This window comes from Pedobacter sp. ok626 (genome assembly GCF_900100435.1).
In the GTDB taxonomy this organism is placed as follows: Bacteria; Bacteroidota; Bacteroidia; order Sphingobacteriales; family Sphingobacteriaceae; genus Pedobacter.
On the sequence record NZ_FNEX01000013.1, the window covers coordinates 1 to 57,671 of the forward strand.

Here is a 57,671-nt window from a genome sequence, read left to right on the forward strand (position 1 = left end):
TAGGTTTCAGATTGAGCGTCGAATGCTTGTCGCAAAGCCTTTTGTACATCGGTTCTAAAGCGATAAACCATGGTTCCATCATAAAAATCTGTGATGACCCCGTATGCATCTCGCCGAAATTGTTCTGCCAGCGTACTGGCGATCCCAAATTGAGTTGCTGCTTTGTGTGTGTTTTTAGTTTGCTGTTTTTTTGTCAACCTGGATTTGGCTGTAACCACTTGCATATTGCGATATTTCTTATAAACAGCAGGTCCTACTATGCCTGTCAGGAATTTTCCGTCAAATTTTGCCATGATCTATATGTTTTTTATAAATAAACATCTGAGCTAAGATAGCGTTCGGATAGCGTACTACAAAATTTAAAGTTAAAAAAAATTAAAAAAGGATCATACTCCATATTTTTATAGAAAAAGATGGAGTATAGTTGCTGTATACTTGGACTATACTTGGAGTATTACACTACTCAGACCGGTCGCTGTCTTATCCGTGTACAGACCATAGGAGTGTATGTCTTATATTACCTCTTTGTTTCAAGGTGCCAAATTGGCTCCTTAAGATTTTTTCGCTCTTCGTTCCCGAGTTCAAACATAAAACACCTATCGGATGGGAATTAGTGCAAAAATTGTAAATAAAAAAGCCTGAGATCGTTTGATTTCAGGCTTTCTCTTGGTTTTGATACCATCTTGTCGGAGAACAACTCAGCTTATTCTAAACTTACGGATATCTCGGGACTCTGTCTCGGGGGTTGCTCATTAGATCTTCTTTAAACGCATTTCGAAGTTTTTTATCCATGTGGCTCCTTTATCAGTGGATATTTCGCCGATTTCGTACCAATCGCCATTATCTATAGCGAGGGTATATTTTACCATGAACTTGGGATTATCCATACTCCATGTATAACCTCCATTATCCTTTACTTCCGGCGTAGTATCGGTTATATAGCCCATACCTGTCATTGCCGTGAACCTATACTGCTTTTTGAAGACATCATAAGTTAAATAGGCCAATGCATCATGGATTGGCTTTTTACTTTCTTTATCATTACCATTTCCTTCAATCATTAAAACACCTCCGTCAAATTTAGGAGTTACCAGTTCGGTCTGATCGAAAAAGTGCTTTTTTCCGTCCTGCAAAATCATCCAGCCTTCACCTTTCCATTTGCCGGCGAAGATTTGTAATCCTTTCATTTTTTCGTGTTGAATAGCAGCAGGGTTCTGTCCGAAAACAGTTAAGGCACAAAAAGTTATTAGGGTGCTTAATAATACTTTGATCATATCGTTTTTTTTTATGAAGGTAGAAAAATGAAAAAAATAAAATAGTGTAAAAAAACGACATTATACGATTTGTTGGTGGTCTATCAGATCTATGTATTTAAAAAAATCTTCTAGTTTATACTGAGCAATATTCCGGAATGATTTATAAAAATGTGAAAGGTCTGTATAATCATGATCAACGATCATTTCATTTTGATTCTGTTGCTTAAAATAGAGCTGAAGAATTGCATGCCTTAATTTTTTAATCTGAGAAAATTGCTTGATACTCATCCCTGTTTCCTGTTTAAATACTCTTTGTAGTTGCCTTACACTTAAACAGGCTAGATCGGCCAGTTCGATAATGGAAGTCTTACCCTGGTCTGAAACGACCCTGTTTGTAACCAGATTAATCCGTTCATGGGGCTGATAACCGATTTCTCCCTTCCAGTCTAATAATGCAGCATTCAGGAGTCCCTGGATATCCATCTCTGCCGAGATTTGTCCAATAAGGTCTTTCTGCCAGCTGTGCCAGTCGGCTGGGGGATAAAGCAAACGTTCATTTAACAGCTCTGCTACTGGTGCAGCGCAAAGCCATTTGGAGTGTCCTGGTTTTAATCTGATACCTGCATATATTGCATCCGGAAAGACATCCACCGTGAATTTCGATGTTGAGGTCCCTTTAAATGCAATGAATTCTTGATTGATCGCCATGAGTTTGATGAAAACCAGCTCGCAGCAGCCATGGGGTAAAACAATATGCGGTATTGGTTTAGCGGATTCAGACTGACTGGCAGGAATAATAAACTTCCAGTAGCATTCAACCTTATCCTGAAGAGCGGGGGCAGGGAGGTATTCTTTATAGATCATTAATTTTCAGCGTGTAATCCAATTCTGTTTCCTTCGGAGTCCATAATTACGGCAATAAATCCCGGCGGAATTTGCATTTTAGGTGCAATAATTTTTCCTCCTGCCAGCTCTACTTTGTCAAGGACTGTTTGAAGACTTGGACTTGCATTGATATAAATTAACGTGCCTTGCGATGAGGGGCTATTCCTTTCTGATTTCGACAATACACCAGTAACCCTCCCTGAGGTTGCTTGGATTACATTTGGATTATACGGAAAGAAAACACTTTCGTCATTTCCATCAGTTCTCTTAATCATTTCAATATCTAAAATGGTTTCGTAGAAAGTTTTTGCTCTTTCAATGTCGGATACAGGAATTTCAAACCATGTCAGGATGTTGGTTTCTTCGTCAATTTTTCTTAATAGTTGTTTGCTTGTTTCCATGTTTTTTAACATCTGCTTATTTATTTTTTGTTCTTTACGAAGGTCAAAAATATGTATGATCTAATCCTGTGACAATCGTCACAAAATTATACAGAGGTTCTTCGTTTTCTTATCCTGCTTAATGTTTCCCTTGCTACGCCAAGAAATGATGCTAATTGTGAAAGTGAAACTCTTTGTACCATGTCAGGATGGTTGACTTCTAAGTAGTTTAAGCGGTCCTGAGCTGAATAAAGCTTGAATAAGGTTGAAAATTCTTCTTGTTTTGATGCGAACATACGTATACAATTACGTCCTAATGCTTCTATTTCGTTTGATTGTTTTGCAGCTTTAAATAATTTCTGTTTGTCAAAAATTACGGCTGCTAATGGTTCACAAGCAATGATATTAAATTCTGATTTTTCTCCGCTACCAAAGCTGTTGATATTTGTTGCGATGTCATTTTCAAAGAAGAACGCTGTGTTTTTCTGTGCTCCGTCAATTTCATAATAACTTTTACAGTATCCCGAGTCAATATAAAATAAAGAATTGCAGATGTGTCCTTCATGTAGTAAAAATTCATTCTTCTTATACTGTTTCTTTGATAATGCAGGCTGCAGCAATTCCCAGCTTTCCTCAGAAAATTCAGTTAGCGAATGAATATATTTTAAAAGATTGTCCATTTATAATCAGGGAAGAGAGGGGTAATTTATATAAATAATAGGGAGTAAGCAAATCGTATACGTTGGCGATTAAGGTTTAATTACGTGTCCGGTTACTTTACCAAAGAGGCTTTTGCGGAACATAAATTCCAACTGTCTCATTGTAGTTGGAATTTCTCCCGGGAAGTAAGGGAAGTACTGTGGCGAGTTTTCGATAACGGTTGGACTAACCGCATTGATACGGATGCCGTTTTCTAATTCAATAGCGGCTCCGCGAACAAATCCTTCTACAGCGCCATTAGCTGCTGATGCGTTAGCAAAGTTTACTTGGGGTTCGTGTGATAAGGCCCCAGTAATTAAGGTAAAGGAACCTTTAGGATTGATGTATTTCTGACCAATCAGCACTAAGTTTATTTGTCCCATCATTTTACCTTCTACACCTTGTCTGAATGTAGTATCATTCAATTTGGCCCATGGCCCTACAAATGTGGGGCCTGCTGTTGAAATTAAAGCATCGAATGGCCCTGCTTGTTGGAACATATTTTCGATAGATTCCGTAGAAGTGATATCCGCATTGATGTCAGCGCCTTGCGAAGCTACTTTGATTATTTCGTGCTCGCTTTCTAAGGCTTTTACTAAGTGTGTACCCATGGTGCCTGTTGCACCTACAATAATGATTTTCATGATTTTCGGTTTTATACTGTTAAAATTGTTCTACGATGAGTTTCTTACTGGCTGATATCCCGGCGGTAGTTCCCGTTGCAACGGCATTGGCAACTGTTCTCATGCGATTGGTATTGTCGCCACAGGCATAAACACCATCAATTGAGGTTTCCTGAAAACCATTTACCCTTATATAGCCCTCTTCAGTTGTTTCGCATCCTAAAGATTCTGGAATAGCGCAGTGTTGTATGAATGGTCGTGGTGAATACAAAGCGGTTAGGGGAGATTTCGTCCCATCAGTGAATTCTAAGTTTTGGATATATCCTTCAATCTGATCTAATTTTTTAATTTCCTTTTCAACAATTTGTATGTTGTGGGATTTAAGTTTTTTTACCTGCTCTGCGTGCAGGGTCGATTTTCCGTTAGTATAGATGGTTAGATCTTTTGTCCAATTTGCAATCATTTTAGAAAATTCATAAGCATATTCACCATTGGCCAGGATTCCTGTTTTAGTATTGCGAACTTCATAGCCATGGCAATAGGGACAGTGGATGGCTGAAATGCCCCAACATTCAACAAAACCTGGTATTTTTGGCATTATATCTTTTATGCCAGTGGCAAAAATTAGTTTTGTTGCTTCAAACATTACTCCTGTGTCGGTTGTAATCTCAAATCCATTTTCAATTTTACTGGCAGTCGATGCCAATCCATTATAGAAACTTACGGTTTTATATTTTTCAACTTGTTGCTTTCCTAATGTAGCTATGCCTTTGGGCGTATTGCCATCCTGTGTTAGAAAATTGTGAGAATGGGGCGTTTGGGCATTGGCCGGCTTTCCGCTGTCGATGATTAAAACCATTTTCAATGCCCTGCCTAATGCCATTCCAGCGGCTAGTCCTGCATAGCTTCCGCCAATAATTATGGCGTCAAATTTTTTATTGTTTGTGCTCATTTAGTTGCTGTCTTTTGCTTTAAACTGACGAAGGATAAAATCTACTAAGGGAACTCCAACAAAAACTATCCAAGGCACTAATGCTATGGTTAAAATAAATGTTCGTTGGTATAATGCTAGTGCATTTAAAGCTTTGCCAAAAAGGAATAGAAAAAGGGTGATTGAGGGGTAAATGACTAACCAGATTTTTAAGGAAGCCATTAGTTTCATTTTTGTTTTCATATTGTTTTCTTTTTGAAATAATTTGATAGAACAAAAATACTTCGGCTCAAAACCTCAGGGATAGGACAAAAATGAAGATGGATAGGACTTATTTAAAGTTTATTTGCCATCCTGATGGTTGTGGCATCCATCTCCATATCAATTGGCACAGTAACAGGCATATTAGGTGCTGGAGGTGGGTTTTTATTGATTCCAACCTTAGTGATTTTGATGGATTTACCGATGAAAAAATGATGGCAACCAATTAAATTTACATAGGAGAATAGCAATTAATAGAGGCTGTGTGACAAAGGTCACCGTTTCTAATTAGATAAAGACGCAACTTTGATTAACAAAATAAATAAACGATGATTATAGAACAAATTTATACCGGATGTTTGGCACAAGGTGCTTATTACATCGAAAGCAATGGCGAAGCGGCTATTATAGATCCTTTAAGAGAGGTACAGCCCTACTTGGATAAAGCCAAGAAAAACGGTGCCGTGATTAAATATGTTTTTGAAACGCATTTTCATGCTGATTTTGTCTCCGGTCATCTCGATTTATCTAAAAAATCAGGAGCTCCGATCGTTTACGGCCCAACCGCGAAACCAGATTTCGAATTCATTTCTGCAAAAGATGGACAAGAATTTAAACTGGGAGACGTTACCATCAAGGCTTTACATACTCCTGGACATACCATGGAAAGTACTTGTTATTTATTAACAGACCAAAACGGGAAAGATACAGCACTTTTCTCTGGCGATACGCTATTTATTGGCGATGTTGGCCGCCCGGATTTAGCCCAAAAAATAAATGGTGAATTAACTCAAGATATATTGGCAAGTCACTTATACGACTCGTTGAGAAATAAAATTATGCCTTTGGCTGATGATATTGTGGTTTATCCCGCACATGGCGCAGGTAGTGCTTGTGGAAAAAACATGAGCAAAGAAACCACTGATTTATTAGGTCATCAAAAGCAAACCAATTATGCTTTAAGGGCAAATATGACCAAAGAAGAGTTTGTTAAAGAAGTAACAGCGGGTTTATTACCGCCACCGGCTTATTTTCCGTTAAACGTGATGATGAATATTCACGGATATGATAGTATAGATAAAGTTTTAGAACGAGGACAACATGCTTTGGAACCAGCGGCTTTTGAAATGGTGGCCAATGATTCTGGTGCTTTGATTTTAGATACCAGAGATCCCCAAATTTTCGCTCAAGGCTTTATTCCAAACTCCATTAACATTGGTATCGATGGAAATTTTGCGCCTTGGGTAGGTACCATGATACCGGATATTAAACAACAGATTCTATTGGTAACCGACGAAGGCCGTGAAGATGAAGTGATTACCAGATTAGCCCGGGTTGGTTACGATTTTACCATTGGCTACTTAAAGAATGGATTTAAAAGTTGGAAAGATGCTGGAATGGAAATAGATCTTATTCCCAGCATCACTGCAGCTGAACTGGCTACCATTATGGAGAAAGAGGAGGTCAACTTAATTGACGTAAGAAAAGAGAGCGAATACCAAAGTGAGCATGCGGAAATTGCGGAAAACCTTCCTTTAGATTTTATCAATGATGCGATGTCTAAAATAGACAAGAGCAAAACCTACTATGTGCATTGTGCTGGAGGCTATCGTTCAATGATTTTCAACTCTACGTTAAGAGCCCGGGGTTTCGATAACCTAATTGATGTGGCAGGTGGCTTTAAAGCCATACAAGACACTGGAAAAATAAAAACCACTGCCTTTGTTTGCCCATCAACATTAAAACAAAAATAATAATTTTAAAAATGACAAGTAGTTTTTTTTCAAAAAGCGAGCGTGATTTGGACGGGGTCCAATTCAAAAGCGAATTCGAGAGTGCGGCAGATAAAGTTTTATTAGATGTTCGCACACCTGCTGAATTTCAATCTGGCAATCTCCCAAAATCTGTAAATATTGATTTTATGGGGGCGGATTTTAAAAACAAAATGGAAAAGCTAGATAAATCTAAAACTTACTTTGTGTATTGCAGAAGTGGTAACAGATCTGGTCAAGCGGTTTCTATGATGAATAAACTTGGTTTAACTTCCTTTAACTTAGTTGGAGGTATTGATGCCTGGCCTAAATAGCTGATGATTTTCTAAAGACAAAAACATGGAAAAAATAAACATCCTGATACCAACAGATTTTTCTGAATTGAGTTTCGAAGCTTTTAAAATGGTCGATCTGCTGAGGTCCAAATTTGTAGTAAAGCTTCATTTATTACATGTAATTGAGGCTAACGACCTGGTTTTTTCAGATCATCCAGAACTATCAGAAGGCGTTGATTTATCATTTTATCAAAAGGAACTAGCACGTACCAAAGCTAATTTCGATTTACTCAAACAGAAGGGAATTGATTTTGAAGAACAGATCTCGGTGGGTTTATTGACGACCGAGATAAAGAGATCTAGTATTTTACTGGCAATTGATTTAGTAATTATTGGGATAAACGAACACCATACTTTGCTGGATAAATTAAGCAGTTCTGAGGCGCAGCAATTGGTAAGACACCTGGCTGTACCGGTAATTAGTTTGAAATTAAATACCCCATTAAGCCAAACCTTAAATGATATACTTTTAGTTGCTGATTATGAGCAGCCTGGTAAGGGGATTCAATTAAATTTGATTAAAACTATTGCAGAAGTTTTTTCGAGTACCATTCATTTATTGCAGATATTGAAAGATGACGATGAAAACCGTATTGATGTAATAAAAGCGCAAATGGAATTTTTCGCAAAAATGCACACGCTAAAAAAATACGAGCTTCACCTTTATCGAGATAACGACGTGATACATGGTGTTCAAAATTTCAATAAAGAAGCAGCTATGGATTTAATTTGTATCAGAACGCATGGCCGAAAAGGAATTGCGCATTTACTTTTAGGCAGTATTGCCGAAAGGTTGGTAAACAATTGTAAAAAACCTGTATTAACATTTCATTTAAAAGACATATGATAGAATTCATCACACAACCATGGTCCTGGTATTTTTCAGGATTTATGATTGCCCTTATCATGGTTATTTTACTTTTTTGGGGGAAATCATTTGGATTTTCGGCCAACTTAAGAACCATGTGTACCATGGCCGGAGCAGGCAAAAGCGTAAAGTTTTTTGATTTTGATTGGAAAACCCAACAATGGAACTTAATGTTCCTGGTAGGATCAATTATAGGGGGCTATATCGCGGCAAATTTTTTGAGCAGTCCTTCAGCGTTAGACTTATCAAGTCATACAATCAATGATTTAAAAGCTTTAGGAATTTCATTTAATGGGGGGGTAAACCCCGACGAATTATTTTCTTCGGCCGCCTTAGCGCATCCAAAAACCTGGATAATATTATTGACGGGAGGTTTATTAGTTGGATTTGGATCCAGATATGCTGGTGGTTGTACTTCGGGGCATGCCATATCAGGTTTATCTAATCTGCAAATCCCATCATTAATAGCCGTTATTGGATTTTTTATTGGAGGTTTAACCATGACTTATATAGTGATGCCTTTGCTATTTTAAATCAACTTTAACCATTTAAATTTTAAACATGAAATTAATAAAGTATGTATTCGCTGGTATCCTATTTGGTATCATTATGGCAAAGTCAGAAGCCATTTCCTGGTTCAGAATTCAAGAAATGTTTCGCTTTCAATCTTTCCACATGTACGGCATCATTGGTACTGCAGTGGTTCTTGGGGTTTTAGCAGTTTTCCTGATGAAAAAATTGAAGGCAAAAGATGTAGATGGCAATCCTATTGTTTTTCTCGATAAGGATAAGCAGTATAGAAAATATATCATCGGGGGAACCATTTTTGGTTTAGGCTGGGCATTAACGGGCGCATGCCCTGGGCCTATGTTTGTAAACTTAGGTTATGGCTATTTAGCCATGTTGGTGGTGATTTTTGGAGCTTTAGTTGGAACTTATTTATATGGGGTGTTAAAACACAGGTTGCCTCATTAACAGCAGGCAAACGGGGTCTAAGAGATAGGACAACAATGATGGATAGGACTTATTTAGCGTTTTTCCTAAATGTTTCGGGAGAGAAGGAAGTATGTTTCTTAAAAAGGCGTATAAAGTAGGAGGGATCCTCGTAGCCTAAGTTATAGGCAATCTGACTGACCTGGTTGGAAGTTGCCAACAATTGACGTTTGGCTTCGAGGATAATATAATCGTTTATGATTTCGGAAGGTGTTTTATTCAGTAGTGTTTTTGTGATGGTACTTAGCTGATAGGAAGAGAGGTGTAATAATTCGGTATATTGAGAAACCTGTTTTTGTGTCCTGATGTTTGATTCAACCAACTCTAAGAATTGCTCTAATTTTTCCTGGGCATAAGGGCTAGGAGAAACTGTAGGCAGTACTTTATATTGTCGTTTTCGTAGAAGTTCAATTAGTAAAATACTTAGGTTTGCTTTTAATACCTCTTGATATCCTTTTTCTTTAGTAGTATATTCATTTAAAGCTTCGGACAAAGTGGAATTGATTTTGCCGAAGGTATCGCGTTCAAACTGGTAGAAATTGAACTGTATTAATTTGGTTAAATGATTTTGGGATGCGTTGTTATGCGCATATAAGAAGTCTGTTTTAAATTGGATAAGATATCCAGTGCTACCTGATTTTAAATCCAGTTGGTGCACTTGACCCGGTCGCATCATAAAAACTGAATAATCCTTTATTTCATAGTTTTTAAAGTCAATTTCATGTTGTCCTGATCCTTTCTCTACAATCAATATATAAAAAAAGTCATGCCTGTGTAAGTCCTGAACCATATCAGAATTCATCAATAATGGCGCAATATCCCTTATAGCATAACTACCGGCTAGTTGTGGTTCATTTTGACCGTTAATATTTCGTATTGGAATATTTTCCACTTATTGGTGCTTTATTATTTCAAAGGTAGATAAGTTTTTTTAAGTTAACCTGTTGTTAACGTTGTTCTTGCTAGCTTTGCCCACACTCAGGAAAATACATTGAAACAGCAGGCAAAAAAGCAATACATTACCGATATGTACAATAAGTTCTGGAAAGAACTTTACATCGTTGCCTTTCGCCGTTTGCGGGATGAAGCGCAAGTAGAAGATATGCTCCAGGACCTGTTTCTTTCTCTGCTCGAAGGAGATTATAACCTGGAAAATGAAAATGCTGTACGCGCGTTGCTTCATACCCGTCTGAAAAGCCGGATCATTGATTTTTTCAGAAAAGAGCTTTTGAAGATCAATTTCGAAAACCATGAAGCTGGAAAGTCCCAGGCTGATCCGCATTCCAGCGACGATCATTTGATGGGCAGGGAACTGGAATCTGTTGTGATGAGTGAGATCAACAGGCTGCCTGAAAAAATGAAAGAGATTTTCCTGCTCAGCAGGGAGGAAATGCTTTCCAATGAGGAAATAGCCAGCCGTTTGAACATCTCTGGTAAGACAGTAAGGAACCAGTTGAGCACTGCCTTAAACCGCATCAGGCTTGCTGTCCGGCAATATGGTTCTGCCGAACTCAGACCTGCCTCGGTCACGGTTATCATTACCATAGCAGCCTTGATGTTAACGGATCGTTAACAAAACACACCGATTATATTAAGTTTCATTTTGGTCTGGGACAACCTATGCGTCCGTTCGGTTATATAGCCAAAGGACATTATAATGGATGAGCAGGAAAAGAAAAGATTAATAGATCACTGGTATGCGGCTTTTGACCATTCGGACGAAGAGCTGAAAGTTTTTGCCAATGCTGAACACGAAGAAAAAGTACGTCTCAGACTGCTCAGCAGGATTGTTTCCGGGATTCCGAAAACTGGCCCGGGGCGCGACATCTTTTTTCTTCAGCAGGCAAACTGGATGAAAATAGCTGCCGTGCTGGCCTTTTTTTTAATCAGTATCCCTTTATACCTATATCTGGCTAACCGCAGTACACACAGGATCGAAGATAACGCCACTTGGATGGTCAGCAGGGCGGGAACGAGGAAAATGCTGAAAGTGATGTTAGCCGACGGCTCAGAAATATTACTCAATTCCGGTGCTGAACTTAAGTATCCCCGTCATTTTACCGGAAAAAAACGGGAGATTTCTCTGGATGGTGAGGCCTTCTTTAAGGTATCCCATAATCCCGAAAAACCCTTCGTGGTCACCACTGGAAAGCTGAAAACGATCGTACTGGGTACATCCTTCAACATCCGGGCCTATTCTGGGCTGGATGAGATAGTGGTAAGTGTCGCTACAGGTAAAGTTGGTATTTCTGCTTCGGGCAAAACACTCGCTTTACTGCATCCCGATCAACAGATCACTTTCCAGGTAGTCAGTGGAGCATTTGACGTTACCGAATCGAGTGCCGAGCGGGCCCGGTCATGGCAGGATGGTACGGTCAGTCTGGACGGTGCATCGTTTTCTGAACTGGCGCTGGTGGTCAAGAATACCTGGGGCCTTACACTTGAGACCAAAAGCGAAAGACTGGCCGCGGCAAGTTATAAAACTACATTCCAAACAAACAATAAAATCACACAGGTTATGAAAGCAATCAGTAAAATGACGGATGCGAAATACCGCATCAGGGACCATATCATCACACTCTATGAATAGATAAAGACAAAAAAGAAACAGCGGCTAACTCCCCTTCGAAAGTTCGTTAGTCCCGCTGTGTAATTAAAGGCATAACCATTTAAGAACAATCAAAAATAGGAAACCTAGGTGAACTGGCAATATAATGCCGGGATTAATTCTCAAGCTGGCTTCCTATCTTTTGAGCAATAACAAAAACATGAAAAAAAAGCTCACGGCGATTATGAGGATCTCGACCGTTGTATTAGGACTATTAATCGGTTTCAGCAGTTTGATTGTGGCCAGGGAAACCAAGGCCCAGAACTTAAATGAAATCAAGGTTACCATCAATATCAAAGATGAAAATATGGCAGCTGTGCTGGCCAGAATTGAAAAAAGCACAGGCATTGCTTTTTCTTATGACAAAAATCTACTCAGTAAATTAAAAGTATCCGCACAGGTTTATCGCGGAGCATCCCTTCCACTGGTACTTGGTAAGCTGCTAAGGCAGACAGGGTATGATTATGAGGTGATCAATAACAATGTGGTGATTGGCAGGTCAAGGCCTGCTCCCAGGCCTGCCGAACCTGGACGGATCTCGGGAAAAGTCGTCGATAGCAAGGGCGAGCCACTTCCAGGTGCTTCCATACGGGTTCTGGAGCTCAACCAAACGGTTGCCAATGCGCTGGATGGCGGTTACAGGATTGCTCTTCCTCCGGGAAGCTATACCCTGGAGGCCAGCTATATTGGCTTTCAGTCCAAACAGATCACCGATGTAAAGGTATTGTCCGGCCAGAATACGTCTTTGGATATCGTACTCAAAGAAGATTCAAAGAGTCTGAATACCGTGGTTGTCACCAGTTCATATAAGAAGGCCTCGGTTGAGGGTTTATATGCCAGACAGAAGAATGCCGCTACGGTGACCGATGGGATCTCTGCAGAGCAGATCAGCGCCACTCCGGATAAAAACATTGGTGAAACTTTAAAAAGGATTACCGGGGTAAGTACTACCGATAACAAGAACGTGGTGGTACGCGGCGCGGCCGAAAGGTACAATGTGGCACAGTTGGATGGTATCATGTTGCCCAGTACGGACGTGCAGAGCCGGAATTTCGACTTTAGTCTGATTCCGAGTAACCTGGTGGAAAGTGTGGTCGTGAGTAAGTCTGCTACACCGGACATGAATGCCGGTTTTGGTGGTGGGCTGATCCAGGTAAACACCATTTCCATTCCAACAGAAAATTTCCTTTCTTTCAGTGCAGGGGCTTCTGTCAATTCCAGGACAACAGGTCAGGATTTTTATGGGTATCAGCGTGGGAAATACGATTACCTTGGCTTTGATGATGGGAGCAGGGACCATTTCCCAAAAGGACTGAAAGATGTTTCCAGCTTTAATCCCAAGGTCGTTAATCCGGCCGATATCAAAGCTGTTGAAGTAGCCGAACAGAACCGCAGGATAGGGGGGACTGAGCGGTTGGGAAGCCGGATTTTTCAAAGCAGGCCTTCCCAGAATTACCAGTTCAGCCTTGGCAGGAGTTATGAGCTGTCTAAGCAGGTTGCACGGAAAATCGGTTTTGTAGGCTCATTGAGTTACCGCAATACGCAGAATATCGAAAACATTGATAACATCAGGCGTGGAACCTGGCAGATCATTTCCACCCCTGATGATCCGGAAAACGTCAATACGGGACACCTGTATAATTTCAATACCACCCTGGGGGCATTGCTAAACGGGGGGTATAGGGACGGCAAGCACCAGATCATTTTCAATAATTTTTATTCGAGGGCTTTCAGTGAACAGCTGGAGCGGATCAGCGGATGGCGTTATGCCGATCCCAAAGATGATGGGCTTAATAAACACCCCCTCATCAAAGAAGATGACCGGCCGATGTTTACCGATCTCCTGCAAAACAAGGTTAGCGGGGAGCATCTGCTGGGCAGGATAAAACTGGATTGGAGTGCAGCAAGGGTATCGACCAGCGCCCTTGAGATCGATGCCATTACCGCAACGCTGCGACCTGAGGAAATGGCAAATAGGGTTATTTATAAATATACGCCCGGCCAGGGAACTGTTGGTGGCGGGGGTGGTATCTTGGAACGTGATAAGTTTGTCTACAAGGAACGGAACCTGACTGTGGCCATGAACGCTGCTGTTGATTTTAAGATCGCTGGTCAAAAGCAGATCTTCAAAACGGGGGTTTTCTATCTGGACAGGCATGCGAGCTATGAGTGGACGATGCTGCCCATCGTAAGTTTTGTAACCTTAAATAATCCTTATGGTTACCTTCCCGTACAGGATTATGGCAACTATATGGGTATGGAACATCCGATGACTGATGTCCTGTATATGCCTTCTGCATTCCAACTTAATAGATATGAGGGTAAGGATGTGAACAAGGCGGTATATGCAATGCTTGATAACAGGCTGACTAAAAATTTAAGATTGGTGTGGGGCGGCAGGTTCGAATACTTCAGGTATGACAGTCTGCAGAACAGTACCAATATGCAGGACAGGCCAGCGATCACCCTCGCCGACAGCGTGAGGTGGAAGTTTATGCCTTCTGCCCACCTGACCTATACGCCTGTTAACAACCTGAATGTCCGTTTCTCTTATGCCAAAACGGCCGTAAGGCCATCGCTGATGGATAATTCCAGGTTCTCCAGATACAATACGAATTTCGGCAGGATGCAGGTCAACCTGGGTCTGGAATCTTCGATCATTGATAATTACGATCTCAAGCTGGAATGGTTTCCAGGTGCCGGGGATATCATTTCGGTTGGCGCATTTTATAAGTATTTTGATAAGCCTGCAGAGTTCTATGCCGTTAACTCGGTTTCTGGAACTGACAATCTTTATGTATACACCAATAATTCTGACTGGGGCAAGATCCGGGGGATCGAGTTCGAAGTCCGCAAGTCCCTGGGTTTCATTTCCCCCTCGGTATCCCTGCTAAAGGATATTACCGTAAGTGGCAACCTCACCTTGCTAAAATCGGAAGTTCAGTCCAGGATATTGCGTACTAAGTCGGATGATAACGGGAAAGAATATTCTTACTATGAGTATATGAAGTACAAGCGCCCGTTGTATGGGCAGGTACCTACCGTGGTCAATGCAGGGCTGAATTATACAGGCAAGCATCTGGGCCTCAATCTTGTATTTAACTACATGGGTTATAAAACCTATATCACAGGTGTGGATCCTAACCTGGTAGAATATGAACGGCCAAGAAGCCAGATGGATGCCCAGGTAAGCTATCGTCTTTACCGCAACAAGATGCAGTTTAAGTTGAATATCAGCAACCTGATGGATAACCCTTACCGTTTTTACGTCAATGATGCTTCTACCTTTGAGATCAAAAATGCCCATCCACCGGTCAATTCGGAGTGGGATGATGTTTTTAAATACAAATGGGGCTTCAGCGATAAATACGAAGAAGGCTATGTTGATTACAGCAAAGGGGTAGGGCAACAGATTGGTGACCGCCAAACGCTTACCCGTTACATCGGCCGGAGCGTAAGCCTTTCACTTTCTTATAATTTTTAAATCTGGTTACAAAAAGATAAAATATGAAACAAAAATATAATATGGTAATGGTGTTCATGCTTATGCTGAGCATGGCCATGCAATCATGTGAAAGAGAGGGGCAATTGGCAGTTCTTCCCATTGATAAATTGAGTCCCATCGAATTTAAAGGTTTCGTTATGGGCGATACACTGGAACAGTATTTCGATGGTGTCAAGCTGCGTGAATTTTATGGCTGGGCAAGATTTACCGGTAATATTGCTTTTAACAGTGAGGCCCCGGTCAAAATGGAGCTGAGAAAAAGGAGTACGGGCGAGGTGCTCCTAACCCAAACCATTGAGCGCAACCGTCCTGATAAGCCTATTACCTTTTTTTATGACGGGAAAAAATTCAGTGAGAAATATGAATATCCTGCAGCGATTGCAGATATAGAACAGATTGCTTTCTATTTTGATTTTCCGGCAGATATGCCTGTAGACATTGCATACGGGGATGGTTCGGACATCGATGCTGTAGTATATCTGGCCAAAAATGTGAAACCGGGACAGTGGACAGAATTTATTCAGGTGCCGCCACTGGAAGGGGAGATGTACGTTTTATTGCTCAAAGCCGGAAAGAAAGAATACCTGATGGACAATGACGTGAATTATAGTTTTATGTCGGCTGGTCTCGTTCTGCCCAATAAGTACGGCTATCAGGGCGGTGGGGTACAAAGCTGGTATGTGGGAACAAGAATGGATCTGAACACAAATAAACCAGTCCTGGATCCTCAAACTGACTTGGTTGCAATTTTTCCCCGCTAAGCGTGTTCAATATTATTCTTTAAAATACAAAAAGCCTGAGATCTTTGATTTCAGGCTTTTCATTGGTTTTGTAAAAGTATAGCAATATCGGCATTTTCATCTCCCTCGGTAAATCCGGGTAGATTTTGTTATTGCCTGTCCGGGTAAAAGAACAACCTAGATCAAACGGGCTCTATAGGTTCTGGTTAATTAATCTTTCTAAGTCAGAAATTGGTACGACGCCTGATTGTCTCCAACGGATTTCACCCTTTTTAAACAAAATAAGTGTAGGCACGCCACTTACACTATAGGCAGCTGCGGCCTGCTGGTTTTTATCTACATCGATTTTAATGATGCTGGCTTTATCGCCTACCCGCTTTTTTAAATCTGCTAACATGGGTGCCATCATTTTGCATGGGCCGCACCATTCGGCAAAAAAATCTATTAAAACAGGTTTATCTTGATTGATAATTTCTTGAAAGGTCATACCGTTTGTTTTTTATTTTTTTGTACTCCTAAACCAATAATGGCTCATCTTGAATAATGCCATACTGAAGGAAAATGCCCAATGTAGCAACATCGCCAATGCCGAAAATGTTTTTAAATGTAAGGAGTTGTAACGAATTAATATCTCATTAATTATTTTAAAATAACAGCAAGCAGCAATGTTAGTGCAATGTTTTTGATGTTATGCTGTAGATATTTTTGAGCGATACATATTTGGTTTTCTACCGTTCGTTGGGATATGGAGAGTCTTTCGGCTATCTCGACATTGCTAAGGTTTGTTATCCTACTTAAAAGGAAAATTTCGCGGCAACGCTTAGGCAGGTTAAGTAAAGCATGCTCTATATCCACCTGTAGGTTAAGATATCGGATTTTTTCTTCGCCCTCATTTTGCACCAATATTTCGGAAACAGGGAGTTGGTCGTAATTTTCCACATAAGACAAACGCATCTTTTTCTTAGCCTTTAGTACCTTATAGGTATGATAGCGAGCACTGGTAGTCAGGTAATTTTTGAATGAGCTAATATTCAGCGTATCTTTCTTTCTCCAGATATTCAAAAAGGTATCGTTGGCAATTTCAGCCGCCGCTTCCGCATCATTTAAAAAAGAAAAAGCCGTGGTATATACTGCCCGCCAGTACCGATCGAAAAGCAATTCGAAAGCAGGGACGCTTCCAAACTTTATGGCTTCCCATAGTTCATCATCGGGGGTATTTCTGTCAAGCATATATTTGGTAAGGCTAATTTAACAATAAATCAATCAAATTTTTGATTCAGCCTCGCCTGTCCTAATCTAGCTGAATGTTGTTCGCCCGGGCTGATGGATACGAGCCCAGCTACTTTACACATGAATTGAATACTTTTAAAGGGGATTTGTTGCTTGTAATGCATGGATAAAAGGTTAGTCATTATTTACACTGCCAAAAAAAATGAGACAAATCGACAAGAAATTGAACAATTTGTGCGTCTACAACTTGAGGTTTAAACTGTTTCACGAGACTCATAGGATCGCAAAACCAACGTTTCTTTTGCACAGCTCATTAATTAATATGTTAAAAAAATTATGAATAGTATGTGAGTTTGGCATTAAAAAAAGTCTCTATACTTTTAATTAAGCCGTTACAGCCGAGCACTGTACCAATTATATTAAAATATTTATGACCAAAGAGCAATTTATAGCACTTTTCGAGAAATGCGCGTCGGGAAATTGCACCGCTGAAGAATTGACCCAGCTGGAAAACTACCATGACGATTTCGAGCTGACTGTTAAACAATGGTCGGTAGGAATGGGCACTTCCGACGAAGTTAGGCAGCAGATGCTTAAAAAACTACGGTCGCAAATATCGGCTGAAGGGAAAAAGCGCCGCAGTAATTTCCACTATTGGGTTGCAGCGGCATCTGTACTTATATTCATTGCCGCCGGTACATGGTTTTGGCTAAATACAAAAGATCAGCATCAAATAGTTCAGTCTGTTTCGATCAACACAAAAATAACACCCGGCCGCAACCGGGCCGTTTTAACGCTCGCCAATGGTAAAAAATTAGATCTTGACGATACCCAAACGGGAATTATATCCAGGGAAGGGGCATCAATAGTAAGCAAATCTGCTGATGGCAAATTGGCATATGGAAACAATACAGATCCATCAGATCAAAATGCAGTTATTTATAATACTATAGAAACACCCCGGGGCGGTCAATATCAGCTTACGCTGGCCGATGGCACAGCGGTATGGCTCAATGCTGGTTCATCACTAAAATATCCGACCACCTTCGGCGGTAAAGAAAGAAAAGTGGAATTAACCGGCGAGGCTTATTTTCAGGTTGCGAAGAACAAGGAGCAACCTTTTAGCGTAGCGCTCAAGGGAATGAAAGTAGAGGTTTTAGGGACTCATTTCAATATAATGGCTTACAATGATGAAAATACCATCGAAACCACCTTGCTTGAGGGCTCGGTGAAGTTAAGTAAAGATGGCAGCAGCACTATGCTGATGCCGAACCAGCAGGGCGTTTTAAACAACGGCGCATCAAATTTTCGGGTTCATGCAGTAAATGCAGAAAATGTAATCGCCTGGAAAAATGGTTTTTTCAAATTTGATAACGAGAATATCGAAACCATTATGCGTAAGGTAGCGCGCTGGTATGATGTAGATATCAGCTATAAAGGCAATCTGAAAAGTCAAAACTTCGGGGGTACGGTACCAAGGTTTAAGGACATTTCGCAACTGTTAACCACACTTGAATTAACCGGTACCATTCATTTTAAAATCGAAGGAAGGAGGGTAGTCGTGATGCCGTAGTGCTACAAATTCCGATGAGAGTTGCTGAAATAAAAAAACCGGAAGCGTTGACAGCGCCGCCGGTTTTAGCCAATTAGGCTTTTGAGCAACTTATTATAATCCTTGAAACGATCAACTATAAATTAACCCATAACCAAATGTATAAATTTTTCCATGCATTTTCATGCAGGTCTGGATCCTGTATGTTATCAAAAATCGGTCTGGTAGTGAAACTTACGATCCCATTTTTATTAGCTGCTATTTTGCAGGTTAACGCAGCAAGTTATGGCCAGCAGGTCAGCATATCTGTGAACAATACGTCATTGTCCCGGGTTTTTGAATTACTTCATCATCAAACCGGCTATACTTTCCTGTACAATTCAGCGATGATTAGCGAAAGCGAGCCGGTAAGTATTTCCGTAAAAAAAGCAGAACTGAAAGATTTTCTGGATAAATGTTTTGCTGATCAACCCCTTACCTATACACTTTATGAGAAGACAGTTGTTGTTAAAAGAAAAAACCCTGTAGTCGCTAATATTGTGGTAACAGGGATCATCAGGGATGCTAAAGGTGAAACCCTGCCCCAAATTACCGTCAGGGTAAAGGGTACCACAATCGGTACAAACAGTGATTCCAATGGTGCATATACTTTGAAGTTACCAGACGGCAGCCAAACCCTTATTTTCTCGGCCATAGGCTATGAAACTTTGGAAGTAGCCGTTGATAACCGCACGCAGATAGATGTGACCTTAAAGGAAAAGATATCTACCATGAATGATGTGGTCGTAGTGGGTTATGGGTCCCAGAAAAAGGCAGATGTGACGGGCTCCATTGCTTCCATAAATGAAGAAGCACTAAAAAGTGTACCTGTGAGCAACCTGCTAAGTGCGTTGCAAGCCCAGTCTCCAGGTCTCGACATTCAAAAAAGTGGCGGCAACAGCCACCCGGGGGCTAAACCCGCTATATCTATTCGCGGTCGGCGTTCATTAAAAGATGGGGCCAGTAATGATGTGCTTTATGTGGTAGATGGGATTCCTTTTAACGGTACTTACATCAACGATCTGAACCAGGATGATGTGGTCTCTGTACAGATATTGAAGGATGCATCGGCCACCGCGATCTATGGATCGAGAGGAGCAAACGGTGTGATATTGATTTCGACCAAACGAGGTAAAACAGGTGCGGCTGTCATAACCTATAGCGGCTATGCAGGGGTAATGAAGTCCCTTGGTCATTATGACGTGATGGAACCTGCGGATTATCAGATATACAAAAAATGGGGAAGCTACAATGCAAACAATCCAAATGTGATTAATGCTCCTAATCCCTATACCGGCATAGATGATCCGAGGTTTTACACGGACGGAACTACTTTTTTGCCAGCTGAGCTGGAGGGCTTGCAGAATGGAACCAATACCAATTGGCAGAAACTGATTTTTAAGAATGGGATGCGCACCAATCACCAATTGGGCTTATCTGGTGGTACGGAGCAGACCAAGTATGCGATTTCGGCAGGATATTTTGGTGAAACAGGTGTATTCCCTGGACTTTCTTTTCATCGTTTCAGTTTCAAAGTAAGCTTGGATCAGCAATTGGGAAAAATCTTTAAAGTAGGGATCAGCTCTATCAACTCAGTGAGTAGGATCAATGGGGAGGGAATCAATCCGGTATCGCAGGCTTTGCAATCGAGCCCCCTGACCGTTCCCTATGATGCGGCAGGCAACTTGATTCCATTCCCTGGTGGCGGTTCTTTGATTTACAATCCGCTTGCCAACCTGATTCCGGGTGCAGTAGTTCAGAACCGGACGCGCTACAATACTTTCACTACCGCCTATGCCGAAGCACAGTTTACACCTCATCTCAAATATAGGTTCAACGGTGGTGTGGAATTGACTCCTGAAACTTACGGGCATTTCTATAGCAGCAATACTTTCCAAAATTTAAGCGGTCCTTCAACCGGCAGGAACAGCAATTATGATTACCGCAATTTTACGCTGGAAAACCTTGTTGTTTATGAGAATACATTTGCCGAAAACCACCATGTTACAGGGACCGGACTTTTCAGCTATCAGGAGGACAACAAGTACAGTACCACCCTGACCTACAACAATATTCTGGCCGATGATGTACAGTATTACAATCCCGAACTGGGCGCGAATTTTAAAGGAACAGGAGAATACTCAAAGTTCGCTATTGTTTCTTTCATGGGCCGCATAAACTATAACTTCAAAAGCAAATACCTGCTCACCCTAACGATGCGCTCTGATGGCTCATCTACGTTGGCTCCGGGAAATAAATACCATTTGTTTCCTTCGGCAGCAGCGGGATGGAACATCTCTGAAGAAAATTTCATGAAAACAGTTAATGCTGTATCCAGCTTAAAACTTCGTGTGGGCTATGGTACAGTAGGTAATGCTGCAGTTAGCCCTTACCAGACGCTAGGTGGTCTGGGGATCATCAATTATAATTACGGAACTTCCTATGTAACTGGTACTTATCCTAATAATGTTCCTAATCCAAAACTAGGATGGGAGTATACTGCATCATTGAACATGGGGCTGGATTTCGGTTTGTTCAAAGACAGGATCACTGGTACGGTGGATGTTTATCAGCAAAAAACCAATGATTTGATACTTCCTCAAAATCTGCCGATCACTACCGGCTATACCTCACAGTTCCTGGCCAATGTAGGCAAAACGGAAAACAAAGGTTTAGAGGTTTCTGTAAGTACAGTAAACATTAAATCAAAATCGGAGGGCGGTTTTAGCTGGACGAGTAGTTTGAATATAGCATTTAACCGTAATAAGATTGTAGCGCTGCAAAATGGCGTAACGCAGGACGTGGGCAATAACCGTTTTGTAGGTGAACCAATTGAGGCCCTTTACAATTATTCCAGGCAGGGTATCTGGCAAAACACGCCTGCAGATTCTGCCCTGGCGAGAAAGTATAACCTCAGCCTATCAGGGGTAGGGTCGGTTATAGGTACGATCAAAGTGGCTGATATTAACGGAGATAACGTGATCAATTCCAATGACCGCATCGTTGTAGGTACCCGGCAGCCGAAGTTTTTGGGCGGGTTTACAAATAGGTTCAGCTACCGCGGAATCGATTTGGCAGTGGTTTGCAGTTACCGTGTAGGTGGCACACAGATCGCTTACTGGCTGCAACCCGGCAGCAATGTGAATTCACTGACGGGTAAGGTGAACAATTTAAATATTAACTATTGGACACCCTTCAATAGTGAAAATACATATCCGAAACCCATCTTTGGCTCTAACACACCAACCTATGGTGATTTGCTGGGCTATTATAATGCAAGCTATCTGAAGATCCGGACCATCAGTCTGGGCTACACAATCCCAGGGAGACTGGTATCGAAGATGGGAATAAAATCTTTGAGGCTGAACACTTCGTTGAATGATGCGTTCATCTTATTTTCTCCTTTGCACAACCGGTTTAAAGGGGCTGACCCTGAATCTGAAGGTACACTTGGAGTGGATACCCCACCGGTTAAATCACTATTGTTTGGTTTGAATGTTACATTTTAATTGATTAAGACAGATGAGCTCATATCTATATCGCATTTTGGCGATCACGTCGATTGCCTTCGCCACTTCCGGCTGCAATAAACAATTGATAGAAGATCCAAAATCTTCGCTTACACCACAATACTTTAGTACCGCTCAGGGCTTTCAATCTGGACTTGATGCGGCCTATGCGGGCAACCGTAATTTATGGGGATCAGAAAATTTCATGACCATGACGGTACCCGGAACAGATGAATTTAGGTCCGGAAGCGGTGGCAACACCAGCTTTAACATTTATTCGAGCAGCTACGACGCCAGCAGTGGATTTTTATCGGGAGTTTGGAATCCATGCTATACCTTCATCAATACCTGCAATGGCATCATAGATAACGGAGCGACGGTCAGCGGCCTTGATGCCAATACCGTTAAACAGAAAGTTGCAGAAGCCAAGTTTCTCCGTGCAAATTACTACTTCTTACTGGTTAGATTTTTCGGTCCGGTAACCCTGAACAAAAATTTTATCAGCGAACCCAGCACCAGTGCGAACAGAGCACCAATCGCAGAAGTATATAATTTCATTGTGCAGGACTTGAAGGAGGCGATAGCCGCTCTTCCTCCGAGCCCGACCCTGAACGGCGTGTTGCCGGGCAAAGCAACCGCGGCTGCGGCATCGCATTTGCTGGCGAAGGTCTACCTGACCAGGGCTTATTCATCTGCCAAACAAGCAGATGATTTTAAAAATGCTTATGATACTGCAAAAGGACTAATCGATAAGATAGCGACTTTAAACCTCGGGCTACTGCCAGATTTTGGCGCTGTTTTCGCAGAAGGCAATGAAGCCAGCAAAGAAATTCTGTGGAGCGTTCAGCATACCCCGAACCTGACTTATAATGCGATCAGCAATGAATTGAATTTCCATTACGTGATGGGCTATGAAAATTTTCCCGGCCTTGTTCGCTCTATGGCTTACGGAAGGCCGTATGGTCGTGTACAACTCACCAACTGGCTTGGAAATGTTTGTTTTGCCGACAAAATCAATGACACCCGTTATTACAAAACTTTTCAGACTGTCTGGCTGTCTAACTCAGCCGATAAGATTCCAAAAGTCAATGGTGTACCTAAATACGCTCTGGGGGATACGGCTATTTTCATGCCAGGGGTAGATGTGACGGACGCCAAGATCAATAGTACCCGCTATTCATTGGTTCCACCGCGAAAATATACCTTACAGTTGTTTCCGACAATGACTAAATATCAGGATACCAAGCGCGCTGGTATCAATGATGCTTCAGTCAGACCTATTATGGTGTATCGCCTTGCGGAAACCTATCTGCTGGCTGCAGAAGCTGCCGTTAATCTGAATGACAATATCAATGCGGCAAAATATGTCAATATCGTTCGTGCGCGCGCTGCTTATCCCAATGGCGACCTTGCTGCGATGACCGTGACACCGGCACAAATGACGCTAGACTATGTTCTGGATGAGCGGGCCCGTGAGTTGTGCGGAGAACAGACGCGCTGGCTGGATCTTGTAAGAACAAACAAACTCGTGGAGCGCGTGAAACTTTACAACCCTGATGCGGGTGTAAATATCCAGGAAAAGCATATTTTAAGGCCTATACCGCAAAGTCAGATCGATCGAATTATTACAGGTGATAAATATCCGCAAAACAAAGATTTTTAATTGAAGAAACATATTTTATGGAAAAACGAAGAGATTTTATTAAAAAAGTAGCTCTTGCATCGGCCGGAGTTGTGGCAGGCAACAGTCTGTTTGGCATGAGTGCAAAAAGCTACCGTAATATTATTGGCGCTAACGAACGCATCCATGTAGCCATCATCGGTTTAAATGGCCGTGGCTCTAGCATGGCAAGTACTTTCGCGCGACAAAAGGATGCAGAGATCACTACACTTTGCGATGTGGATACCCGCGTTTTTGCCAAAGCACTAAAAGCTGTAAGCGACAATAATAAAACAAACGTCCCCAAAACCGAAGGCGACTGCCGCAAGGTGATGCAGGATAAAAATATTGACGCCATCTACATCGCCACGCCTGATCATTGGCACACGCCCCTTACGATAATGGGCTGCCAGTCTGGAAAACACGTATATGTAGAGAAGCCTTTAAGCCACAACCCGCACGAGGGCGAACTGGCCATTGCTGCCGCCCGAAAATATAACCGGGTGGTGCAAATGGGGGCGCAACGTCGTTCGGCCCCAATACTGACCGAGGGTATACAACAATTGCACGAAGGAATTATTGGCCGGGTTTACTACGCAAAAACCTGGTACACTAACGATCGTAAGCCTACTTTCCTAAAACCCGGCAGCGCGCCCTCGACGTTAAATTATGACCTATGGCAAGGCCCTGCGCCACGCCTGGCTTATCAGGATGGGTTGATCCATTACAACTGGCACTGGTTTTGGCATTGGGGCACCGGTGAGGCGCTGAACAATGGGACGCACGAGGTTGATATCGCCCGCTGGGGATTAGGTGTTGATTATCCCGTAAAAGTAACTTCATCAGGCGGACGTTATGCGTATAAGGACGATTGGGAAACGCCGGATACGCAGGTTGTAACGCTGGAATATCCCGACAAGAAAATGATTATGTGGGAAAGCAGCAGTGCAAACGGCCGAAGAATTGAAGGTGAGGAGCGCGGGGTTATTTTTTATGGCGAGAACGGAAGCTTAAGCACCGGTACTGATGCTTATAAAGTGTTTGATCTGAAAGGCAAACTGCTGAAAGACGTTGGCCCGAAAACGAAAGAAGAAGCCGTACAGGGGCGCAATACTGCCAGCGTGAGCCTGAGTTTGGATAGTATGCACGTAGCTGATTTTCTGGATGCAATACGCAATAACCGCAAGCCAAATTGCGATGTGGAGATCGGGCATAAAAGCATCATCGGTATGCAGCTCAGCAATATAGCCTGGCGTGTAGGCCGGGAGCTTCAACTCGACCCGAAAAATGGGCATATTCTTAATGATCCCCAGGCGCAAAAGCTATGGAAACGTAGCTACGAGCCAGGTTGGGAACCTAAAGTTTAATTAACTTCTATTTAGATAACAATTTCAAATATGATCTATCATTTAAAAAAAGCCTTACTAACCCTGGGTTTAATAGGTGGCCTGGTTAGCAGCCAGGTTGTAGCCCAAAAAAAACTATTTCCCGAAGCCCCGGGTATCGTATCGTACACCTATCGTAACCAGTTTGCCAAAGATGTGCCCGGCACACTGGATATGATAAAAGGCCAGGGCATAATCGATATCGAATTTTCGAGCCTGTTTAAGCAAACACCTGAGGACTTGCGCAAAATGTGCGATGCAAGGGGTATCAAATGTTCATCATACGGGGTAAGTTATGAAGACCTGGTCAATAAGACCGATGAAGTAGGGAAAACTGCCGTAACATTGGGCGCAACCTATGTTAGGGTAGCCAGTATTCCCCACAAAGGCGCTTTTACCTTAGACAATGCCAAACAGACGGTTGCCGATTTTAACAAGTATGGTAAGCTGCTGAAAGATAACTATGGCCTTACTTTTATTTATCATAATCATGGTTTCGAGTTCCAACCTTACCAGGATGGCACGCTGTACGACTACCTGTTGAAAAATACCGAGCCTAAATATGTAAGCATGGAACTGGATATCCTGTGGGCGTTTTTGCCGGGACAGGATCCAGCGCAATTACTGGCCAAATATGGTAATCGCTATAAAGCCCTGCACATGAAAGATTTAAAGAAAGGTGTTGAACGTGGCAGCCTTTCGGGTGGTACCCCGAAGGATAACGATGTGATTTTAGGCACAGGCCAAATTGATATTCCGGCCGTAATAAAAGCAGCGCGCAAAGCGGGCGTAAAACATTATTATATTGAGGATGAAAGCAGTTCATCCGTTACACAAGTGCCTGAGAGTATAAAATATCTCAATAACTTAAAAAAAGACTAACTTGAACATTCTAGGAACCATTTATGTTATTAAAACTTTATAAACCGCTGGTATTGGGCATCGCTCTAACATCAGTGACTATTTCTGGCATCGCTCAAACCGGGGCCCCTGTAGAGACCATCAAAGCCAATGCCGACTACAAACCCGCTTTTAAGGGCCAAACCCGTATAGGCAGCGTTAAAAGCAAAACGGCCTATAAAGACGAGGTGATCAATACCAACCTGAACGGCCCATGGGGTATTTGCGTATTGCCTGATGGACGTTTACTGATAAGTGGTAAGCCGGGCAACATGCAAATATTGACCACTACAGGTAAGATCGTGAAAACGATCACAGGTTTCCCTAAAGTACATTTCCAGGGACAGGGTGGTTTGCTGGATGTGAACATTGATCCCAACTTTAAAATGAACCGTATGGTTTATTGGACTTACGCCCAGCCGGGTGAAAACGGCGCTGCATTAGCTGTTGCGAAAGGCAAGCTATCTGCCGATGAAACCAGGTTAGAGGACGTAAGTGTGATATTTGAAGCTGTGCCTCGCCATAAAGGCGGCGGGCAGTACGGTTCGCGATTATTGTTTGATAAAAAAGGCAATATTTTTATCAGTTCGGGCGACCGTAGTGCGAATAACATTCGTCAAAAAGCACAGGATCTGAGCGCTACAACAGGCAAGATCATCCATATTACCAAAAATGGCAAGCCGGTGGCCGATAATCCATTCATTGGAAAGGCAAATGCTAAGCCCGAGATATATGCCTTGGGTCTCCGTAACCCGGATGGTTTGGCTATTCATCCTGCTACGGGAGATTTGTGGGAAGCTGAGTTCGGTCCGCGTGGTGGCGATGAGCTTAACCTGATCCAAGCCGGAGGTAATTACGGTTGGCCCGTGGTAACTTATGGTATTGAGTATAGTGGCGAAAAAGTGTACGAAGGTATACAGCAAAAAGAGGGCACCATACAGCCGGTTTACTATTGGGATCCCAGCATTTCGCCGGGTTGTATGATATTTTACACCGGCAACATAGCTGAGTGGAAAAATAATATTTTAGTAGGCGGCCTGGGTGGCCTGCATATCGCTCGTTTGGTTATCAAGAACAATAAAGTAGTAGGCGAGGAGCGTTTGCTGGTAAGCAGGCAAGAACGCTGGCGCTGCATGGCCATTGGTAAAGACGGCAACATTTACGCATGTACGGATAGCGGCAAGCTGTATAAAATAAGCAAGAAGTAATTTAATGATCTATTGTGCAATCCCTCTTTACAGTATGTAGAGAGGGATTCCAATCTATCCCTTCATACTTTTAATCTATCAGCTTCTTAAGCTCATAAGTCTCTTTTACACCTACAATAGAATCCATTAAACTTCCTGACAATTGATATTTATCTTTATCTAATAGCATCGTAAGCATCAGGTTTTTATCGTCAGCAGCACCAAATTGTATTTTTCCGGCATCTGCATGCACAATTTCCAGCTCTCTTTTAATATTTTCAATATAACTATCCAGGTGAAATTTTGCAGATGCTTTCCCGATTTCAATCTTAATTTGCCCCCATCCCCGAGGATCTCCGGATTCATCTTTCATCCTTAGAAACGAGCCGGTGTAGGTTCCTGGCCATTCATTATTTATTAATGATGTACTTTTATGCTGGATGTTTTCCTGTTTTTTATGAACTTTTTCAATTTCTTGCTTTACATCTTCTTCAACTCTTTGCTTTATCCCGTTTTCATTGTTGCAACTTGTAATTGTCAAATTCAGGATCATTATCATGAAAATGTTTGAAATCGTATTTTTTGTCATTATTAAAGTAATAAGTAACGATAACTTGTTTTTCATGATGTTTTATTTTTGAAGTTGTAGTCTGATCCAATTAATTAGAAGAAGTATAATCACAATACTTAAAATATAGAGTTCAACCTTATTTACAGCTTTTACTCCAAATTTCCTCACACAAATCCTGTCGACAATCAGAAATAGAATCACTAAAGGCAGCCAAAGCAGATTTACCCAGCCTTGTAATCTTTGATCCATTCCGTTGGTGTTGATCAAAATTATGGAGGAAATTATTATGCCTAATATTGACATTAGACAGATTACTAAGAATATGGTCATTTTTTTTCGGTAAGGTGTTTTCATAAAATATCTTTAATTGGTATTAGGGCTTAACGACCCTGTTGAATTCTTCCCATTCGGTTGCATTTTCTGCGTCTCTCCATAGGCTAGAGTCATTCGTTCCATATCTATCATATCACTATTTAGTGATATATTCGCCCACTTAGGCTTCAAATTTAATTTTGACCGCTGAAATAATATCTGTTTCAATTCTCTCTTGCGTTACAATAAAGCCATTTTTCAGATAAAATTGTATTGGTGTATGATAGTTTGAGCCGTCTTGCTTTAGGTCATTACTATGATCGATTACCCAACCGCATAATTTTTTGGAACTCCGCTTTAGACTATCGATTAGCATTTTTCCGTACCCCTCGTTTTGATTTTCGGCAGATACAAGAATAGAAAACCATATCTCGTCATCCCTCAAGAAGGCAACGGCCCAGCCAATTACTTCGTTAGCTTCATTAAGTAAAATATGATGACTATCCTCTTTTATGTCTTTCAATAGCATTCCAAACCTATTTTTTAATTTGATTGGATATAGTTCGTTCCAGAGGTGATCAATTTTCTTTGTCTGATCTTCTGTTAGACTTTTTGATATTTCAATTCTCATAGTTGTATAATCACGATTGGACTCAATATAATCTTTCTACAATATTTCCAGAAGTCTTGCAGCGTAAATAATTATGTGTGATTGTTTTGTGTCGTGATCTTCTTACTCATCGAATCACTCAGCTATAGGATCGGAATTCCTGCGGAAATTGTAACCTTTTAAAATGCAAAAAGCCCGCTAATCATACAATTTGCAGGCTTAATGTTGGTTTTGATACCATTTCTATTCCGCCGTTATCGGATCTATAAGGGCTGAGACCTTGCTTATTGAATTTGCTGGGAATCCACCTTGTTTCGCGTGTTCCAGGACCATTTCTTCATTTGGAGCATTGTAAATGCAATAGATCTTATTGTCTGTAACATAGCTGTTTACCCATTGTATTTGTGGCCCCATTTTGCTTAACACCTCGTTAGATGCTTTTGCAATTTCCTTTAATTGTTCCTCGGTTGATTTCCCTACTCCAGGAATTTCTCTTTCAATTACATACTTAGGCATGGTAATAGTTTTTAAATTGTTTCAAAAATCTGTTGAATAGGGAGATTTATGATTTGTGACTGCAGGGGAAGCACTAGAAACCGGGAGAAAATTCAGAATAGCTGCAGCTGAAGTTTCAATACTTAAATTTACAAAAAAAATTAATAATAATCTATTCTTGTACTACTTCAATAAGTTAGTACAAAATGCAATAAATAGGAATGTCATAGTTTTTCCCAAAACTATTCTGGTCATCCCTTAGGTGGCTGAATTTCCAGTTTCCTCTTTTCCGTATATATAAACGCTGCATTTATAAAATCAACGAGTTGGGTGTAAAAGTATAGCATATCGGAATTTTCATCTCCCTCGGTAAATCCGACTGAGTTATTTACCCATCCCTTATAGAGCTGCCAAGTTTTCTCCCTAATCTGATGGAGATGATTGTTATCCAAAAAGTCGACCATTGTGCTTAAAGGGTTTTCTAATTCATAGTCTGATAAATTTGTGGGCTGGTAATCCAGTTTTTTCATGATGTTTTCCATAATCTTATTTTTAAATCAATATTGAATAGTGAAATTGGTTGCTAATTGGAGGCTGTGGCTGGATTAGCAAATTCGTTATATAACATGGCTTGTTTTATTAACTGCGCTATTTTCTCTTCACACATTACCTTAGCAAGTGCTACAAACGCTATAATTTTATTGTATAAAAGCCAGGAGTCGTCTTCGGAAATGTTGAAAGTATCTTTGTATCTCGCTCCCGAATAACTTTTAAGCAATACTTCAAAAAGTCTTTCGTCATCGGGGCTACCGGATAAGAACATTTTGATGGGGGCATTTGAAAAGCAGGAGCAGAGGTGTAAAAGGCGACGTAAATTATGCATCTCTGCTCGATAGGCCAGGTGCACACTGATTAGAGCAATGCAGGCTTGTTCTACTGCCTGATGTAGCATAAATACGCATACATTGTGCTGTTCAGTAATGATGCACTCATGCGCTCCGGCTAAGAAGCCGTCTGCTAAGGTCATTCTGTGGTCGAAATGTTTTCTTGCTTTTATAGCGGCTTCAGTTGGAATAAAACGATTGTAGAAATCTAAAGTAGTCATTCCATTATGGCTATAAATCAATTTAGCGGTACTATAAACCGTAATAAAAAAACGATTATTGGCCATAATAGCCTCCTCAATGGCTTGTTTCGCATGACAGAGGATTGTAATTACACCCTGTTTGTAATTGCCATTTGTGAAATCTTGGACCTCGTGATCAATTCGGGTGTTACTTTCAGTAACGAGCAGTAAGCAATAATTGCAATGAAAGGTATCGGATTTTTCTTTAAAAGAGCCTTTATCATCTTGGGCGTAGCTGCTTTTGGAAAAGCTAAAGATTTGAAGAGGCTTGAACTTTTGGACAAGCTGATTGATAAACGCTCTAAAGTAAATCGCATGATCTTCTGCAGGGGATAAAATTTGTAGTTCCATATATTGATCTCATTTAATTGGTTATAGTTTAAATGAGTCGCAAAGGGATTTTACACTTAAAATAAGGCGTGAAACCCACTTTCCATCTTAGAGGCCCTGAGAAGCCTTGGATATGGAAAAGCAGGCTCACGCCTATGACGTGAGCACTACACTTACTCCTCGTATCCATTTGAAATTTCTCAGGTTTCTAAGACGAGACTCGAAGTGCGAATGCTTCAATATTTTGTGAAGTAGTCGCTAAAAATAATTTTTTAATCTATCATTAACCAAATTTACAAATAAGCATTTGTTAAAACAAACTTATGGTATTTTATAAATTACGATTAGTTCTTTTTAAGTTATAGATAGTGTTCTATTGACGACTTTAGCTATAAATAAAGAAATATGGCTAATTGGACGATAACCAATAATAATCCTGAAAAAGATCTATCATCAATAGGTGCTTTATTTGAAACACAGAAAGTGAAAAAGATGTATGATATTTCTGAATTGTACCCAACCAAGGTTATTAAGTTACTTGGAATTAATTCAGAACGTTACTCTGTGAAGTTAGCAGATCCCGAAAAATTCATGGTATCTGAGATTTTGCGTCTAGCTTATATATTTAATATTGATCCAAATCTTATAATTGACGTGATACAAGCTGAAACAGAAGACAAGCTTATAAATAAGATTAATGTGCATAAAGCAAAACATAGCAAATAGGAGATTCTTAGTATTAATTTATTATTGAGAACGCAAAAACTTAGGACTACCAATTCATTTAAATTTATTTTCAATGAATTTCAAGAAAGCTCTTTCCTTACCACTTCTCCTTAAATAATTTGGATGATATGAACGAAAACTCATCTCAGGAAGATCAGGGTGGTTTAGCTGGCTGAATGCTCTCATATTATGATCCTCAATTTCAAGAAATTTAACCTCTTTGAATATTTTTTTAATCCGCCAATCGAAATCGGGTCCTGTGAAAAAAATGCAAACTTTAAGCTGAATAATCCCTATTTCATGCAAAAGAACATCGTCTAAAGAGGAAATGGCAATTTCTATTTCTCCAAAAGCGCGGGTTTCATTTAAATCAAATTTACTAACATTTGTCCATGCAGATGAATAAGGAACATTGCCGATAGCTTTTTCAGTTTTTCTTATTACATTCCAAAATGGTGAAGAGTAATAATCTATCCCAACATTAAAATTCTCATACTCCAGCATTTCTCGGACTTTAAGGAAATCTTGCTGTCTTGTCGTGTAAAGTTCTAGTAATTTATGCTTCATAATGTTTCTGGTTGACGCGTGTATATTATGTGTTTGAAACCTCTAATTCATTTAAAGGTTATAATCTTTCTACAATATTTATTCTGCTAACTTTTTTGAAATGCTAACCAAACAAAGAAAGATAGTAGTCAATAGCTTCATTACTTTGAATGTCCTATGTATTTCAAGTTATCAAAAAATCGCTCGATCAATCTTCTGTCCTTTGCTATGATCTCCGCCGTTCCTTTCGTGTCAAACCGAAAATCTAATAATGCTCCGTAATTTGTTAATAAACCATTTGGAAATCCCAAAGTGATAAGGTAAGTGTTAATTGCTCCTTTTTCCGTATTGATTGTATTAGAAACCAAAGCTATATTAGTTACGCTTGCCTTGATATAACCGTACTCCATGTAAGGATAATCTGCTAATTTTACAATCACTTCTTGTCCAACTTTGACCTTACCAGCTCCATTATTCGGTAACTGTACTTGTCCCATGATCTCATTTTTCTCAGGAACAATAGAGAAAATCGGTTCACCTGCTTGGACGAATTGATTTTCATTCCAGAATTTCAAGAATTGAACTTTACCAGCCATAGGAGAGACAATCAGGTATTGCTTTTCCCATTGTGCTATCTTATCGATCAAATTATTATAAGTAGTGATAAGTTCTAGCTCCAATTGGAGTTCTCTTTCTGTCTTCGCAATTCTGTTTTGTTGTATAGAATTCTCCGTTGTACTAATTTGCTCACGAACGGAGCCCGTATTTCGCAGCGATGTTTTATATTGATCGGTCGAATATATATTGGATGCCAGTGATTGTTCATACTCTGCTTGGCTGATCACTTTTTGAGCTAGTAAAAAAGAGTCACGTTGTAAAGATTTTTGATTAAGTTTAGTCTGCTCCTTACTTAATCCCTCTTTTTCTTTCAACGTTCCAAGAGCTTGTTTCTGTTCGGATAAGATACTAGTCAAAGATTGCTCTTGTCTATCAAAATGACGGTGATCCTGATAATCTGCCAATTGTTTTAAACTGGCCAAAAGGGAAGAATATGGTAAGGTTAAATCACCTAAGTTCAGATTTTTAGGGAGGGAAATGTAAAGATTTCTCGCTTCAGTAGTGGATAAAGGTAGATCTTTAGTCTTTTCCTTGATCTGATTTACCAACGCAGGATTAGCAGGATTATCAATCCAACTTAATAATTGACCTATACGAACCAACTCTTGTGTCTTTATTTGATTGATCTTTAATTTTCCATTTTGTTCTGATATCAACTTTAAAGGAGCTTGTTCTGCAGACAATGTAACTTCTCCTATAACGATGTCAGGATATTTAATGATATAACCGAAAAAAACTAGTGAAATTAAAATCCCACATACTAGATATGTAATATATCTACCAAACGCATTCGGCATCCGCTCAATAATATCCCGTACTTCTTCGGTACGATTTGGAATATTTATCTCCTTTTCAGCTTTCTTTTTTATTTCAGCTTCCACTATGCATTTAATTTAATAACACCTTAACCTCAGATTGGCTTTCTACCAATTGATAGTACCTGCCTTGTCTTTCCATTAATGTGCTATGATTGCCGATTTCTACAATTTGACCATCACGCATCACCACAATCTGGTCTGCCTTTCGGATAGTACTGAGACGATGGGCAACTACAATAACTGTTTTGCCATGGAAAACTTCGTCCAATGCAGATGTAATCTTTTGCTCATTAATAGTATCCAAAGCATTGGTTGCTTCATCAAAAAATAATATATCAGGATTTTTGTACAATGCTCTTGCAATGAGAACCCGTTGTTTCTGACCGCCGCTTAGTCCCCTACCATTTTCGCCCATCTTCGTGTGATAGCCTAATGGTAACTGTTCTATTTCATTACCAATGTTAGCTGCTCGTATGGCTTTTCTCAATCTTTTATTATCCGTTTTTTCGTCATCAAGAGTAATATTGTTCAATATTGTGTCGTTGAAAATTTTGCCATCTTGCATGACTGCCCCACACTTTTGACGCCACTGACGTAGTCGTATATTATTAATATTCATTCCTCCGATCAAGATATTTCCATATGAAGGTTTGTACAAACGAAGTAACAATTTGAGTAGTGTCGATTTACCACTACCACTATCTCCAACTATCGCGGTCACTTTGCCATCAGGAATCACAAGATTGATATTTTTTAATATCATTGGAGATACCTGGGTATATTGAAAGGAAATATTTTTAATGATGATGTCCTTGCTACCAGTAAGTTCCATATCATTACTCCCCATGTCTTCATCCTCATCCTTTAATGTCTGTATTTCATTCAGTCTCATAAAGGAAATCCGAGCGAATTGGAAAGATACCATGAATGAAATCAGCTGCTGTACAGGACCATTAAGCATTCCGATCATAAACTGCGTAGATATCATTACACCAAATGTAATCTCTCCCGCAATAACAGCCTTGGCACAAAAAAAAGTAATTAGCAGATTCTTGACAGAGTCGATAAAACCGGCTCCCAAATTTTGGATATTATTAATGCTTAGTAACCGTAGATTAACTTTAAACAATCGAGCTTGTATGCCTTCCCACTTATGACGTTTAGCCTGTTCATAGTTATTGATCTTGATGTCTTGAATACCTCCAATCATCTCTACCCAATAGCTTTGATTCTTGGCTGTGAGCTCAAAATAATCCCAATCTAACTTTTTACGGAATCTTAAGAATATCATTACCCATAAAACATACAATGTACTTCCAATAAGAAATATACAGAATATTGTAGTGTTATAAATTAAAAGTATAATACCAAAAATTAAAAAAGTTAATGATGAGAAAACAAGGTTTAGCGAATTGTTCATGATGAAAGAACGAATTCGCTCATGGTCATTGGCTCTTTGAAGAATATCACCCAACATTTTGTTTTCGAAGAACGAAATAGGCAATTTCATCAATTTGATAAGGTAGTCTGAGATGAGCGCAATATTGATACGGGAAGACAGATGTTGCAGTATCCAATCTCTTACTGCGGAGCTCAAGGTCATGCTAACGATCAAAGCTAGATTGGTAATCAATACGATATTGATAAAGTCTATATCCTGTCCTTGTATTCCGATGTCAATAACAGCTTTGGAGATGAAAGGCAACACTGCTTGTATAGATGTGATTAACAACATTACAATACTGAGATATACAAAACTCTTCTTATAGGGTAGGAAGTAGCCCATGATATTCTCGATGTGCCTTCCCCGTTCGGCTTTTTCTCCCGCTTGTCGTTGTTTAAAATCTGCTTGAGGTTTTAATATTAAAGCTATTCCTGATGTTTTATTTTCATTTTTTTTGATCCACTTGTTCTCAAACTCTTCTCTATCGTAACTAACATAACCTTTGGCCGGATCAGCAACATAAAATTTAGCTTTATTGCCTTGTCCTTTCTTAACATCATACAACACCACAAAATGTGAATTATTCCAATGAATAATAATAGGGAAAGGAACTTTGTCAATAATATCATCTATTGTACAATGGGCAGCCAAAGTACGTAAACCAATAGTTTCGGAACCATGAGATATACCTGCTAATGAAACCCCTTCACGTGTATTACCGCATAAATCTCGTAGATATTGTAAGGAATAATATTTCCCGTAGTATTTAGCAACCATCTTTAAGCATGCAGGACCACAGTCCATCATATCCAATTGACGATCTAAGGGGAATGATTTTAAATTCATTTTCTTAATTTTATCAAATAAAATATTGAACTATTCGGATCATTCTTCATACACATATATTTTAAGATGTTTTACTAAAACTGTAGCGGACACGGCGAATTTCATATTAGAAATAAAACGTAGTACACAAACTGTATAATCTTTTACCTTATTGAACAGATATTTCGACATTTCCATCATCCTTCAGCTGAATAAAAAACTTTACTAGATATTTAACATTTTTTCCATTCAACTCCGCTGGTCGCCATGATTGTGCACTTTGCCTAATGGCTTCTATCGTCTTCAAAGTCAATTTCGTTGAAATGCCATATACCCTTTTAAGATTGCCTAATGATCCATTTTCATCAACAAATCCAGTGATAAGCAATGATGAATCTGATGCATTCTTGCTCCTGGAATTCCTATAAATACTTTGAACGGCTTCTTGAACGGTTTTTAAATCCCCTTTATATGCCGCCCGATTTATACGGTCGACCTTACGCTTGGTAGTATTAGTATCTAAAGTGTAATATGCAAACCAATTGAATATAGAGTCCCGCTTAACGCTCGTCTCGACTCGATATCTTCCTAGTTTTGACTTCAAACTTGGCATTGAGGTGATCTCGTCCATCTGAAGTTTGGGATTTTTAGGGAATACTAATGTCGGATATTTTTTAGCCAAGATATACCGGTCTCCCGCAAAATTTAGATCGTAGCTTTCAATTGATTTGGTTTTTGAAGGTAGAAGGCGGTAAATATTTAATCCTATAAGCGTTTCATTGTTGTATACAAAAGTAAGATAGTCAATGTCTTGGTTACCTTCAAAAAAGTGTTTTGCGGCTATATCAGCAAAACTTATGGTAAAAATCACTTGAGTAGTTTCTTGAGCTCTTGCTGAATACCAGAGTGGAATTAGCGCTAATACTCCAATCATAAATTTCTTCATATTTTCAATATCTAAAATTTCCGTTTGTAATACGTAATTGTCACAGTTTCAGTGTCACTTAAATGCCCCGCTACGAAATCCGCTTCTGAATTCTGCACTATGACGCCATCAATATTGTTCTTGGAAACATATTTGCCTTCAGAGTTGATTATGCCGGAATGGATGGCTTCTTTAACACCATTACTATCTGTATACCAGATTGTCACTACATTTGCTTCCGCCTTATTTGTTGTTGCTTCATATAGCCCGCTTTGTGACAACAGATAATCAAATCCTTCCATTTCATTTTTTTCCAGCGAAGGATTATTAGGACTCATATTGGGATCTAAGAACCACATGTCGCCATCTCCATAAGCATATCCATGGCAATTAGATTTGAAATTATTTAATTCACCGCCGGTTATTAGCTGGTTAGTATCAGCATCCCTTACCGAATCAACTTTATAGGCAATTACTTCTACGTTATTCGTTGTTATGATTTTTATCTCTTTGAATTCCACTATGTATTTAGGAATCCCATCTTGGGTCATGGTTCTATTTAAGATTCTGCCTGTGTCAGTTTTTATTATATTTCCATTTGCATCTCTCTTCCATGGATCTTCCGAATTCCCCCCCCCTGATGGATTACCTCCTCCATTGCCACCACCGGGGCCATCTACTATTATAGGGCCGGAACCATCTGAGCTGCCTGAGCCATCGTCCCATGTTCCAGAACCTTCAGTGCGATCGTCAAGAAATCTACTTAACATGGCTTGTATACCACTAGAAAACCGATTTTCGCTACCATCATCATCTGCACTAGTTAATCGAACTCCATTAATTATAACTTCGTTTAGCGGTATCCCTGGTCCCTGATATGTACCTCCACCGGTAAAAGTATAATTTCCGCTATCGTCTGTAGTGAACGAGAAGCCTAAGCTTCCAAAATACGAAATAGTTTCACCAAATGATGCACCTGGTTCTAAAGCTGATCCGCCCATATTACCCCCTAAGACATAAGAAGCTTCCAATGGCGAAATCAATGTTAGCGACTCTTCTAATGTGGTGAATGAAAGTTTTAATCTTTTTCTCATAAAAATGTTTCTTTTAATTTATAACTAAATACTACTTAATATTTTATGGCACTAATGGTTTATTAAGAATGAACCCACTTTGATTGGACGCTCTAATAGGGATAACAAATTCTGCAAATCGTAAATGGAATCTAACTCAAACCAGTCACGCTCTGAGACCGGATGTATATACAACTCAAAAAGGTTTAAATGGCGAGCCACTAATTGATCCCAATAAGAATTGCAATAATTTTCAAAAGCACTTTTATTTTGGGATATACTATCAATAAGACTTATGATTTTTAGACAAGAAGCTTCTGTCCAATATGATATACCCAACAGGATATTGTATTTGTCATTGAAAGAATCTGGATTCTTCCTTCTATCTGCGATACAGATTGACCTCACTTGACGAGTGTTTTCATATTCAAAAAACCACTCGTACTCAACAATGGGCTTCAATGATGTATAATAAACAGACTCAAGATGCTCCCTGAAAATATTCTTCATCAAGTATATATCTCCTTCTACTATCCATGTGTTTTTCAGTTTGTTTTTTACAAGAAATAGCGAATAAAAGTTATTTGTAGTATCATATTGTTCGTTGATTACAATTTCTACTCCAGGAAATTTGTCTTTTAAATAGAGAAACTCTGTATACATATACCCGGCCACAATTACTATGGAATCCACATTTGAATCAAGAAGAAACCTTATCTGTCGTTCTATAATTGGCTCACCGTTAATTTTTAATAGAGGTTTCGGTACGATATTGGTCAATGGGCGCAGTCTCTCTCCTTTACCAGCAGCTAAAATAATTGCATTCATTAAATTCTGTTTAGGTAGTAGAACATATTAAGCCGTCTACATCTACACTTATCTTCGCAGATAAAGGAAATAAACCGGATTTCTCTTTTTTGTGACTCCAGGAGTATACTCGAATCTGTTCTCTCCACTCGGGATACTTAATGTCTAAATAATGTAATGGTTCTTTAGGTATAGTAACTAGTGCACCTTCAAATAAAGCCTTGCGCGTAGGGAAGATATAGTTGAGTGGAACTTCTAACCCGTGATTATATACTATATCGTTTTCCTTGTTATCATAAATCCATACATCTACAAATGGAAATCCATAAGGCAGGTCTCGAATCTGATCAGACTTATTATTCCATATTTTGTAATATTCATATTTATACTTACCCCAATATCTTTTAAGGATATTATATTTTTTACTGGAATTTACGGCCTTTAATAGCTTAGGAACTTCTGACCGTTCTATCGATAAATCAATATCGTCATCCCAAGCCATTATTTGCCTATGTCTGACATATCCCAAAAGTGTGCCGTCTGAGATGAAGAAATCAATGCCATTCTCATTAAACAAACCACTAAGATCATTCAACATCTGTTGTACAATTGAAAGATCTTCTTTCGACCATACGTTTGTACCTAATATCTGATCCAATTTAGACTTGTTACAGTCCTTTTCATATGCTATACTATCACCATACTCAAATACATCAATCTCCTCATAATCGATGTTTATGAGATTTTTTTTATTGAAAAGTAACAACTGTTCGTCCACGGGAGCTGCTATTTTTGTATGTGACAACAATAGTGGTAAACAGCTTCGATTCACAAAATAAGCATCGGTTCCCCATCTAAATCCCAAAACATAGGAATCGCTAAGCATAGTCTTCTTTTTGAATCCATCGAAAGGAAAATAAATTTGCCAACTGGAATCAAAAGCTGAAACTAGCGCTCTGATCTCAGACATTGTATACAGTATGGTATTTACATTTTCCAATACAATACCGTACTCATCTCCGGAATCGGCTAGATCTTTCCATGCATGATAATGTCTATTGTACACGGAGAGTTCGAATTGAGATAAAGGATACCCCCTACAAAACTCAGCATGTTCTATGCCTTGAGGTTTAATAATGGGCTGCACAGAATCATCAACAGTCAATTGTGATAAATCAACAAAATCTGTATTAGGTAAATGGCTTGAAATAGAGTCGCTTTCTTTCTGAATTATATATATTTTCATTCAAGAACGTTATACCGCTAAAGTATTAAATGCTATTTTAAATCACATTAAGCCTGTGTTATTATTCTTATGCAGCATCGTTAAGCTTTTCCTGGTTCGATTATATTTTTATTAACAAAAGAGTCAATTCTGGATTAAATGGGCTTAAGTTCATAATTTGTCTGAAAAGATTTACATAGCTCATAAAAAATGCAGCATCCAGTATATATATTTAATCTGCCGGAACGAAAGGATCGTCTAGAAGTTATAAGGAAACAATTTGAGGGTAGAACAGAATTCAATATTCAAATTGTACATCCTGAAATAGATTCGAATCCAAGAAGGAGCCTTTGGCGTACCCTAGTAAAAGTACTAACTAATAGAATAAGCGATGAAAATCTCCAATATATAATAGTCTGTGAAGATGACCATCTTTTTACGAAAGATTACTCCCCTGATTTATTAGATCTAGCCATAAAGAGCGCATTAGATCTAAATGCTGATGTCCTATTAGGAGGAGTTAGTTGGCAGAAATACCCATATCAGGTCATGAAGCATCTTTTCTTCATCACAGAATTTACAGGGTTACAATTCACTGTAATTTTTAGAAATTTCTTCAATACTATTTTACATGCAGATTTCAGTAAAAAGCCCATTGCTGACAAATTGATCTCTTCTCTGTCCGACGACAAATACCTCATATATCCTCCGGTATCTGTTCAAAAAGAGTTCGGGTATTCAGATGTGACCCCTATGAACAATCGCTCTGGAAGAGTGGATTTTTTATTCAAAAATACTGAGAACATCCTCTATAGATATGACCAGGTACTATCTTATTATTCAAAAACAAACACACAATTATTAACAGAAGATTTAGGTTTGGACAAGGTAACACTTCCAGTTTATGTGCTTAATTGCGAAGCACATTCCGATGGACTTGAGAATGTCAAAAAACAGTTTTCCAAAAAAGATGAGTTCGATGTCGAGATAATATATGATAACGATTGTGGTAATCCAGCCTTATGGAACATGATTGTTAAGACTGTTGAAAGAGTTTCGGCAGACAATGAAGATTTTTTTATCTTATGTAAAAGTAATCACGCTTTTACAAACCATTATGCCAAGGACAGACTTATAGAAAACATCATCGAAGCCTATATTCAGCGGGCAGATATTCTTTTAGGGGGGGCAGAAACCACGGGAACTTGTGTCCCAATTGCTCAAAACAGATATTGGATAGATAGTTTTGTAAACTCATCATATATTATTTTCTTTAAGCATTTCTATCAGAAAATATGCCATTATAAATCTGATGGTGAAGAGGATGTTGACAAGATTCTTTCAAAGCTATCTGTCAATAAAATGATTATCTATCCTTTCATTTCTAAAATTCACAATACCTCATCAAACCGAAGCCAATCTATAAAAAGAGAGGAAAACTCTAAAAATCATGAAGCTAAATATGTCCTATACCATAAAATCTACAGTCGATTCCATAAGGACAGCGGATGGAATGAGTGATAGGATAGAAGGGGTTGCAAATGCGTTTGCATAAGATGTAAAACCAATGTTGTGGATTAAGGCTTCTAAGATCATTAGCTTCCTGTAATTTTTATAGCGCCTTAGCTTTGGTTGATATATTCCGATCTAGGCGGTTTAAAATTGCAAGTGGTATTTCTTTTTCGGGCGACTGGTTTCTTGTAATAGATATATAAAGCAACAAAACCTACTGATAATCAGTAGGTTTTGTTGCTTGTCTGCGGAGAGTGGGGGAATTGTACCCTAGCTCATAATCCCGCTTTAATATGGTGTCTTGAAGGTTTGTAATTGTCGACTCACCGAATCACTCACCTTTTTAATTTCTTTTATAACTGCAAATGCTATAAATTAAATTTAGGTATATTTTTTTAAAATCAAAGTTTTAAGAAGCATAAGGATTTTTAGCTACTAATTGAATACTTCTGACGAAGTTGTGTAAATGTTAGCATTTTCTATTGTAATTTCTTCCGATTCCCAAATTTCAATTGCTTTATCATATAAAAAAGCAGCTCTTTTCTGGATTTCATTTTCGTTCCATTCATCTAGTTCAAGATATGGTGCCAATGTTTCTATTCCTGCAGAGTAATGAATCAAACCTTCTTTATTTAGTTTTCCTTTTTTCTTAATTTTCCAATTAGAATCGCGAATTGAAGCGTTCAAAGACTGGGTTATAATTGCTAAATTTCCTAATGTATACAATTTACGATTTCTAAAATCTCGCTCCTCTTTGTTATTTAATTTGCCCCAATAATTTTCCCATTTTTTTGGCATTAGATGCTCAAGGCTGTATTTACTAATTCCTAATAGTTGGGTAGCCTGCTTGTTTCTATTTCTAATTTTTGATTCGATTAAGTAAATTATACCCGCAGATTGTTTATTGACTAAATAAGCATTGTCAAAACCGATTTTCACCTCTTGGTTGTTTGGTAAATAATTAACTTTATCAGAACTCTTCTCTATGTATTCACGAAATTGTTCTTTTGATAAGATCTTATTTGAGATTAATCTATCTGTAAATAAATGGTTATAGTTTTTGGTGGTTGCGTGAACAATCATTCTACGCATAATATAACTCTCTATTAGTTCAAATAAGTCATTTTTTTGACTTTCTTCTTGAATATTTTTGAGAATATACAAAACATAAGGAATAAGAGTTGAAGTATCTAATCCAAAAATTATTGCGTTTATTCTTTCTATGCCAAAATCTGCTGTTAGTTCTCGATGAATGATGTCATAATCTAAATTTTCTTTGAATAGTTGAGCATATTCCTTTATTTCGGCTAAAACATCCTTTTTATTTAAGTCATAGTCTTTTATTAGGCTTTTATATGATTCGAAAAGTGTTTCAACTTTTGAAAATTCAATTTTATCTTCAGTTTTTACTTTTAAATCATTGTCTTGAATTTTGATTTGTAGATATGAATAAAAAAATAGATCAATAAAAGTTCTTTTTAACCTGCCTGTTGTAATTTCCTTATCCCAATAGTTTTTGGTTTCGTCATCTTTCTCAAAAATGTTTTTCCAAAACTCATTATAGTGTGCTAGTTCGTCTCGATTGAAAAAATAATTTTTCAAAAGTTCTGCCGTTGTTAGTCGAACACCAAGAGAATTAATAGTGTCAAAAATTTGCTGCTCATCTTCGTTTGTATCAAGGTCTATACCTACAAATAAGATCCTTCCAAGGATATTCTGGATATTATATTTTTCTGGATCAATGTGTTCTTTAAAATATGAATATGCTTTTATAATATTATCAGTCTCTGCAATATCTTTCAATTCTGTTAAATTGAGAACCTCATTGAAGGTTTCAATATCATTGTGATTGTGCAGCAAAGCCAAATGATTTGTACTTATTAGCCTAAAAATTCGATCAAATAGGTTTGTTTGCCCATTTTTTAGACACAAGACTTTGAAAAACAAATTTAAAGTAGTTAGTCTTTGTTGTCCATCAATTACTGTTCTTACATCTCCAACTCCGTTTCCAGTATGAGTTGGTTGTTGTTTTAAGATTACTGAGCCTAAAAAATAAGGTTTGTTTGAAACACTAACTGACTCCATATCTTCTAAAAGTCTTTCCCATTGGTCTGTGCCCCAAACATACGCCCGTTGAAAAAACGGGATTTCTAAAATTCTGTTTCCATTAAAGATGTCATTTATAGTTCTTTTTCCAGCGTCCATTTTAATATATTATTTTACGTTTTGCTTCTTATACTTTTTAATTACATTGAAAGTAATTAAAAAAGGTAGTGCTTTTATTGGTTTTAGTGTTAGGTGTTCTTAGCAGTTGGTTCCTGAGTGGATGTCTTTGTGAATTTAAGTTAAATAATATATAGGCAGATGATACGAAAATTATGATCTAATATGCTAGCTAAAGGTTCTTAGTCTTTAAAACTTGAAACAAAGCCAAATTATTAGTATTAGCAAGAAAACACAGATAATTGTCCACAGTAGTATCTTTTTAAAGACTTTATGAATGTAGGATAAACATACTACATATCTAGAGATCGGCATCGGCTGTAGGCTAGATCGACTCACTTTTTCTCGTTCATCGAAGTGTGTGGAATCCATCCAAAAAAATAAGCCCGCTATCGTTAATATGACTCCAAATCCCCAAAAAATCGTCTTAAATACAAAATATTCTTGTATTTGAATTTTCGTTTCGTCATATCGATTTTTTTCATACTTAAGCTTGACTTTTCTTAACTTCATTTCCTTCGCGGAGTCGAGACCGATTCGGCGTTGATCATAAAATTTATCAACTAGTACTTGTATCTTTTCATCAAGTTGATTGCGTTGTCCTGATGTCGACCTAAGTTTTTGGTTTTTTAATTTGTTTACCCTTTCTTGAGTTTTTCTTTGTAAAGTATCCAAATCAGAAACAAAAATCGATAGGTAACTGACCTGAATTTGAAGTAAAGAATCTTTTTCCTTGATCTCAATTAATTCTGTACGTAGACGTTGCTCTTGCTTCAATGGATAAATTAATCCAAATAGTATCATTAATACACCTATTGTTAGAATGTATTTGAAAAAATTGTCTGTATCTGGAATAAAGGAAGACACTTATAATTATGATTAAAATTGGATTCTCATTTTTTGCATTTTATCTGATAAGGAATCGATATCGTTTGCGTTTACAGTTTTAATTTTTTCAACTTTGCGTTGGGTATCGGCCGACTGGTCGGTAGTACTGCAGGAAGATGAGCCAAGTACCATTGCGGTTAGTAATAATGCGAGTCCTGAATTTTTAATATTGAATAACCCAGGTGATTGAAGATAAATTTTTATGGTACTTTCTGAAATATTCTCACCGAGTTGAAATTCTTGGTTAACGACATCCATTAAGTTTTGAAGACCCAAAAGAACCTCAGCTAAGTCCTTTAAATTAATATCATCACGCTGTTGCACTTTTAAAACAAAATGCGAATTTCCATCTTTAATATAAACACTATGAATAACGCTATCTATATAGTAGTCAAATGCGTTAACATTTATCACAGTATGCCACCCTCTCCGCATCTTGTCAAATGTAGGATCCAAATCTTTCAAAGGTATTCCTGGCGTTAACCACTTTACTAGTCGTCTCTTTTCATATTGACAGCCATTTACGCCTGATTTAGCTTGGTAAGCTTTTTCATCAATGATTTCACCAAAAGCAAGTAATTGAGAATTTACACTTGGAATTACGATAATATCACCTTTTTTAAATTGATCAAATCGTGAAACTTTGTTATAGATATCTGAAACTTTGTGTTTAATGCTTCTACTTTCCTCCGGCATTACTTCAACACGTTCTATTTTGCTTTTAACTTCAAGTATGGTTTTATCTCGAATATCGGCAAGTGTGATATTGTTCCACCCGATCGCAATAAAGTCATGATCTAGAAAAGTTTCGAAATAATTACCTCCATCAGTACGAAAGAACCAATAATCAATTTCTGAAGATACTTCAACAATTTCTTTTACTATTTGAGCCATTAATTAGAATTTTGAACAATATATAAAATAAGACTCCAAAATTATGAGAAAATTAAATTTTATTATTTTTAAGGCTTCAAATTAATCGGTGTCGTTCCTTTGGCTTTGTAAGATTAAACGACTCGACTCTACGAAAGTAAAACATTAGTGGTATTAGATAAAAGCTGCTCAAATCTGTCATTCCGGATAAATAGTGGAAGATAACCGAATCTTTTAGTCGCTGGTATAAGCCGCATATTCTAATCTTTTTCAAGCAGTAAACAACTAATATTATTTAAAGACTAATTTGTAGACGGTATTCGTAGTCGGGCTTACGTATATTAATAGCAAAGAAGTTTTATTAATTATATTTGGCCAAAGGATAAAAGTCCTTGTATCTATTATGCTCGTATTCTCATTAATGCTGTTCATCTCCTTGTTATTTCTACTACTGAATATACAATATTGGAAAATAACCATTGCTGCTATCCGTGGACAGGTATTGTCTCTTAAAAAATGGTTTTATCATTTTTTGGATGGTTATATTGCAAAACTTCAAATAGTTAGGAAAAATCTATATTATGTAATTAAACCAAAAAACGAGGAGTTATTTGAATCCCTCACACCAATTGAGGATGGAGATAGCAATGATATTTATGATAAAGCGCTTAGTTTTTCTTTATTTGAAAAAGACATAAAAAATATTGCATTGACTGGCCCTTACGGTTCGGGAAAGAGTACAATTCTTAGGACGTTTCAAAAAAATCATAAGGAATTTAAATATCTAAATATTTCCTTGGCATCCTTTAAAGTTCATAAGGACGATGTGGACCCTGATAACGAATTAATTGAAGTTAGTATTTTGCAGCAGATTTTTTATCATGAAAAACACAATACAATTCCTGATTCCAGATTTAAGAGAATAAGAAAGGCTTCCAAAACAAATTTACTCCTAAAAGCAGCATTGTTGATCCTATGTGGTATTTGTTTTTTTTATCTCAGCAAATCTTCACCTCTACCTGCCATACCTGAATCAAAATCTTTTTTAAGTAATTTTAGATCATATTTGTTGGTCGCAGCATTGTTAATTATAAGCGTGGGAGGTTTGTACTTAGTTTACACCATTTTAAAGTTATATAACAATTCAAAATTCAACAAGGTTAACCTTACAAGTGGAGAGGTTGAACTTTCAGATCATTCAGAGGCTTCAATTCTAAATAAACATTTAGACGAGATCCTGTATTTTTTTGAAGTTACATCCTACAATGTAGTTATTATAGAGGATTTGGATCGATTTCAAAATCCGGAAATATATACGAAATTAAGAGAGATCAATAACCTGATTAACAATTCAAAGCAGGTAGACAGAAGGATTGTGTTCATTTATGCCCTTAAAGATGATATTTTCACCGACGAGAAACGTACTAAATTTTTTGATTTTGTTATACCCGTAATTCCTGTTATCAATACTTCTAATTCTGAGGCTAAGCTTCTGGAACGGCTAGAAAAGGCTAATGTATTTCCAGAGCTTTCTAAGGATTTTGTTTCTGAAATTGCGCTCTATATCAATGATATGAGGCTTCTTAAAAATGTTTTTAACGAGTTTATCCTTTATAAAGCAAAATTGGGGGGATTTGAATTGAATCCAAATAATCTGTTGGCTACAATATTGTATAAGAATCTTTATCCTACCGATTTTGCAGAACTCAATAAAGGTGAAGGTTCAGTATTCGGCTTTTTCGCAAAGAAGGGAACGTACATTGAACATATTACGAAGGCGAAAGAAGAAAGACTAAAGTTTATAGAGGAAAAGCAAGCTTCATTAGAGTTCTCTGTGCTCAAAGACAAATTTGAATTGCGGTCACTTTACATAGCAAAGATGTTCCAGCTATTTCCAGACTACACTACTAAACAGGTTTATCTTGGCAATAGTCAAGTGAATTTAGAAGAGCTGAAAACTGATGAGAATTTTCCTAAGCTGAAATTAGAAAGTGTTCTACATTATTATACCACAAATGGCTACGGAAAGCGAAGTAGTGGTTATACGTTTAATGCTATTGAAACTCAGGTCGATGAAAATCAAACCTATGAAGAAAGAGAGCAACAGATTTTAAGTCGGGTGGAATATTTTTCCGAACAGACTAAAAAGGAGGCGGAGGGTATACGGACAGAGTTACAGAATATCTCTATACTTCCTTTCAGTAAGATTATTGCCGATTTATCGGATGATGAGTTAGATCATTCCATAAAAGAATCGGCTATTTTATTATTCCTGATTAGAAACGGGTATATCAATGAAGACTACCATGATTATACTTCTCATTTTTATGAAGGAACCTTAACCCGAAAGGATAAGGTTTTCTTGCTCAGTATCAAGAACCATAAACCTATGACCGCCGATTATATACTGGATAATCCTTTCAACCTGATCGAAAAAATCAAACTTCTGGAATTTAGTCAGTATGAGGTGCTGAATTATTCTTTGCTTGATAGTTTATTGCAGTTTAAAGATAAATATGAGGCGAAGCTAAATGCTTTTTTAAAACTTATTGTTTCCAACACGATTATTGCAAGTCAGTTCAGAGACAGTTATCTGGAGAAAGGCAAGCAGGTGCCAAAATTTGTAAAGACGTTATTTGCCCAGTGGGAGGGCTTTTGGGATTTTGTAGTCATTGAATCTGGATTTTCTGATGAAAAAAAACTACAATATTTGAAACTGATTTTGGATCATGCGGATTTAGAGACGATTAAATCACTCAATAAAAAAGGTAATTTAAGATTGTTTATATCAAAGGAAAAAGGGTTTCTGACAGTAATGCAGCAGTCAAAATCGTCAGACAAAATTAAAACCATTTTAAAATTACTGAGTGTGAAGTTTAACGATCTCGATATAGCTGAAGGCCAGAATGAGTATTTCGAAGTTGTATACGAAAATGATTTTTATCAGCTCAACGCGCAGATGATCCACAAAGTTCTTCTTTTTAAAGAGATAGAAACAGATAAACCAAGCGATCAATTTAATAAAGCAAATTATACCACTATTCGAGACAGCGGACTGACTAAGCTCCAACAATATGTCGAACGTAGTATTGACGATTACATAAAAGATGTCTTTTTGACGTTAGGGACAAATAAAGATGAGTCGGCACAAAACCTGATCAATTTATATAATAATGAAGACATAGATCTGGAAAACAGAACTGCAATTATTGAGGCTCAGAACACAATAATTGAAGAATTTGATCCAGTTGATGAACATTTCTGGTCAGATTTAATGAAGGCTAAGAAAATAAGCCCAAAATGGACAAACCTGTATCCATATTATCAAAAGAAAGATGGTCTGGATTTACACTTTGTAAGTTTTCTAAATGTAAAGGATAATTTTGAGGCTCTGTCTAAACTGGACGTAACCAAGCAGGATGGTGACCAGAATGATATAGAGAAATTTGCTTTGGCTATAGCAACCAATGATATGGTCAGTGTTGAGAGTTTTAAGTCCCTAATTTCCAGTTTTCCTTATGAATATGATGATCTTGATATTTCGGCAGTTCATCCTGAAAAAGTTTCTGTTATGGTTGACCACAGGTTTTTGTTATTTACTGACGCTAATTACAATATGTTAAAAGCAAATTTCAACGGGGAAAATATCAGATTGGGCGAACAATTTTCGGAAGAATTTATGGCAGAGTTTAATGCTAAGAATCTTGATGCTAATGATTTTCTACTTGTCATAAAATCTCAAAAATTTACCTATGATCAAAAAATAGCAATTCTTAAAATGCTGACAGTAGACATACTTTCAGGTAATAAAGATTTGGAGGCTGAGACATTAGGAATTTTGATTACACAATATGAGGATATTAATTATTCTGTTATCGAACACTTGTTAGGTGGAACGCAGGATATAGAAAAAAAAGTTAGATTATTAAATTTACATTTGAAACGGTATAATCCTGAACAGATCACGGGGTTTCTTAGAGCACTAGGCGGAAAGTATGCCGAAATAGCTGATAGAAATGAGCCCAGATTAGATAGAAACGATGCAAATGAAGAATTTGCTAGTATACTTGATGATATGGATTACGTTTCAAGCGTCACCACGAAACCTGAGTTTGTAAGGTTAAATCATTATAGAAGTAATGGTGATTCATAATGATCAAATATTTGATTAACCAATGTACCTATGAGTATTAATTTCAAAAATATTGCCTTGTTGGACGAAATTGAAACTGCTAATAAGCTTGTACGGCTTGGCTTCGGTGAGTTACAGAACATAGATTATTCCAACAATTTTTACTTCTTACCCTTTCAATTGCTATCACAAGGTTTTGAGCGGTTGATGAAAACTTATATATGCTTGGGGTACTTTAATGTGCATGGGGATTATCCAAATCTGAATTATATAAAAGGTCTGGGGCATGACCTCGAAGCTTTAATCCGCAGGATTCTTTTTGAGTTTTTTGATGACCAGGGTAAATACCATTTGATTAATGATAGGGGTTTTTTAGAGAATGATGCTGAGCTGAAAGAACTGTTATACATACTTTCGGAATTTGGAAAAATGGCTCGCTATCACAATTTCGACATTATAACCGCTAATCAGAAGTCTAGCATAAATCCAAGAGATCTTTGGGAGCAGTTTGAGCATAAGATTCTTCCATCTGGTAATATTGAAAAATATGGTGACCGAGATTTGGAGAATGAGGTCTTCGGAGACATTTCTAGAACAATCATTATAATCTTTGAGAAGTTTGTTTCTGCGTTAGCAAGGCAATTTAATTTTGGTACACTTGGAGATCATGCTAAGCAGTTTTCTGTCCATTTGTTTGATTTTTCCATGTTATATCCCGATAAGTTGGGCCAGACAGATTACCGTGTTAGTACAACCCGATTCAAAGAAACACCTAAAAAAGTACATAAAAGAACTGTCTTAGACGAACTAGTAAGAAAACTTAATCGGAATTACAAATCAAAAGCGATCAGGAAAAATGATTATAAAGGAGAGTGGCCTTTTTATGCCGAGAAGATCATCATTGAATGTAGGAACAAGCATTGGTGTATCATTACTATTGAGGGCCATGACTACGCATTAAATGGTTCAGCTAAAGGAAAGTATAAATTAGAATCTCCCCATGAAGCGGGTATGGCTAAACTCGGAGTGAGCATCGCAGATTTCATTAGTATTGCACTTGGGTTATAATTGCCGCTAAAGGAACTGAGATTAGAAGACTATCTATTCCTGACCCTACGTTTTAATTGTGTACAGTTGTCTTAATTAATTTATATTAATGAGTTGATGTTTTTGTCTTGTGCATTAAATGAAAGTTTTACGCTCCACTAAAAAAGAATGATTGCGCAAAATTTTAACATTTAGAATGTGTTAATTATACTCTCTTTTAAGAAAGGAAAATAATGCTCCAAGGGAATACAATAAAAGGATGAAAAAGTCTATTATCAGGTAGATAATTTGTATTCTCACTATTAATATTATAAATAAATTTACGAATGTGATTATAGTACTTGAATTTATTTCACTTAAATTTTTAATTGGGGAATATTCCGTAATGTCTACTGAGAAATATGATTTAAACAACAGGACTAGGGACATTAAGGCTATTAAATATGTCGAAATCAATAAATTTTTGCCTGTTACAAAGGTGAATTGTTTTATGAAGTTCTTTAATTTTAATATGTTAATTTGAGTTAAATGGTTTGTTGTAGATGAAATCGGGGGTATTGTTGTATATCGTCCATAAACTACAATAATTAAGTTTGTAAATAAGCCAATAAAAATAGAAAGAGCTGCCATAGTGTAACCTATAAAATCAGTTGAGAAACCGGATTTTAATAGATAACAAAATAGTAGGGAGGGTACTATCATTATCCCTCTTTTTTTTAATGATCGGCGGAAAATATCATTTTGATTCGTAGGATTACCGTTTCCTAGAATTTCTGTAAATTCCCATTTAGTTCCCTCATTAAAGAGTATTTTTATGTAGTGCCAAATGTTAAGATAATTCATTTTGTTCTGGATAAACTTCTTCAATTACTTCAAGAAGTAATTCTTGGCAATACCTATGCAAATCTACCCAATCTGGTGATTGATCTGCATTCAATTTAATTTTTTCCTTTAAAAAGATCGTAGGAGTAATTTCAATTTTATCATTTAAAACGAAGGAGCTTTGGTGAGATCCATTATTCAATTGTCCTACCTTCTTATTAAACTCTTCCAATTTTAGTCCCTTTTCATTAGAAGCCTTAAAAGTTGATGCTCCAAAGAAGTTGGCAAATTTTTCCAATTTAGATAGAGAAACTCCTTGGTCTTTTGCTCGTATTACAATTTCAACAGTGAAACCATTGGTGTCTATTGAATTAACCACACCAATATCGTTAATTACGATGTCTTTTGAGTATTTCAATTCTTTAACAATGCTGTATCTTTTAAATTCTTCCTGAATTTTTGCAGGAGAGTAGTGTTCAACTGTTGGTCTATAAAAACCATCTGTTTTAAGCAAATTCTTAATCCAGTTTATAAAGACCTCGTTTATACTATCATCGGTATAACTTTGTAAGAATAAAAGTCCCTTAGAACTACCTTCTGGGGTATATAATAAAAAATAAAAGTTATCAAGTACAATGTTCTTATCATTAATTTTACTTCTAGTGGTAGGTTTAGTGATATTACCTAATGAGCGATTTTGACCATACCGCCCCCCTTGGATAGTTCCGTGGATAAAATATTTGCTAGTATTTATTTTAATAGCTGTGTTGGTCACTCCACTTTGAGTTTGTTCTAGACCTAGACCTTTTTTCAGTTTTTTACTTAATACAAAGTCTTTATCGATCGATGATACAATGGATTCTAAAAATAATTTATGAGAATCCTTAAATTTATAATCTTCGGTTTTGATCTTGAATTTTGATTTCAAATAATCTTCAAAAGTATTATTAGGTGTCTCGGTCGTAGACTTAAGGTATATTTTGTAAATTTCTAGTTTGGGTGCGTGAGCCATTAATTTTAGTTTTTATTACAATGATAACTATTTCATTATTATTGTAATGTAATATTAGAAATAAAAATTTCTGTTGAACTTTACCTCCTTTTTATTGTGGGAATTTGTTTTGGTAAATTTTGATTAATTAAACCTACTAGTTAGACCGATGTTTTTATGAATGTTAGTTATTTTAAACCCCGTAAGTTTTTTAACTTTTTTCCTCATCCTTATGATGTTGGAAATCCAATAGGATCTTGGCACAAATATGAAGACAATCATTTTTTGAACAAATTGTATGAGATTGATGAAGATAAGTTTGGGGAATTCTACAAATACCACCTAACTCATACTTTACAAAACAATACTTGCAGTGAAAATGCCTTCTTTTTTAAGGTGTGGGGAATCGTTGAGGATAGAATCAAAAACTTGAAAGCCAAAGACCCTTTCTCCAGCTATCATGATAGGTAGGCTTAAAAGTCTCCGTAAGTCTAGTGGATATACCAGCCCAGATAAGTTTTCTTATGATAATAATCTAAATCGTTCTCAGTATGGTAAATATGAGGCGGGGAGCGCTAACATAACGATTGGTACATTGATTGGTATTCTTAATTGTTTTGGGGTAAGCTTAAGCGAGTTTTTCAATGAAGATTATGATGATCTAAACAAATAATGGAATACAGATTAATTGAGTAGCTAACAACAATATTCCCATAACTAAACGCAATCAACATGATGAAAAATTTAGTATTTCTTAATGAAACAGATTTATCTAAATCCGTATACAGAGTCTTTAGTCTTGAACGCTTAGAAGAAATTTTCTTAGAGCAAAAACTTACTCTTGTAAAACCCAAGTTATGGGATGACCCATTTGAGAATTTTATACTTGGTGCGCAAAGTAGTTTACCCGATGGTACGCCATTCAATATTGGGTTTCGAGAAAATTATTATGGGCAATGTTGGTCTTTAACTAAAGAAAGTGATGCAATGTGGCGTATTTATTCTCCTAAGGATGAAAGAGGAGAAACAAGCGGAGTAAAAGTTAAAACGACATTGCGAAAGCTGTTTACTCCTATGTATAATCTAGGTGGTAATTATCAAGATCAATATGGACAGAGTTATAATTTATCATCCTTCATTGGTAAGGTTAAGTATGCCTCTACTCCAAAATTATTAGGCATGCTTAATGATAAAACAAGAATGGGGAATAAAATCTTTGATCAATCAGGATGGGGACAAGCTTCTACTTTTTATTTTAAAAGATGGGCCTTTAGGCATGAAAACGAAATTAGGCTAATTTTTCGTGGCGAAAATAATGCATTTGACATTTTCAAGATTGATATTGATCCTTTTGATCTTTTTGATGAAATTGTATTAGATCCACGTATGACAACCGAAAAAGCTAATTTAGCGAAAGAACAAATAAGGGCTTGGGGATATAACAAAAAAATTATTCAATCAGGATTATATAAGATTCCTAACTTAAGCATAAGTTTACCAATATATTAAGAGTGATGGATTTTTTAATGATTTGATCAAAATGTATAGAAAAGCATGGATGGTTTCCGACCCTCCCTGCTTTTCTATATTAACAGCTTTTGATTAGATATGATTATTGCATGGTAATAATTTCATATTTCTTTTTCAATAGTGCCATATCAGCGCCAACTTTAATATCCAGTATTTTAGCATAGTGTTGTGTAGTTTGAATATTAGTATGCCCCAGCATTTTAGAAACGCTTTCAATAGGAATTCCATTTAATAATGTAACCGTTGTAGCAAATGTATGCCTTGCAATATGGAAAGTGATTTGTTTCTGTATACCGCAGAAGTCTGCAATCTCTTTTAAATAGCTGTTCATCTTCTGATTGCTAGATACCAACAAAGGAATGCGAGAAGGCACATTTGTTTTTTGTCTATTTATAGAAATCCATTTTTCGCCATCTATGCCAGTCACAATATCACCTTTTTTTAAATTCTTAACATCCACATAGGCAAGGCCAGTATAACAACAGAATAAAAATATATCCCTTACTTGCGCTAACCTTTCAGAAACCAGCGACTTATTGGCTATAAGCTTTATTCCTTCTTCATTAAGGTAAACCCGATCAACCTTTTTAATCTTGTTTTTATAGTTTTGAAATGGGTCGGTAGCCAGCAACCCGTTGGTGAGGCAAATACGAATAATCTTGCCGAAGTTCTTCAAGTATTTCACCGCGGAATTATTGGCGCATTTACGGACAGACCGTAAGTAAAAATCGTATTCAGTTATAAAAGCATGGTCTACTTTTCTAATGTCTATATCACTGATGTTGTATTTCCATTGTAAGAACTCCACTGTGTGCTTTAAAGAGGTTCTGTAACGTTCCGCAGTGCCTTTAGAGAACTCAGAGCCTACCAATGTTTGCATTTTGTTGTTATGGTCTTTAAATACATCAATTAAGGTACATTGCTTTTCTATCTTTCCCTGAAACTGATCTCGTAAGCGCTCGGCAGTGATGGCATCGTCCTTTTCTGTTAATTGTCGATGTGCCTCGAATACCTTGTTTTGCAAGTCGTCCAGATAAGCATTAAAGGATTTTACTTCTTCTTTTTTTTTGCCATTACTACGACCTGATATCGTTTTCCATTGTGAAGGTTCACAACTACGACCAGTGGTAACTTCCGCACGGTTGCCATTCACGGTAATGCGAAGATAGAGAGAAGCAGGGGGATACTCACCGAATCATTCACCTATAGGATTGGGATTCGTGCGAAAATTGTATCCCTTTAAAATGCAAAAAGCCTGAGATCTTTCGATTCGGGCTTTTCTCGGTTTTGATACCATTTTGGCGGAGAGTGGGGGATTCGAACCCGCGGACCCTTTGACAAGTCAACAGTTTTCAAGACTGCCGCAATCGACCACTCTGCCAACTCTCCGGCGCAAAAGTACAAATATGTACCAATTCCACAAACAAGAATCGGTCTCTAGGCCTTACCTACGCTGATTATTAAGCTATTTAAATTTGTTTTCTGGTATTTTATCCGCTAAAGGTAATATTTTGCACTACTCTATATCGGCACATGTTTTGAAGAACGAGTAGGTATATCTTTGCTCAAAATAAAAAAACCTTAAATTGAAAAACATGACTAACATTATTCATAAAAACCCGAAAAGACTTTTTGATCCCACTCCATTCGCTTTTTCACATTCTACAAGTACTCCGGATAATGGTAGATATGTTTTTATATCTGGGCAAAGTGGCGGCGAGGACTTAGAGCATACTCTCTCAAATGATTTTAGAAGACAAGTTCAATTCGCATTATTAAACTTAGAAATAGTGCTCCAAGAGTACAAACTAAAACCTGATGATGTCCTTAAAATTACCATATTAATTGTTGACCATGATCAGGAAAAGCTTAAGATATGGACAGAGGAAATGCATAAAGTATGGACGAATAATAAATTCCCAGCAAGTACATTAATTCCAGTTCCAAGACTAGCTTTAGATGGCATGCTAATAGAAGTTGATGCTATCACATTTATGCCATCTTAAACTACGCTCTACAAATATTTTACTTCCCAGCTATATACTCCGGGTTCTACATCAGCGATTTTCCAGAATTTGCCTTCTGGGATCGCTTTAATTGTCCTACCATTTTTCAGTATGCGGTCATTTGCCATTCGTCTTGGCAGGTATACCATTCCTGTTGAGTTTGGCGGGGTTATGGTTTGCAAAAGAAACTGTTCTGGGGTATTTGTAAATGCAACTTTTACCTTTCCCCGTAAGGTAGATAATTGTAATTCTGCTGTATTAAGCGTGCCGGGTTGGGGCTTGATCAGTATGGAGCCAAAAGCAGGAGATAAAGGTTCTACGCCCATTAATTTTCTGACAATGATGTTTGCAGGAGCTGCACCCCAGGCATGGTTCCAGTCCTGGTTCTTCTTATATTCGGTATCCCAGGCTTCAGTTGTCATCGTAGCACCGCTTCGCAACATATTGTACCAGCTGCGTTTGTCTGTTGCGGTTAAAAGTTTTAGTGCATATTGGGCTTGATGGTTATCATAAAGGCCGTCTAACAGAAACTGAGCGCCATATACACTACAGGCCATTCCTCTGGAGCGGATATGATCTAGTACGCGCGCTTTGTTGTTTTCGGGAACCAGGTTAAAAGCCATTGCAAACATATTGGCGTGAAGAGAGCTGTGCGAGGTCTCTTCTCCATCTTTTATGATTCCTGTCTCGGGGTCAACAAAGGCACGTTGGAAAGCCAATTTTACCTTGGCAGCCTGTGTAGCAAAGAAATCGGCATCTTTCGTTTCGCCCAGTTTTCGCGCTATCTTTTCTACACTAATCAGGGCCTGGTAATGAAAAGCATTTACAACTGAATTGTATGCCGTAAACACAAAGCCATCCGTTTCGCCGGGGGCATGTTTGGGGATGCTAAAACCTCCCTTTTGTGGCCAGTCTACGATGTCCTCCAGAATGGAATGTCCGTTGAAGTTTTCAAAGTAAATGGATTTGGTAAATGTGCTGTCCTGTTTCCCAGTTTTCGTGCTGATAAGTCCATCCGGCCTCCCCAGAGGAAGTAACAATTTGGCTTTCAATTGTGGGTAAATTACTTTAACGGCACGGATATCGCCAGAGTAGAGGTAATCGTTCCATCCAATCAACAAGTTTTGTAGCGACCATTCTGTAGGCCAGGTAGCATGGTAGATCAAATATGCCAGAGACCTTTTGACCATGTTAAATTCTGCATCAACGGCATAATGGGAGAGCTGATTGATGAGTACATCGGCTTCATAGGGTATCCGTTCTCGGTCGCCATCCACATACAATCCGGTAAAGGAAGTGGCTTTAATGGTATGCTTAGAAAGGTCCCAGACCTGGTTTAACAGTGTATCTGAGGATTTAAATGAGGAAGCATCATCATCAAAAGGATAATTAACGGCATTGCGCCACACACTGTCGATCTTGATGTTTTTGTTTGCTTCTATTTCAGCATAGCGGAAAGGCAATACTTCGCCAATATATTCGGGCATAAGAATGGCCTTAGAGCCTGTATTTTGTTTATCAGCTGTAAACTTTGGTTCGTAATTATGTGTGCCCGATTTTAGTGGGATCGTTAGCAAGCGATAACGGATGTGGCCTTTTGGTGCTCTGTCAACCTGCCCGGTTGCTGTAATGGCTTCGCCAATATGAACACGTAGGGTATCTGTTCCGGTTGAAGAGGAAGCTTTGATACGGAATTGTCCGAATGCAGCTTTACCAAAGTCGAACCGGACGTTGTTATTGTTTAGCTGACTACTCCCGCTGGGTAGCTGTTCCCATTTGGTCAATGCATGAAAGGCGGTTTGATCCTGTTTTAGCTCAGTACCAGTGGTAAATGCTGTCGGCTTTGAAAAAGCACTGACCATTGACTTATTGTTCCAT

The 57,671-nt window shown here is 38.1% G+C and carries 53 protein-coding genes, 1 tRNA gene and 1 pseudogene (1 of these 55 running past the window's edge); 22 read left to right on the forward strand and 33 right to left on the reverse strand.

Going from position 1 to position 57,671, the window contains the following annotated elements; genetic code table 11:
- The 8 genes from BLS35_RS17485 to BLS35_RS17520 all read right to left on the reverse strand — a co-directional run.
- Window positions 1-293, reverse strand: a 293-nt coding sequence (locus BLS35_RS17485; RefSeq protein WP_139205887.1) for a hypothetical protein, incomplete at its 3' end; no start/stop codon positions are given.
- A gap of 459 nt (window positions 294-752) precedes the next feature.
- Window positions 753-1,274, reverse strand: a complete 522-nt coding sequence (locus tag BLS35_RS17490; RefSeq protein WP_090783455.1) for a hypothetical protein — start codon at window positions 1,272-1,274, stop codon at window positions 753-755.
- Window positions 1,275-1,334: 60 nt separating this feature from the next.
- Window positions 1,335-2,120 (reverse strand): helix-turn-helix domain-containing protein, encoded by a 786-nt coding sequence (locus BLS35_RS17495; RefSeq protein WP_090783457.1) that lies wholly within the window; start codon window positions 2,118-2,120, stop codon window positions 1,335-1,337.
- A complete protein-coding gene (locus BLS35_RS17500; protein WP_090783823.1) occupies window positions 2,120-2,542 on the reverse strand; it encodes a VOC family protein in 423 nt (140 codons plus the stop codon). The genes BLS35_RS17495 and BLS35_RS17500 overlap by 1 nt, the downstream gene beginning before the upstream one ends.
- Before the next feature lie 86 nt (window positions 2,543-2,628).
- Window positions 2,629-3,201, reverse strand: a complete 573-nt coding sequence (locus tag BLS35_RS17505) for a Crp/Fnr family transcriptional regulator (RefSeq protein ID WP_090783459.1) — start codon at window positions 3,199-3,201, stop codon at window positions 2,629-2,631.
- Window positions 3,202-3,270: 69 nt separating this feature from the next.
- On the reverse strand, window positions 3,271-3,864 hold the full coding sequence (locus BLS35_RS17510; protein WP_090783460.1) for a short chain dehydrogenase: 594 nt from the start codon (window positions 3,862-3,864) through the stop codon (window positions 3,271-3,273).
- Between the two features lie 19 nt (window positions 3,865-3,883).
- Window positions 3,884-4,795: an NAD(P)/FAD-dependent oxidoreductase gene (locus BLS35_RS17515; RefSeq protein WP_090783462.1), complete on the reverse strand. Its 912-nt coding sequence runs from the start codon at window positions 4,793-4,795 to the stop codon at window positions 3,884-3,886.
- Entirely contained in the window at window positions 4,796-5,017 is a 222-nt protein-coding gene (locus BLS35_RS17520) for a putative antibiotic biosynthesis monooxygenase (protein WP_090783463.1), read from the reverse strand.
- 347 nt (window positions 5,018-5,364) lie between these two features.
- Here BLS35_RS17520 and BLS35_RS17525 point away from each other — a divergent pair, with 347 nt between their 5' ends.
- The 5 genes from BLS35_RS17525 to BLS35_RS17545 are packed head-to-tail and all read left to right on the forward strand — an operon-like array spanning window position 5,365 to window position 8,985.
- Window positions 5,365-6,789 carry an MBL fold metallo-hydrolase gene (locus BLS35_RS17525; protein WP_090783465.1) on the forward strand — a complete coding sequence of 475 codons (1,425 nt, stop codon included), beginning with the start codon at window positions 5,365-5,367 and terminating at the stop codon, window positions 6,787-6,789.
- Entirely contained in the window at window positions 6,762-7,121 is a 360-nt protein-coding gene (locus tag BLS35_RS17530) for a rhodanese-like domain-containing protein (RefSeq protein ID WP_217634948.1), read from the forward strand. The genes BLS35_RS17525 and BLS35_RS17530 overlap by 28 nt, the downstream gene beginning before the upstream one ends.
- Before the next feature lie 25 nt (window positions 7,122-7,146).
- Window positions 7,147-7,989, forward strand: coding sequence for a universal stress protein (locus BLS35_RS17535; protein ID WP_090783467.1), 843 nt, complete (start codon window positions 7,147-7,149; stop codon window positions 7,987-7,989).
- Window positions 7,986-8,543, forward strand: coding sequence for a YeeE/YedE family protein (locus BLS35_RS17540; protein WP_090783469.1), 558 nt, complete (start codon window positions 7,986-7,988; stop codon window positions 8,541-8,543). The genes BLS35_RS17535 and BLS35_RS17540 overlap by 4 nt, the downstream gene beginning before the upstream one ends.
- A gap of 28 nt (window positions 8,544-8,571) precedes the next feature.
- Window positions 8,572-8,985 carry a DUF6691 family protein gene (locus BLS35_RS17545; protein ID WP_090783471.1) on the forward strand — a complete coding sequence of 138 codons (414 nt, stop codon included), beginning with the start codon at window positions 8,572-8,574 and terminating at the stop codon, window positions 8,983-8,985.
- A 49-nt stretch (window positions 8,986-9,034) separates the two neighbouring features.
- On the opposite strand, the gene BLS35_RS17550 is transcribed toward BLS35_RS17545, so the two are convergent.
- On the reverse strand, window positions 9,035-9,895 hold the full coding sequence (locus tag BLS35_RS17550; RefSeq protein ID WP_090783473.1) for an AraC family transcriptional regulator: 861 nt from the start codon (window positions 9,893-9,895) through the stop codon (window positions 9,035-9,037).
- Window positions 9,896-9,994: 99 nt separating this feature from the next.
- On the opposite strand from BLS35_RS17550, the gene BLS35_RS17555 reads away from it, so the two are divergent.
- The 4 genes from BLS35_RS17555 to BLS35_RS17570 all read left to right on the forward strand — a co-directional run bounded on the left by BLS35_RS17555 (window position 9,995) and on the right by BLS35_RS17570 (window position 15,877).
- Window positions 9,995-10,576 (forward strand): RNA polymerase sigma factor, encoded by a 582-nt coding sequence (locus BLS35_RS17555; protein WP_090783475.1) that lies wholly within the window; start codon window positions 9,995-9,997, stop codon window positions 10,574-10,576.
- Window positions 10,577-10,660: 84 nt separating this feature from the next.
- Window positions 10,661-11,593 carry a FecR family protein gene (locus BLS35_RS17560; RefSeq protein ID WP_090783477.1) on the forward strand — a complete coding sequence of 311 codons (933 nt, stop codon included), beginning with the start codon at window positions 10,661-10,663 and terminating at the stop codon, window positions 11,591-11,593.
- Window positions 11,594-11,771: 178 nt separating this feature from the next.
- Window positions 11,772-15,095 carry a TonB-dependent receptor gene (locus tag BLS35_RS17565; protein WP_165973376.1) on the forward strand — a complete coding sequence of 1,108 codons (3,324 nt, stop codon included), beginning with the start codon at window positions 11,772-11,774 and terminating at the stop codon, window positions 15,093-15,095.
- Window positions 15,096-15,118: 23 nt separating this feature from the next.
- On the forward strand, window positions 15,119-15,877 hold the full coding sequence (locus tag BLS35_RS17570; protein WP_090783481.1) for a hypothetical protein: 759 nt from the start codon (window positions 15,119-15,121) through the stop codon (window positions 15,875-15,877).
- Window positions 15,878-16,049: 172 nt separating this feature from the next.
- On the opposite strand, the gene trxA is transcribed toward BLS35_RS17570, so the two are convergent.
- The gene (gene trxA / locus BLS35_RS17575; protein ID WP_090783483.1) at window positions 16,050-16,343 is read right to left on the reverse strand and encodes a thioredoxin; all 294 of its coding nucleotides are present in this window, start codon (window positions 16,341-16,343) and stop codon (window positions 16,050-16,052) included.
- 152 nt (window positions 16,344-16,495) lie between these two features.
- Window positions 16,496-17,086 carry an RNA polymerase sigma factor gene (locus tag BLS35_RS17580; protein WP_090783485.1) on the reverse strand — a complete coding sequence of 197 codons (591 nt, stop codon included), beginning with the start codon at window positions 17,084-17,086 and terminating at the stop codon, window positions 16,496-16,498.
- Between the two features lie 430 nt (window positions 17,087-17,516).
- On the opposite strand from BLS35_RS17580, the gene BLS35_RS17585 reads away from it, so the two are divergent.
- The 6 genes from BLS35_RS17585 to BLS35_RS17610 all read left to right on the forward strand — a co-directional run bounded on the left by BLS35_RS17585 (window position 17,517) and on the right by BLS35_RS17610 (window position 27,339).
- Window positions 17,517-18,659 carry a FecR family protein gene (locus BLS35_RS17585; RefSeq protein WP_090783487.1) on the forward strand — a complete coding sequence of 381 codons (1,143 nt, stop codon included), beginning with the start codon at window positions 17,517-17,519 and terminating at the stop codon, window positions 18,657-18,659.
- A gap of 137 nt (window positions 18,660-18,796) precedes the next feature.
- Window positions 18,797-22,186: a TonB-dependent receptor gene (locus tag BLS35_RS17590; protein ID WP_090783489.1), complete on the forward strand. Its 3,390-nt coding sequence runs from the start codon at window positions 18,797-18,799 to the stop codon at window positions 22,184-22,186.
- A gap of 37 nt (window positions 22,187-22,223) precedes the next feature.
- Window positions 22,224-23,849: a RagB/SusD family nutrient uptake outer membrane protein gene (locus tag BLS35_RS17595; RefSeq protein WP_254778951.1), complete on the forward strand. Its 1,626-nt coding sequence runs from the start codon at window positions 22,224-22,226 to the stop codon at window positions 23,847-23,849.
- A 17-nt stretch (window positions 23,850-23,866) separates the two neighbouring features.
- Entirely contained in the window at window positions 23,867-25,213 is a 1,347-nt protein-coding gene (locus BLS35_RS17600; RefSeq protein ID WP_090783493.1) for a Gfo/Idh/MocA family protein, read from the forward strand.
- 30 nt (window positions 25,214-25,243) lie between these two features.
- Complete coding sequence (locus BLS35_RS17605; RefSeq protein WP_090783495.1) at window positions 25,244-26,113, forward strand: sugar phosphate isomerase/epimerase family protein; 870 nt, start codon at window positions 25,244-25,246, stop codon at window positions 26,111-26,113.
- 23 nt (window positions 26,114-26,136) lie between these two features.
- Window positions 26,137-27,339, forward strand: a complete 1,203-nt coding sequence (locus tag BLS35_RS17610) for a PQQ-dependent sugar dehydrogenase (protein ID WP_254778952.1) — start codon at window positions 26,137-26,139, stop codon at window positions 27,337-27,339.
- Between the two features lie 70 nt (window positions 27,340-27,409).
- Here BLS35_RS17610 and BLS35_RS17615 read toward each other — a convergent pair whose 3' ends face one another.
- From BLS35_RS17615 to BLS35_RS17645, 6 genes are all read right to left on the reverse strand, one after another.
- The gene (locus BLS35_RS17615) at window positions 27,410-27,943 is read right to left on the reverse strand and encodes a hypothetical protein (RefSeq protein WP_132226047.1); all 534 of its coding nucleotides are present in this window, start codon (window positions 27,941-27,943) and stop codon (window positions 27,410-27,412) included.
- A 6-nt stretch (window positions 27,944-27,949) separates the two neighbouring features.
- Window positions 27,950-28,138, reverse strand: coding sequence for a hypothetical protein (locus BLS35_RS17620; protein ID WP_090783500.1), 189 nt, complete (start codon window positions 28,136-28,138; stop codon window positions 27,950-27,952).
- A 244-nt stretch (window positions 28,139-28,382) separates the two neighbouring features.
- Entirely contained in the window at window positions 28,383-28,832 is a 450-nt protein-coding gene (locus tag BLS35_RS17625; RefSeq protein ID WP_090783502.1) for a GNAT family N-acetyltransferase, read from the reverse strand.
- A gap of 222 nt (window positions 28,833-29,054) precedes the next feature.
- Window positions 29,055-29,327 carry a DUF4242 domain-containing protein gene (locus tag BLS35_RS17630; protein ID WP_090783504.1) on the reverse strand — a complete coding sequence of 91 codons (273 nt, stop codon included), beginning with the start codon at window positions 29,325-29,327 and terminating at the stop codon, window positions 29,055-29,057.
- Between the two features lie 230 nt (window positions 29,328-29,557).
- A complete protein-coding gene (locus tag BLS35_RS17640; RefSeq protein ID WP_090783509.1) occupies window positions 29,558-29,848 on the reverse strand; it encodes a hypothetical protein in 291 nt (96 codons plus the stop codon).
- 41 nt (window positions 29,849-29,889) lie between these two features.
- A complete protein-coding gene (locus tag BLS35_RS17645) occupies window positions 29,890-30,783 on the reverse strand; it encodes a HEPN domain-containing protein (protein ID WP_090783511.1) in 894 nt (297 codons plus the stop codon).
- A 384-nt stretch (window positions 30,784-31,167) separates the two neighbouring features.
- Between BLS35_RS17645 and BLS35_RS17650 the strand changes: the two genes are divergently transcribed.
- Window positions 31,168-31,488, forward strand: coding sequence for a hypothetical protein (locus tag BLS35_RS17650; protein ID WP_090783512.1), 321 nt, complete (start codon window positions 31,168-31,170; stop codon window positions 31,486-31,488).
- 54 nt (window positions 31,489-31,542) lie between these two features.
- On the opposite strand, the gene BLS35_RS17655 is transcribed toward BLS35_RS17650, so the two are convergent.
- The 7 genes from BLS35_RS17655 to BLS35_RS17685 all read right to left on the reverse strand — a co-directional run bounded on the left by BLS35_RS17655 (window position 31,543) and on the right by BLS35_RS17685 (window position 39,790).
- Window positions 31,543-32,055: a hypothetical protein gene (locus BLS35_RS17655; protein WP_090783514.1), complete on the reverse strand. Its 513-nt coding sequence runs from the start codon at window positions 32,053-32,055 to the stop codon at window positions 31,543-31,545.
- A gap of 140 nt (window positions 32,056-32,195) precedes the next feature.
- Window positions 32,196-33,533: a putative HlyD family type I secretion protein gene (locus BLS35_RS17660; protein ID WP_090783516.1), complete on the reverse strand. Its 1,338-nt coding sequence runs from the start codon at window positions 33,531-33,533 to the stop codon at window positions 32,196-32,198.
- Between the two features lie 7 nt (window positions 33,534-33,540).
- Window positions 33,541-35,760 carry a peptidase domain-containing ABC transporter gene (locus tag BLS35_RS17665; protein ID WP_090783518.1) on the reverse strand — a complete coding sequence of 740 codons (2,220 nt, stop codon included), beginning with the start codon at window positions 35,758-35,760 and terminating at the stop codon, window positions 33,541-33,543.
- Window positions 35,761-35,908: 148 nt separating this feature from the next.
- Window positions 35,909-36,673 (reverse strand): hypothetical protein, encoded by a 765-nt coding sequence (locus BLS35_RS17670; RefSeq protein WP_132226046.1) that lies wholly within the window; start codon window positions 36,671-36,673, stop codon window positions 35,909-35,911.
- Window positions 36,674-36,696: 23 nt separating this feature from the next.
- Window positions 36,697-37,758 carry a DUF7689 domain-containing protein gene (locus BLS35_RS17675; protein ID WP_090783522.1) on the reverse strand — a complete coding sequence of 354 codons (1,062 nt, stop codon included), beginning with the start codon at window positions 37,756-37,758 and terminating at the stop codon, window positions 36,697-36,699.
- 51 nt (window positions 37,759-37,809) lie between these two features.
- The gene (locus BLS35_RS17680; RefSeq protein WP_090783524.1) at window positions 37,810-38,565 is read right to left on the reverse strand and encodes a sugar phosphate nucleotidyltransferase; all 756 of its coding nucleotides are present in this window, start codon (window positions 38,563-38,565) and stop codon (window positions 37,810-37,812) included.
- Window positions 38,566-38,575: 10 nt separating this feature from the next.
- Entirely contained in the window at window positions 38,576-39,790 is a 1,215-nt protein-coding gene (locus tag BLS35_RS17685; RefSeq protein ID WP_090783526.1) for a LicD family protein, read from the reverse strand.
- A 189-nt stretch (window positions 39,791-39,979) separates the two neighbouring features.
- Here BLS35_RS17685 and BLS35_RS17690 point away from each other — a divergent pair, with 189 nt between their 5' ends.
- Complete coding sequence (locus BLS35_RS17690) at window positions 39,980-41,290, forward strand: hypothetical protein (RefSeq protein WP_090783528.1); 1,311 nt, start codon at window positions 39,980-39,982, stop codon at window positions 41,288-41,290.
- Between the two features lie 426 nt (window positions 41,291-41,716).
- On the opposite strand, the gene BLS35_RS17695 is transcribed toward BLS35_RS17690, so the two are convergent.
- The 3 genes from BLS35_RS17695 to BLS35_RS17705 all read right to left on the reverse strand — a co-directional run bounded on the left by BLS35_RS17695 (window position 41,717) and on the right by BLS35_RS17705 (window position 45,286).
- Window positions 41,717-43,486, reverse strand: a complete 1,770-nt coding sequence (locus BLS35_RS17695; protein WP_090783530.1) for a DUF262 domain-containing protein — start codon at window positions 43,484-43,486, stop codon at window positions 41,717-41,719.
- A gap of 207 nt (window positions 43,487-43,693) precedes the next feature.
- Entirely contained in the window at window positions 43,694-44,308 is a 615-nt protein-coding gene (locus BLS35_RS17700) for a hypothetical protein (RefSeq protein ID WP_090783532.1), read from the reverse strand.
- Between the two features lie 75 nt (window positions 44,309-44,383).
- Window positions 44,384-45,286: a hypothetical protein gene (locus tag BLS35_RS17705; protein ID WP_090783534.1), complete on the reverse strand. Its 903-nt coding sequence runs from the start codon at window positions 45,284-45,286 to the stop codon at window positions 44,384-44,386.
- A 382-nt stretch (window positions 45,287-45,668) separates the two neighbouring features.
- Here BLS35_RS17705 and BLS35_RS17710 point away from each other — a divergent pair, with 382 nt between their 5' ends.
- Both BLS35_RS17710 and BLS35_RS17715 read left to right on the forward strand, forming a co-directional pair.
- Window positions 45,669-49,418: a YobI family P-loop NTPase gene (locus BLS35_RS17710; protein WP_132226045.1), complete on the forward strand. Its 3,750-nt coding sequence runs from the start codon at window positions 45,669-45,671 to the stop codon at window positions 49,416-49,418.
- 30 nt (window positions 49,419-49,448) lie between these two features.
- A complete protein-coding gene (locus BLS35_RS17715; RefSeq protein WP_090783538.1) occupies window positions 49,449-50,465 on the forward strand; it encodes a hypothetical protein in 1,017 nt (338 codons plus the stop codon).
- A gap of 180 nt (window positions 50,466-50,645) precedes the next feature.
- Here the strand turns inward: BLS35_RS17715 and BLS35_RS17720 are convergent, their stop codons facing one another.
- The gene (locus tag BLS35_RS17720; RefSeq protein WP_090783539.1) at window positions 50,646-51,287 is read right to left on the reverse strand and encodes a hypothetical protein; all 642 of its coding nucleotides are present in this window, start codon (window positions 51,285-51,287) and stop codon (window positions 50,646-50,648) included.
- Complete coding sequence (locus tag BLS35_RS17725) at window positions 51,274-52,278, reverse strand: hypothetical protein (RefSeq protein WP_090783541.1); 1,005 nt, start codon at window positions 52,276-52,278, stop codon at window positions 51,274-51,276. Before BLS35_RS17725 ends, BLS35_RS17720 begins: the two co-directional genes overlap by 14 nt.
- Before the next feature lie 439 nt (window positions 52,279-52,717).
- Between BLS35_RS17725 and BLS35_RS17735 the strand changes: the two genes are divergently transcribed.
- Together BLS35_RS17735 and BLS35_RS17740 are read left to right on the forward strand one after the other, a co-directional pair.
- Complete coding sequence (locus BLS35_RS17735; protein WP_090783544.1) at window positions 52,718-52,930, forward strand: helix-turn-helix domain-containing protein; 213 nt, start codon at window positions 52,718-52,720, stop codon at window positions 52,928-52,930.
- Window positions 52,931-52,989: 59 nt separating this feature from the next.
- Window positions 52,990-53,766, forward strand: coding sequence for a hypothetical protein (locus tag BLS35_RS17740; RefSeq protein ID WP_132226044.1), 777 nt, complete (start codon window positions 52,990-52,992; stop codon window positions 53,764-53,766).
- A gap of 103 nt (window positions 53,767-53,869) precedes the next feature.
- On the opposite strand, the gene BLS35_RS28290 is transcribed toward BLS35_RS17740, so the two are convergent.
- The 3 genes and pseudogenes from BLS35_RS28290 to BLS35_RS17750 form a co-directional block, all read right to left on the reverse strand.
- Window positions 53,870-54,118: a tyrosine-type recombinase/integrase gene (locus tag BLS35_RS28290; protein ID WP_256375308.1), complete on the reverse strand. Its 249-nt coding sequence runs from the start codon at window positions 54,116-54,118 to the stop codon at window positions 53,870-53,872.
- A gap of 279 nt (window positions 54,119-54,397) precedes the next feature.
- A pseudogene (locus BLS35_RS28295) lies at window positions 54,398-54,952 on the reverse strand (phage integrase SAM-like domain and Arm DNA-binding domain-containing protein); the annotation flags it as partial.
- A 134-nt stretch (window positions 54,953-55,086) separates the two neighbouring features.
- Window positions 55,087-55,176: transfer RNA gene (locus BLS35_RS17750), tRNA-Ser, on the reverse strand.
- 206 nt (window positions 55,177-55,382) lie between these two features.
- Here BLS35_RS17750 and BLS35_RS17755 point away from each other — a divergent pair.
- Window positions 55,383-55,793, forward strand: coding sequence for a RidA family protein (locus BLS35_RS17755; protein WP_090783549.1), 411 nt, complete (start codon window positions 55,383-55,385; stop codon window positions 55,791-55,793).
- Between the two features lie 8 nt (window positions 55,794-55,801).
- Here the strand turns inward: BLS35_RS17755 and BLS35_RS17760 are convergent, their stop codons facing one another.
- Window positions 55,802-57,671, reverse strand: the 3' portion of a protein-coding gene (locus tag BLS35_RS17760; protein WP_090783551.1) for an alpha-L-rhamnosidase-related protein. The gene runs 386 nt beyond the window's last position; 1,870 of the gene's 2,256 nt are visible here — the last part of the coding sequence; its start codon lies off the right edge, out of view; its stop codon occupies window positions 55,802-55,804.

Excerpts from the sequence above, each read along its gene's own strand:
- BLS35_RS17490 (WP_090783455.1), bottom strand. The coding sequence starts at position 1,274 with ATGATCAAAGTATTATTAAGCACCCTAATAACTTTTTGTGCCTTAACT.
- BLS35_RS17495 (WP_090783457.1), bottom strand. The coding sequence starts at position 2,120 with ATGATCTATAAAGAATACCTCCCTGCCCCCGCTCTTCAGGATAAGGTT.
- BLS35_RS17500 (WP_090783823.1), bottom strand. The coding sequence starts at position 2,542 with ATGGAAACAAGCAAACAACTATTAAGAAAAATTGACGAAGAAACCAAC.
- BLS35_RS17505 (WP_090783459.1), bottom strand. The coding sequence starts at position 3,201 with ATGGACAATCTTTTAAAATATATTCATTCGCTAACTGAATTTTCTGAG.
- BLS35_RS17510 (WP_090783460.1), bottom strand. The coding sequence starts at position 3,864 with ATGAAAATCATTATTGTAGGTGCAACAGGCACCATGGGTACACACTTA.
- BLS35_RS17515 (WP_090783462.1), bottom strand. The coding sequence starts at position 4,795 with ATGAGCACAAACAATAAAAAATTTGACGCCATAATTATTGGCGGAAGC.
- BLS35_RS17520 (WP_090783463.1), bottom strand. The coding sequence starts at position 5,017 with ATGAAAACAAAAATGAAACTAATGGCTTCCTTAAAAATCTGGTTAGTC.
- BLS35_RS17525 (WP_090783465.1), top strand. The coding sequence starts at position 5,365 with ATGATTATAGAACAAATTTATACCGGATGTTTGGCACAAGGTGCTTAT.
- BLS35_RS17535 (WP_090783467.1), top strand. The coding sequence starts at position 7,147 with ATGGAAAAAATAAACATCCTGATACCAACAGATTTTTCTGAATTGAGT.
- BLS35_RS17540 (WP_090783469.1), top strand. The coding sequence starts at position 7,986 with ATGATAGAATTCATCACACAACCATGGTCCTGGTATTTTTCAGGATTT.
- BLS35_RS17545 (WP_090783471.1), top strand. The coding sequence starts at position 8,572 with ATGAAATTAATAAAGTATGTATTCGCTGGTATCCTATTTGGTATCATT.
- BLS35_RS17560 (WP_090783477.1), top strand. The coding sequence starts at position 10,661 with ATGGATGAGCAGGAAAAGAAAAGATTAATAGATCACTGGTATGCGGCT.
- BLS35_RS17565 (WP_165973376.1), top strand. The coding sequence starts at position 11,772 with ATGAAAAAAAAGCTCACGGCGATTATGAGGATCTCGACCGTTGTATTA.
- BLS35_RS17570 (WP_090783481.1), top strand. The coding sequence starts at position 15,119 with ATGAAACAAAAATATAATATGGTAATGGTGTTCATGCTTATGCTGAGC.
- trxA (WP_090783483.1), bottom strand. The coding sequence starts at position 16,343 with ATGACCTTTCAAGAAATTATCAATCAAGATAAACCTGTTTTAATAGAT.
- BLS35_RS17580 (WP_090783485.1), bottom strand. The coding sequence starts at position 17,086 with ATGCTTGACAGAAATACCCCCGATGATGAACTATGGGAAGCCATAAAG.
- BLS35_RS17585 (WP_090783487.1), top strand. The coding sequence starts at position 17,517 with ATGACCAAAGAGCAATTTATAGCACTTTTCGAGAAATGCGCGTCGGGA.
- BLS35_RS17590 (WP_090783489.1), top strand. The coding sequence starts at position 18,797 with ATGTATAAATTTTTCCATGCATTTTCATGCAGGTCTGGATCCTGTATG.
- BLS35_RS17600 (WP_090783493.1), top strand. The coding sequence starts at position 23,867 with ATGGAAAAACGAAGAGATTTTATTAAAAAAGTAGCTCTTGCATCGGCC.
- BLS35_RS17605 (WP_090783495.1), top strand. The coding sequence starts at position 25,244 with ATGATCTATCATTTAAAAAAAGCCTTACTAACCCTGGGTTTAATAGGT.
- BLS35_RS17610 (WP_254778952.1), top strand. The coding sequence starts at position 26,137 with ATGTTATTAAAACTTTATAAACCGCTGGTATTGGGCATCGCTCTAACA.
- BLS35_RS17615 (WP_132226047.1), bottom strand. The coding sequence starts at position 27,943 with ATGAAAAACAAGTTATCGTTACTTATTACTTTAATAATGACAAAAAAT.
- BLS35_RS17620 (WP_090783500.1), bottom strand. The coding sequence starts at position 28,138 with ATGGATCAAAGATTACAAGGCTGGGTAAATCTGCTTTGGCTGCCTTTA.
- BLS35_RS17625 (WP_090783502.1), bottom strand. The coding sequence starts at position 28,832 with ATGAGAATTGAAATATCAAAAAGTCTAACAGAAGATCAGACAAAGAAA.
- BLS35_RS17630 (WP_090783504.1), bottom strand. The coding sequence starts at position 29,327 with ATGCCTAAGTATGTAATTGAAAGAGAAATTCCTGGAGTAGGGAAATCA.
- BLS35_RS17640 (WP_090783509.1), bottom strand. The coding sequence starts at position 29,848 with ATGGAAAACATCATGAAAAAACTGGATTACCAGCCCACAAATTTATCA.
- BLS35_RS17645 (WP_090783511.1), bottom strand. The coding sequence starts at position 30,783 with ATGGAACTACAAATTTTATCCCCTGCAGAAGATCATGCGATTTACTTT.
- BLS35_RS17650 (WP_090783512.1), top strand. The coding sequence starts at position 31,168 with ATGGCTAATTGGACGATAACCAATAATAATCCTGAAAAAGATCTATCA.
- BLS35_RS17655 (WP_090783514.1), bottom strand. The coding sequence starts at position 32,055 with ATGAAGCATAAATTACTAGAACTTTACACGACAAGACAGCAAGATTTC.
- BLS35_RS17665 (WP_090783518.1), bottom strand. The coding sequence starts at position 35,760 with ATGAATTTAAAATCATTCCCCTTAGATCGTCAATTGGATATGATGGAC.
- BLS35_RS17670 (WP_132226046.1), bottom strand. The coding sequence starts at position 36,673 with ATGATTGGAGTATTAGCGCTAATTCCACTCTGGTATTCAGCAAGAGCT.
- BLS35_RS17675 (WP_090783522.1), bottom strand. The coding sequence starts at position 37,758 with ATGAGAAAAAGATTAAAACTTTCATTCACCACATTAGAAGAGTCGCTA.
- BLS35_RS17680 (WP_090783524.1), bottom strand. The coding sequence starts at position 38,565 with ATGAATGCAATTATTTTAGCTGCTGGTAAAGGAGAGAGACTGCGCCCA.
- BLS35_RS17685 (WP_090783526.1), bottom strand. The coding sequence starts at position 39,790 with ATGAAAATATATATAATTCAGAAAGAAAGCGACTCTATTTCAAGCCAT.
- BLS35_RS17690 (WP_090783528.1), top strand. The coding sequence starts at position 39,980 with ATGCAGCATCCAGTATATATATTTAATCTGCCGGAACGAAAGGATCGT.
- BLS35_RS17695 (WP_090783530.1), bottom strand. The coding sequence starts at position 43,486 with ATGGACGCTGGAAAAAGAACTATAAATGACATCTTTAATGGAAACAGA.
- BLS35_RS17700 (WP_090783532.1), bottom strand. The coding sequence starts at position 44,308 with ATGATACTATTTGGATTAATTTATCCATTGAAGCAAGAGCAACGTCTA.
- BLS35_RS17705 (WP_090783534.1), bottom strand. The coding sequence starts at position 45,286 with ATGGCTCAAATAGTAAAAGAAATTGTTGAAGTATCTTCAGAAATTGAT.
- BLS35_RS17710 (WP_132226045.1), top strand. The coding sequence starts at position 45,669 with ATGCTCGTATTCTCATTAATGCTGTTCATCTCCTTGTTATTTCTACTA.
- BLS35_RS17715 (WP_090783538.1), top strand. The coding sequence starts at position 49,449 with ATGAGTATTAATTTCAAAAATATTGCCTTGTTGGACGAAATTGAAACT.
- BLS35_RS17720 (WP_090783539.1), bottom strand. The coding sequence starts at position 51,287 with ATGAATTATCTTAACATTTGGCACTACATAAAAATACTCTTTAATGAG.
- BLS35_RS17725 (WP_090783541.1), bottom strand. The coding sequence starts at position 52,278 with ATGGCTCACGCACCCAAACTAGAAATTTACAAAATATACCTTAAGTCT.
- BLS35_RS17735 (WP_090783544.1), top strand. The coding sequence starts at position 52,718 with ATGATAGGTAGGCTTAAAAGTCTCCGTAAGTCTAGTGGATATACCAGC.
- BLS35_RS17740 (WP_132226044.1), top strand. The coding sequence starts at position 52,990 with ATGATGAAAAATTTAGTATTTCTTAATGAAACAGATTTATCTAAATCC.
- BLS35_RS28290 (WP_256375308.1), bottom strand. The coding sequence starts at position 54,118 with ATGAACAGCTATTTAAAAGAGATTGCAGACTTCTGCGGTATACAGAAA.
- BLS35_RS17755 (WP_090783549.1), top strand. The coding sequence starts at position 55,383 with ATGACTAACATTATTCATAAAAACCCGAAAAGACTTTTTGATCCCACT.